This is a genomic window from Kitasatospora sp. NPDC028961 (assembly GCF_055564815.1).
Genome location: NZ_JBVHVO010000002.1, coordinates 312,620 through 366,694, shown reverse-complemented (window position 1 = coordinate 366,694; position 54,075 = coordinate 312,620). Strand labels below are relative to the sequence as shown.

Annotated in this window: 59 protein-coding genes (1 of these 59 running past the window's edge); 28 read left to right on the top strand and 31 right to left on the bottom strand. The window is 74.8% G+C overall.

Going from position 1 to position 54,075, the window contains the following annotated elements:
* The 3 genes in view from ACZ4UX_RS05820 to ACZ4UX_RS05810 are tightly spaced (at most 5 nt apart) and all read left to right on the top strand, a layout consistent with a single transcriptional unit that may run on beyond the window.
* Positions 1-580, top strand: partial view of an SDR family oxidoreductase gene (locus ACZ4UX_RS05820; RefSeq protein WP_329486046.1) — the 3' portion only. It extends 179 nt beyond the left edge of the window; 580 of the gene's 759 nt are visible here — the last part of the coding sequence; the start codon falls outside the window, past its left edge; it ends in the stop codon at positions 578-580.
* 5 nt (positions 581-585) lie between these two features.
* Complete coding sequence (locus ACZ4UX_RS05815) at positions 586-1,392, top strand: SDR family NAD(P)-dependent oxidoreductase (RefSeq protein ID WP_352293003.1); 807 nt, start codon at positions 586-588, stop codon at positions 1,390-1,392.
* Positions 1,389-2,360, top strand: coding sequence for an NADPH:quinone oxidoreductase family protein (locus ACZ4UX_RS05810; protein ID WP_465608377.1), 972 nt, complete (start codon positions 1,389-1,391; stop codon positions 2,358-2,360). Before ACZ4UX_RS05815 ends, ACZ4UX_RS05810 begins: the two co-directional genes overlap by 4 nt.
* A gap of 22 nt (positions 2,361-2,382) precedes the next feature.
* On the opposite strand, the gene ACZ4UX_RS05805 is transcribed toward ACZ4UX_RS05810, so the two are convergent.
* Positions 2,383-3,261 carry an NAD(P)H-binding protein gene (locus tag ACZ4UX_RS05805; protein ID WP_465705967.1) on the bottom strand — a complete coding sequence of 293 codons (879 nt, stop codon included), beginning with the start codon at positions 3,259-3,261 and terminating at the stop codon, positions 2,383-2,385.
* A 95-nt stretch (positions 3,262-3,356) separates the two neighbouring features.
* Here ACZ4UX_RS05805 and ACZ4UX_RS05800 point away from each other — a divergent pair, with 95 nt between their 5' ends.
* Entirely contained in the window at positions 3,357-3,770 is a 414-nt protein-coding gene (locus ACZ4UX_RS05800; RefSeq protein ID WP_329486049.1) for a winged helix-turn-helix transcriptional regulator, read from the top strand.
* A gap of 55 nt (positions 3,771-3,825) precedes the next feature.
* Here ACZ4UX_RS05800 and ACZ4UX_RS05795 read toward each other — a convergent pair whose 3' ends face one another.
* The 3 genes from ACZ4UX_RS05795 to ACZ4UX_RS05785 form a co-directional block, all read right to left on the bottom strand.
* Positions 3,826-5,091, bottom strand: coding sequence for an alpha/beta hydrolase family protein (locus tag ACZ4UX_RS05795; RefSeq protein ID WP_465705735.1), 1,266 nt, complete (start codon positions 5,089-5,091; stop codon positions 3,826-3,828).
* A 252-nt stretch (positions 5,092-5,343) separates the two neighbouring features.
* Positions 5,344-6,621, bottom strand: coding sequence for an acyl-CoA dehydrogenase family protein (locus ACZ4UX_RS05790; RefSeq protein WP_465705734.1), 1,278 nt, complete (start codon positions 6,619-6,621; stop codon positions 5,344-5,346).
* 12 nt (positions 6,622-6,633) lie between these two features.
* Positions 6,634-7,662, bottom strand: a complete 1,029-nt coding sequence (locus ACZ4UX_RS05785) for a phosphotransferase family protein (protein ID WP_465705733.1) — start codon at positions 7,660-7,662, stop codon at positions 6,634-6,636.
* A gap of 99 nt (positions 7,663-7,761) precedes the next feature.
* Here ACZ4UX_RS05785 and ACZ4UX_RS05780 point away from each other — a divergent pair, with 99 nt between their 5' ends.
* Positions 7,762-8,862 carry a hypothetical protein gene (locus ACZ4UX_RS05780; protein ID WP_465705732.1) on the top strand — a complete coding sequence of 367 codons (1,101 nt, stop codon included), beginning with the start codon at positions 7,762-7,764 and terminating at the stop codon, positions 8,860-8,862.
* Positions 8,863-8,885: 23 nt separating this feature from the next.
* Here the strand turns inward: ACZ4UX_RS05780 and ACZ4UX_RS05775 are convergent, their stop codons facing one another.
* The 6 genes from ACZ4UX_RS05775 to ACZ4UX_RS05750 form a co-directional block, all read right to left on the bottom strand.
* Positions 8,886-9,224: an N-acetyltransferase gene (locus ACZ4UX_RS05775; protein ID WP_465705731.1), complete on the bottom strand. Its 339-nt coding sequence runs from the start codon at positions 9,222-9,224 to the stop codon at positions 8,886-8,888.
* Positions 9,167-9,445, bottom strand: coding sequence for a hypothetical protein (locus ACZ4UX_RS05770; RefSeq protein ID WP_465705730.1), 279 nt, complete (start codon positions 9,443-9,445; stop codon positions 9,167-9,169). Before ACZ4UX_RS05770 ends, ACZ4UX_RS05775 begins: the two co-directional genes overlap by 58 nt.
* A 189-nt stretch (positions 9,446-9,634) precedes the next feature.
* Entirely contained in the window at positions 9,635-10,534 is a 900-nt protein-coding gene (locus ACZ4UX_RS05765; RefSeq protein ID WP_465705729.1) for a Gfo/Idh/MocA family protein, read from the bottom strand.
* 49 nt (positions 10,535-10,583) lie between these two features.
* Positions 10,584-11,252, bottom strand: a complete 669-nt coding sequence (locus ACZ4UX_RS05760; protein ID WP_329486057.1) for an O-methyltransferase — start codon at positions 11,250-11,252, stop codon at positions 10,584-10,586.
* 94 nt (positions 11,253-11,346) lie between these two features.
* Positions 11,347-12,015: a DedA family protein gene (locus ACZ4UX_RS05755; RefSeq protein ID WP_465705728.1), complete on the bottom strand. Its 669-nt coding sequence runs from the start codon at positions 12,013-12,015 to the stop codon at positions 11,347-11,349.
* Positions 12,016-12,441: 426 nt separating this feature from the next.
* Positions 12,442-12,891 (bottom strand): hypothetical protein, encoded by a 450-nt coding sequence (locus ACZ4UX_RS05750; protein WP_465705727.1) that lies wholly within the window; start codon positions 12,889-12,891, stop codon positions 12,442-12,444.
* A gap of 261 nt (positions 12,892-13,152) precedes the next feature.
* On the opposite strand from ACZ4UX_RS05750, the gene ACZ4UX_RS05745 reads away from it, so the two are divergent.
* Together ACZ4UX_RS05745 and ACZ4UX_RS05740 are read left to right on the top strand one after the other, a co-directional pair.
* Positions 13,153-13,845, top strand: coding sequence for a helix-turn-helix domain-containing protein (locus tag ACZ4UX_RS05745; RefSeq protein ID WP_465705726.1), 693 nt, complete (start codon positions 13,153-13,155; stop codon positions 13,843-13,845).
* A 133-nt stretch (positions 13,846-13,978) separates the two neighbouring features.
* Positions 13,979-14,203: a hypothetical protein gene (locus ACZ4UX_RS05740; RefSeq protein WP_465705725.1), complete on the top strand. Its 225-nt coding sequence runs from the start codon at positions 13,979-13,981 to the stop codon at positions 14,201-14,203.
* Between the two features lie 194 nt (positions 14,204-14,397).
* Here the strand turns inward: ACZ4UX_RS05740 and ACZ4UX_RS05735 are convergent, their stop codons facing one another.
* Entirely contained in the window at positions 14,398-14,970 is a 573-nt protein-coding gene (locus ACZ4UX_RS05735; RefSeq protein ID WP_465705724.1) for a hypothetical protein, read from the bottom strand.
* A 153-nt stretch (positions 14,971-15,123) separates the two neighbouring features.
* On the opposite strand from ACZ4UX_RS05735, the gene ACZ4UX_RS05730 reads away from it, so the two are divergent.
* Together ACZ4UX_RS05730 and ACZ4UX_RS05725 are read left to right on the top strand one after the other, a co-directional pair.
* Complete coding sequence (locus tag ACZ4UX_RS05730; RefSeq protein WP_465705723.1) at positions 15,124-16,170, top strand: sensor histidine kinase; 1,047 nt, start codon at positions 15,124-15,126, stop codon at positions 16,168-16,170.
* Positions 16,167-16,814 (top strand): response regulator transcription factor, encoded by a 648-nt coding sequence (locus ACZ4UX_RS05725; protein ID WP_352292981.1) that lies wholly within the window; start codon positions 16,167-16,169, stop codon positions 16,812-16,814. Before ACZ4UX_RS05730 ends, ACZ4UX_RS05725 begins: the two co-directional genes overlap by 4 nt.
* 71 nt (positions 16,815-16,885) lie before the next feature.
* On the opposite strand, the gene ACZ4UX_RS05720 is transcribed toward ACZ4UX_RS05725, so the two are convergent.
* The 8 genes from ACZ4UX_RS05720 to ACZ4UX_RS05685 all read right to left on the bottom strand — a co-directional run bounded on the left by ACZ4UX_RS05720 (position 16,886) and on the right by ACZ4UX_RS05685 (position 20,950).
* Positions 16,886-17,350: a gas vesicle protein K gene (locus ACZ4UX_RS05720; protein WP_465705722.1), complete on the bottom strand. Its 465-nt coding sequence runs from the start codon at positions 17,348-17,350 to the stop codon at positions 16,886-16,888.
* Positions 17,347-17,598 carry a gas vesicle protein gene (locus ACZ4UX_RS05715; RefSeq protein ID WP_352292977.1) on the bottom strand — a complete coding sequence of 84 codons (252 nt, stop codon included), beginning with the start codon at positions 17,596-17,598 and terminating at the stop codon, positions 17,347-17,349. The genes ACZ4UX_RS05720 and ACZ4UX_RS05715 overlap by 4 nt, the downstream gene beginning before the upstream one ends.
* On the bottom strand, positions 17,595-18,404 hold the full coding sequence (locus tag ACZ4UX_RS05710; RefSeq protein WP_465705721.1) for a GvpL/GvpF family gas vesicle protein: 810 nt from the start codon (positions 18,402-18,404) through the stop codon (positions 17,595-17,597). The genes ACZ4UX_RS05715 and ACZ4UX_RS05710 overlap by 4 nt, the downstream gene beginning before the upstream one ends.
* A complete protein-coding gene (locus ACZ4UX_RS05705; protein WP_465705720.1) occupies positions 18,404-18,868 on the bottom strand; it encodes a gas vesicle protein in 465 nt (154 codons plus the stop codon). Before ACZ4UX_RS05705 ends, ACZ4UX_RS05710 begins: the two co-directional genes overlap by 1 nt.
* A 52-nt stretch (positions 18,869-18,920) precedes the next feature.
* Positions 18,921-19,169, bottom strand: a complete 249-nt coding sequence (locus ACZ4UX_RS05700; protein WP_465705719.1) for a gas vesicle protein GvpG — start codon at positions 19,167-19,169, stop codon at positions 18,921-18,923.
* 58 nt (positions 19,170-19,227) lie between these two features.
* Positions 19,228-19,941: a GvpL/GvpF family gas vesicle protein gene (locus tag ACZ4UX_RS05695; protein ID WP_465705718.1), complete on the bottom strand. Its 714-nt coding sequence runs from the start codon at positions 19,939-19,941 to the stop codon at positions 19,228-19,230.
* A gap of 3 nt (positions 19,942-19,944) precedes the next feature.
* A complete protein-coding gene (locus ACZ4UX_RS05690) occupies positions 19,945-20,394 on the bottom strand; it encodes a gas vesicle structural protein GvpA (RefSeq protein WP_329486070.1) in 450 nt (149 codons plus the stop codon).
* 178 nt (positions 20,395-20,572) lie between these two features.
* On the bottom strand, positions 20,573-20,950 hold the full coding sequence (locus ACZ4UX_RS05685; protein ID WP_329486072.1) for a gas vesicle protein GvpO: 378 nt from the start codon (positions 20,948-20,950) through the stop codon (positions 20,573-20,575).
* Positions 20,951-21,158: 208 nt separating this feature from the next.
* Between ACZ4UX_RS05685 and ACZ4UX_RS05680 the strand changes: the two genes are divergently transcribed.
* From ACZ4UX_RS05680 to ACZ4UX_RS05665, 4 genes are all read left to right on the top strand, one after another.
* A complete protein-coding gene (locus ACZ4UX_RS05680) occupies positions 21,159-22,187 on the top strand; it encodes a histone protein (protein WP_465705717.1) in 1,029 nt (342 codons plus the stop codon).
* Positions 22,184-23,317, top strand: coding sequence for an SRPBCC family protein (locus ACZ4UX_RS05675; protein WP_465705716.1), 1,134 nt, complete (start codon positions 22,184-22,186; stop codon positions 23,315-23,317). The genes ACZ4UX_RS05680 and ACZ4UX_RS05675 overlap by 4 nt, the downstream gene beginning before the upstream one ends.
* A gap of 157 nt (positions 23,318-23,474) precedes the next feature.
* Complete coding sequence (locus tag ACZ4UX_RS05670; RefSeq protein WP_465705715.1) at positions 23,475-23,801, top strand: hypothetical protein; 327 nt, start codon at positions 23,475-23,477, stop codon at positions 23,799-23,801.
* Between the two features lie 5 nt (positions 23,802-23,806).
* Positions 23,807-24,031 (top strand): DUF6296 family protein, encoded by a 225-nt coding sequence (locus ACZ4UX_RS05665; protein WP_329486077.1) that lies wholly within the window; start codon positions 23,807-23,809, stop codon positions 24,029-24,031.
* Positions 24,032-24,254: 223 nt separating this feature from the next.
* On the opposite strand, the gene ACZ4UX_RS05660 is transcribed toward ACZ4UX_RS05665, so the two are convergent.
* Positions 24,255-24,683: an SsgA family sporulation/cell division regulator gene (locus ACZ4UX_RS05660; protein WP_465705714.1), complete on the bottom strand. Its 429-nt coding sequence runs from the start codon at positions 24,681-24,683 to the stop codon at positions 24,255-24,257.
* 411 nt (positions 24,684-25,094) lie between these two features.
* On the opposite strand from ACZ4UX_RS05660, the gene ACZ4UX_RS05655 reads away from it, so the two are divergent.
* The 3 genes from ACZ4UX_RS05655 to ACZ4UX_RS05645 all read left to right on the top strand — a co-directional run bounded on the left by ACZ4UX_RS05655 (position 25,095) and on the right by ACZ4UX_RS05645 (position 28,445).
* A complete protein-coding gene (locus ACZ4UX_RS05655) occupies positions 25,095-25,742 on the top strand; it encodes an RNA polymerase sigma factor (RefSeq protein ID WP_380383370.1) in 648 nt (215 codons plus the stop codon).
* Entirely contained in the window at positions 25,739-26,863 is a 1,125-nt protein-coding gene (locus ACZ4UX_RS05650) for a CU044_5270 family protein (protein ID WP_465705713.1), read from the top strand. The genes ACZ4UX_RS05655 and ACZ4UX_RS05650 overlap by 4 nt, the downstream gene beginning before the upstream one ends.
* Positions 26,864-27,086: 223 nt before the next feature.
* A complete protein-coding gene (locus tag ACZ4UX_RS05645) occupies positions 27,087-28,445 on the top strand; it encodes a helix-turn-helix transcriptional regulator (RefSeq protein ID WP_465705712.1) in 1,359 nt (452 codons plus the stop codon).
* Between the two features lie 5 nt (positions 28,446-28,450).
* On the opposite strand, the gene ACZ4UX_RS05640 is transcribed toward ACZ4UX_RS05645, so the two are convergent.
* Complete coding sequence (locus ACZ4UX_RS05640; protein ID WP_465705711.1) at positions 28,451-28,660, bottom strand: hypothetical protein; 210 nt, start codon at positions 28,658-28,660, stop codon at positions 28,451-28,453.
* A gap of 439 nt (positions 28,661-29,099) precedes the next feature.
* On the opposite strand from ACZ4UX_RS05640, the gene ACZ4UX_RS05635 reads away from it, so the two are divergent.
* Both ACZ4UX_RS05635 and ACZ4UX_RS05630 read left to right on the top strand, forming a co-directional pair.
* Positions 29,100-30,404, top strand: a complete 1,305-nt coding sequence (locus ACZ4UX_RS05635; RefSeq protein WP_465705710.1) for a sensor histidine kinase — start codon at positions 29,100-29,102, stop codon at positions 30,402-30,404.
* 103 nt (positions 30,405-30,507) lie between these two features.
* Positions 30,508-31,086: a TetR family transcriptional regulator C-terminal domain-containing protein gene (locus ACZ4UX_RS05630; protein ID WP_465705709.1), complete on the top strand. Its 579-nt coding sequence runs from the start codon at positions 30,508-30,510 to the stop codon at positions 31,084-31,086.
* A gap of 373 nt (positions 31,087-31,459) precedes the next feature.
* Here the strand turns inward: ACZ4UX_RS05630 and ACZ4UX_RS05625 are convergent, their stop codons facing one another.
* Positions 31,460-32,434: a quinone oxidoreductase family protein gene (locus ACZ4UX_RS05625; RefSeq protein WP_465705708.1), complete on the bottom strand. Its 975-nt coding sequence runs from the start codon at positions 32,432-32,434 to the stop codon at positions 31,460-31,462.
* A gap of 87 nt (positions 32,435-32,521) precedes the next feature.
* Positions 32,522-33,925: an MFS transporter gene (locus ACZ4UX_RS05620; protein ID WP_465705707.1), complete on the bottom strand. Its 1,404-nt coding sequence runs from the start codon at positions 33,923-33,925 to the stop codon at positions 32,522-32,524.
* Between the two features lie 127 nt (positions 33,926-34,052).
* On the opposite strand from ACZ4UX_RS05620, the gene ACZ4UX_RS05615 reads away from it, so the two are divergent.
* The 6 genes from ACZ4UX_RS05615 (at position 34,053) to ACZ4UX_RS05590 (ending at position 42,798) form a co-directional block, all read left to right on the top strand.
* Entirely contained in the window at positions 34,053-34,448 is a 396-nt protein-coding gene (locus ACZ4UX_RS05615) for an ArsR/SmtB family transcription factor (protein WP_465705706.1), read from the top strand.
* Positions 34,449-36,422: 1,974 nt separating this feature from the next.
* Complete coding sequence (locus tag ACZ4UX_RS05610; protein ID WP_465705705.1) at positions 36,423-37,787, top strand: fatty acid desaturase; 1,365 nt, start codon at positions 36,423-36,425, stop codon at positions 37,785-37,787.
* A gap of 95 nt (positions 37,788-37,882) precedes the next feature.
* Positions 37,883-38,368, top strand: a complete 486-nt coding sequence (locus ACZ4UX_RS05605; RefSeq protein WP_329486088.1) for a cobalamin-dependent protein — start codon at positions 37,883-37,885, stop codon at positions 38,366-38,368.
* A 5-nt stretch (positions 38,369-38,373) separates the two neighbouring features.
* Positions 38,374-39,810: a methylaspartate mutase gene (locus tag ACZ4UX_RS05600; RefSeq protein ID WP_465705704.1), complete on the top strand. Its 1,437-nt coding sequence runs from the start codon at positions 38,374-38,376 to the stop codon at positions 39,808-39,810.
* Positions 39,807-41,747 carry an FAD/NAD(P)-binding protein gene (locus ACZ4UX_RS05595; RefSeq protein WP_465705703.1) on the top strand — a complete coding sequence of 647 codons (1,941 nt, stop codon included), beginning with the start codon at positions 39,807-39,809 and terminating at the stop codon, positions 41,745-41,747. Before ACZ4UX_RS05600 ends, ACZ4UX_RS05595 begins: the two co-directional genes overlap by 4 nt.
* Positions 41,748-41,796: 49 nt before the next feature.
* Positions 41,797-42,798: a methyltransferase gene (locus ACZ4UX_RS05590; protein ID WP_465705702.1), complete on the top strand. Its 1,002-nt coding sequence runs from the start codon at positions 41,797-41,799 to the stop codon at positions 42,796-42,798.
* A gap of 137 nt (positions 42,799-42,935) precedes the next feature.
* On the opposite strand, the gene ACZ4UX_RS05585 is transcribed toward ACZ4UX_RS05590, so the two are convergent.
* Positions 42,936-43,469 (bottom strand): winged helix-turn-helix transcriptional regulator, encoded by a 534-nt coding sequence (locus tag ACZ4UX_RS05585; RefSeq protein ID WP_329486093.1) that lies wholly within the window; start codon positions 43,467-43,469, stop codon positions 42,936-42,938.
* 120 nt (positions 43,470-43,589) lie between these two features.
* Between ACZ4UX_RS05585 and ACZ4UX_RS05580 the strand changes: the two genes are divergently transcribed.
* Together ACZ4UX_RS05580 and ACZ4UX_RS05575 are read left to right on the top strand one after the other, a co-directional pair.
* Positions 43,590-45,074, top strand: a complete 1,485-nt coding sequence (locus tag ACZ4UX_RS05580) for an MFS transporter (RefSeq protein ID WP_465705701.1) — start codon at positions 43,590-43,592, stop codon at positions 45,072-45,074.
* Complete coding sequence (locus tag ACZ4UX_RS05575) at positions 45,067-45,492, top strand: DUF427 domain-containing protein (RefSeq protein ID WP_465705700.1); 426 nt, start codon at positions 45,067-45,069, stop codon at positions 45,490-45,492. The genes ACZ4UX_RS05580 and ACZ4UX_RS05575 overlap by 8 nt, the downstream gene beginning before the upstream one ends.
* Before the next feature lie 140 nt (positions 45,493-45,632).
* Here ACZ4UX_RS05575 and ACZ4UX_RS05570 read toward each other — a convergent pair whose 3' ends face one another.
* From ACZ4UX_RS05570 to ACZ4UX_RS05560, 3 genes are all read right to left on the bottom strand, one after another.
* Positions 45,633-46,460, bottom strand: coding sequence for a class I SAM-dependent methyltransferase (locus tag ACZ4UX_RS05570; RefSeq protein WP_352292938.1), 828 nt, complete (start codon positions 46,458-46,460; stop codon positions 45,633-45,635).
* Between the two features lie 115 nt (positions 46,461-46,575).
* Complete coding sequence (locus tag ACZ4UX_RS05565; protein ID WP_465705699.1) at positions 46,576-47,445, bottom strand: spermidine synthase; 870 nt, start codon at positions 47,443-47,445, stop codon at positions 46,576-46,578.
* Complete coding sequence (locus ACZ4UX_RS05560) at positions 47,442-48,398, bottom strand: alpha/beta hydrolase (RefSeq protein WP_352292934.1); 957 nt, start codon at positions 48,396-48,398, stop codon at positions 47,442-47,444. Before ACZ4UX_RS05560 ends, ACZ4UX_RS05565 begins: the two co-directional genes overlap by 4 nt.
* 268 nt (positions 48,399-48,666) lie before the next feature.
* Between ACZ4UX_RS05560 and ACZ4UX_RS05555 the strand changes: the two genes are divergently transcribed.
* Positions 48,667-50,088, top strand: a complete 1,422-nt coding sequence (locus ACZ4UX_RS05555; protein ID WP_465705698.1) for a selenium-binding protein SBP56-related protein — start codon at positions 48,667-48,669, stop codon at positions 50,086-50,088.
* Between the two features lie 15 nt (positions 50,089-50,103).
* Here the strand turns inward: ACZ4UX_RS05555 and ACZ4UX_RS05550 are convergent, their stop codons facing one another.
* From ACZ4UX_RS05550 to ACZ4UX_RS05535, 4 genes are all read right to left on the bottom strand, one after another.
* Entirely contained in the window at positions 50,104-50,292 is a 189-nt protein-coding gene (locus ACZ4UX_RS05550; protein ID WP_465705697.1) for a hypothetical protein, read from the bottom strand.
* Between the two features lie 315 nt (positions 50,293-50,607).
* Positions 50,608-51,045 (bottom strand): DUF6114 domain-containing protein, encoded by a 438-nt coding sequence (locus ACZ4UX_RS05545; protein ID WP_465705696.1) that lies wholly within the window; start codon positions 51,043-51,045, stop codon positions 50,608-50,610.
* Positions 51,046-51,251: 206 nt separating this feature from the next.
* Entirely contained in the window at positions 51,252-51,899 is a 648-nt protein-coding gene (locus ACZ4UX_RS05540) for a DUF6230 family protein (protein WP_352292928.1), read from the bottom strand.
* 138 nt (positions 51,900-52,037) lie between these two features.
* A complete protein-coding gene (locus tag ACZ4UX_RS05535) occupies positions 52,038-52,865 on the bottom strand; it encodes a TetR/AcrR family transcriptional regulator (RefSeq protein ID WP_465705695.1) in 828 nt (275 codons plus the stop codon).
* Between the two features lie 417 nt (positions 52,866-53,282).
* Here ACZ4UX_RS05535 and ACZ4UX_RS05530 point away from each other — a divergent pair, with 417 nt between their 5' ends.
* Positions 53,283-53,954 carry a Tat pathway signal sequence domain protein gene (locus tag ACZ4UX_RS05530; RefSeq protein WP_465705694.1) on the top strand — a complete coding sequence of 224 codons (672 nt, stop codon included), beginning with the start codon at positions 53,283-53,285 and terminating at the stop codon, positions 53,952-53,954.
* Positions 53,955-54,075 lie beyond the last annotated feature (121 nt).

Below are 54,075 nucleotides of genomic sequence, written 5' to 3'. Positions count from 1 at the left end.
CGCGGGGAAGGCGGACGACCCGGCCCACCAGGACGAAGCGGTGGCCCGCACGATGGAGGCCTTCGGCCGGCTGGACCACCTGGTCAACAACACCGGCATCAACCCGGTCTTCGGCCCGGTCCTGGACACCGACGAGGCGGCCGCCGCCAAGATCCTGGCCGTCAACGTGCTCGCCCCGCTCGGCTGGACCCGCCGCGCGCACGCCGCCTGGATGGGCGAGCACGGCGGCTCGGTGGTCAACGTCGCCTCGATCACCGGTATCCGCGCCTCGCTGGGCATCGGCATGTACGGCGTCTCCAAGGCCGCCCTGATGCGGCTGACCACCGAGCTGGCCGCCGAACTCGGCCCCCGGGGCATCCGGGTGAACGCGGTGGCGCCGGCCGTGGTCAAGACGAAGTTCGCCGCGGCGCTCTACGAGGGCCGCGAGGAGCAGGTCGCCGCCGCGTACCCGCTGGGCCGCCTCGGCGTCCCGGAGGACGTCGCGGGCGCGGTCGCCTTCCTGCTCTCCTCCGACGCCGCCTGGATCACCGGCCAGACCCTGGTCGTCGACGGCGGCGTCACCCTCGGCGGCGGGATGTGACCGCCGTGACGGACGAACACGGGAGCCCGGCCGCCGAGTACGCGGGCCAGGGCGTGGTGGTCACCGGCGCCGGGCGGGGGATCGGGGCCGCGCTGGCCCGCGCCTTCGCCGCGGCCGGTGCCCGGGTGGTCGTCAACGACCTCGACGCCGCGGCCGCCCGGAAGGTGGCCGCGGACTGCGGCGCCGCCGCGGTGCCCGGCGACGCGGCCTCCGCCGAGGGTGTCGCCGCGCTGGTCGACGCCGCCCGGGCGGCGCTCGGCGACATCGACGTCTGGTGCGCCAACGCCGGCGTCGCCCCGGTCGGCGGGGCCGGCGCGCCGGCCGCCGCCTGGGCGAGCGCCTGGGAGGTCAACGTGCTCGCCCACGTACGCGCCGCCGACCTGCTGCTCCCCCGCTGGCTGGAGCGCGGCAGCGGACGGTTCGTGGCCACCGTCTCGGCCGCCGGGCTGCTCACCATGCTCGGCTCGGCCCCGTACGCCGTCACCAAGCACGGCGCGCTCGCGTTCGCCGAGTGGCTCGCCGCCACCTACCGCCACCGGGGCGTACGGGTGCACGCCCTCTGCCCGCAAGGGGTGCGCACCGACATGCTGGCCTCGACCGGCGCGGTCGGCGAGGCCCTGCTGGCACCGACCGCGCTGGACCCGGAGGACGTCGCCGGGGCCCTGCTGACCGCGCTGCGCGAGGACCGCTTCCTCGTCCTGCCGCACCCCGAGGTCGCCGAGTACTACGCCGCCCGCGCCACCGAGCCGGACCGCTGGCTCGGCGGCATGAACCGGCTCCAGCGGGAGCTCGAAAGGAACGAGGCGCTGTGAGGGCCTGGCAGGTCACCGAGCTGGGCGAGCCGCGCGAGGTGCTGCGGCTGGCCGAGGACGTACCGCGCCCGGCTCCCGGGCCCGGGCAGCTGCTGGTCCGGGTGAAGGCCGCCGCGGTCAACTTCCCGGACGCGCTGATGGTGCGCGGCCAGTACCAGGTCCGCCCGCCGCTGCCGTTCACCCCCGGCGTCGAGCTCTGCGGCGAGGTGGTCGCGGGCGAGCGCGCCGGGGAACGGCTGATCGGCACCCCGCTGCTGCCCGCCGGCGCCTTCGCCGAGTACGCCCTGCTGGACGCCGCGGCGGCCTTCCCGGCCCCGGCGGCGCTGGACGACGCGGAGGCCGCCGCCCTGCACATCGGCTACCAGACCGCCTGGTTCGCGCTGCACCGGCGGGCCGCCCTGCGGGCCGGCGAGACGCTGCTGGTGCACGCGGCGGCGGGCGGGGTCGGCAGCGCCGCCGTCCAGCTCGGCCGGGCGGCCGGCGCGCGGGTGATCGCCGTGGTCGGCGGCCCCGCGAAGGCGGCCGTCGCCCGCGAGCTCGGCGCCGACCTGGTGGTGGACCGGACCGCCGAGGACTTCACCGCGGCGGTCAAGGAGGCCACCGGCGGACACGGCGCGGACGTGGTCTTCGACCCGGTCGGCGGCGCGGCCTACACCGGCTCCACCCGGTGCGTCGCCTTCGAGGGCCGGATCGTGGTGGTCGGCTTCGCCGCCGGCGAGATCCCGGCGCCCGCGCTGAACCACGCGCTGGTGAAGAACTACAGCATCCTCGGGCTGCACTGGGGCCTCTACAACACCCGTGACCCGCAGGCCGTGCTGGCCGCCCACGAGGAGCTGACCCGGCTGGCCCGGGCCGGTGTGGTGCGACCGCTGGTGAGCGGGCGCCTCCCGCTCTCCGGGGCGGCCGAGGCCGTCCAGCGGGTCGCCGACGGCCGCAGCACCGGCCGGCTGGTGGTGCTCGGGGAGTAGCACCGGCGGGGCCGCGCCCCGGTCACCCGGCCGAGTCCGCGGCCGCTCCCGTGCCCTGCGCGATCACGTCCAGGGCCGGGCGCGGCGGGCGGCCGAGCAGGGCGGCGAGGTCCCCCGGCTTGCCCGGCCCGGCCAGGAAGCCGTGGGCGATCGCCGAGTACGTCCCGGCCACCATCGGCACCTGGAAGTCCGCGGCGCCCGAGGCCGCCACGGCCGCCCGCGCCCCGGCCAGCGTGCCGGGCCGGTACTCGACCGTCCGTCCGTCGGCCCGGGACAGCGCCGCCGCGACGTCCGCGCCGCCCACCGCCTCCTCGCCGACCAGCTCGTAGACCCGCCCGGCGTGCCCGGCCGGGGCCAGCGCCACGGTGGCCGCGACCTCGGCCAGGTCCGCGCGGGCGACCGCCGCCAGCCGGCCGTCGCCGAGCGGCGCGGTGATCACACCGTCCCGGTCCGGCGTGGCCAGCGAGCCCAGCAGTTCGGCGTAGAGCCCGTTGCGCAGGATCGTCCAGCGCAGCGAGGCGGACTCGCGCAGTCGCCGCTCGGTCCAGCGGTGCGCCAGCGCGTAGGCCAGGTGGTCGCCGTCACCGGAGAGGCTGGTGTAGACCACGTGCTCGACGCCGGCCCGCTCGGCGGCCTCGATCGCGGCCCGGTGACGGGCGATCACCACGTCATCCTCGCCGTAGCCGGCCGAGATCAGCAGCAGCGTCCGCACCCCGGCGAAGGCGGCCGCCAGGGTCCGCGGCCGGTCGAAGTCCACCGTCCGGACGGGTACGCCGGCCGCCGGGGTCCGCTCCGGGGTGCGGCTGCCGGCCAGCACCCCGTCGAGCCCGCCCGGCAGCGCGGCCAGCCGCTCCAGCACCAGAGCGCCGAGTCCTCCGTTGACACCGGTGACGAGAAGCACCACGACCTCCAAGATCGGTTCCGGGCCCGCGGCTCTCCGCGCCGCCCGGTGACCATCCTCGGTACCCTGACCGTTCGGCGTAAGGAGGCACTTCGATGTCAGTGGGGCACACCGCGGTAACCACCCCCCGGCCGGTGGTCTGGTGCGAGGACGGCGTGGACTGCGGGATCCGCGGGCTGCTGGACCGGCTCGGCGACAAGTGGTCCGTCCTGGTGGTGGTCGAACTCGCCCAGGGCGTCCGGCGGTTCCGCGAACTCCAGCGCGCCGTGCCGGGCATCTCGCAGCGGATGCTGACCCTGACGGTGCGCCGGCTGGAGCGGGACGGGCTGGTGTCGCGCACCGTCCACCCGACCGTCCCGCCGCAGGTGGACTACGAGCTGACCGCGGTCGGCCACAGCCTGACCCATCTGATCCGGGCCATGGTGGACTGGTCCTACGACCACCACGACGCGATCCTCGACTCCCGGCGCGACTGGGACGCCGCCAACCCGGACTCCGAGATCCGCTGACCGCGCCCGGGGCCGGTGCCGCCCGGGCCCGCCCCCGGACCGCCCCGGGCCCGTGTCAGCGGGCGAACTCCATCTCCGGGAAGCGCGGCGAGGGCCCGTCCAGCAGGTGGTCGTCGTGCCCGCGCAGCCACCGGTCGAAGAACGAGGCCACGTACGCCCGGGTGGCGAGCACGGCCCGCTCCGGGCGGACGTCACCGACGTCGGCCCGCAGCGCCTCGCCGTCCACCGCGCCCTGCCGGGCGAGTTGGGGCAGCAGCGACTGCGCGTCGGTGTACGAGCCGTGCTGCGAACCGGCCAGTGTGACGTCGGCGCGCCAGCCCCGGCTGTGCTGCCAGAGGGCGTCCCAGCCGGGCTGGTGGTGGTAGTCGCCGGAGTCCGCGCTGTGGGTGCCCATCAGCAGGAACGGGCGGTCCAGACCGTCCTCGGCGACGCTGCTCAGGAAGACGCCCTCGCCGGTCGGCCCGGGGAAGTGCAGCTGGCCGTCCATGTTGACGCCGGCGGTGATGCGCGGGTCGTCGTGCATGGTCTGGACGGCGGTGAAGCCGCCGGCCGAGTGGCCCACCATGCCGATCCGGGTCAGGTCCAGCGAGCCCCCGAGACCGGCCGGGAGCCGCCGGTCGGTGCGCAGCGCGGCCAGTTCGTCCAGGACGAAGCGGGTGTCGTCGACCCGGGCCCGCATCGCCTTGCGCAGCAGGGCGCCGATGTCGAGGTCGGGCGTGCCGAGCATGCCCGGGAAGACCGACGTGGCCAGGCCGCCGTCCGGGAAGGCCACCTCGGAGGCGTCGTAGGTGTGGTCGACGGTGACCACCACGTAGCCGCGCGAGGCGAGGTCCTCGACCAGGCCGGTGCCCCAGGTGCGGGGGTCGCCGAGCCCGGCCGAGTAGAGCACCACCGGGCGCGGGCGGCCGCCGCCGGGCAGGGCGGGCGCGTCCTGGCGGGCGTGCGTGCGGATCGCCGACCAGTCCGTCCGCCCGCTCGCCGCGCGGTAGTTGAAGACGGCGGCGCCGCCGTCGCCGCCGAAGTGCTCGGCGGCGCCAGGCTCCATGGAGCGGGCCCGTTCGTCGCCGACCGCGGGGCGCGCGGTCGGGTACCAGAGGCTGATCATCAGCTCCCGGGCCCGCCCGGGCTGCCACGGGTCCGCGCGCCCGGCGTCGGTGAGGTGCAGCGAGGTGGTGCCGACCGGGTACGGCCCGGTGGGCTGCGGCAGCCAGGCGCGGGCCCGGCGCTCCGCCACGGCCGGCGCGTCCAGCGCCGCCGCCGGCGCGACCGCCGTGCCCAGCACCGCCGTGGCCGCCAGCAGCGCCGCGATCCCGGTCCGCACGCCCGGCCCCGACCCCCGCCTGCGCGTGACACCCCGCGCGACGTCCCGCGTCACTCCCCGCATGGCTCCCCCAGCTCCTCACCGTCGACGGCCGCCGCCCACCGGCCCGGCCCGTACCGTGACCGTACGGGCCGGGGTGGTGCACGAACGTCATACCGCGGAGCCAATTGCCGCCGTGCTACCGCGGTATGACACGCCGGGCGCGGGGCCCGACGGTCACCCGCCCGGCGGCCCGCGCCCAGGGGCCCGCGCCTAGCGGTCGGCCGGCCGGTGGCGCTTGAGCTCGCGCCGGGCCAGCGAGCGCTTGTGCACCTCGTCCGGTCCGTCGGCCAGGCGCAGTGTGCGGTTGCCGGCCCAGAGCTGGGCGAGCGGGGTGTCCTGGCTGACGCCGGCCGCGCCGTGGGCCTGGACGGCCTTGTCGAGGATCCATTCGACGGTGCGCGGGGTGGCGATCTTGATGGCCTGGATCTCGGCGTGCGCGCCGCGGTTGCCGACGGTGTCCATCAGCCAGGCGGTCTTCAGCACGAGCAGCCTCAACTGCTCGATCCGCACCCGGGATTCGGCGATCCAGTCCTGCACCACGCCCTGCTCCGCGAGCGGGCGCCCGAAGGCCACCCGGTCCAGCGTCCGGCGGCACATCAGCTCGACGGCGCGTTCGGCGATGCCGATCGCCCGCATGCAGTGGTGGATCCGGCCGGGCCCGAGCCTGGCCTGGGCGATCGCGAAGCCGGAGCCCTCGGCGCCGATCAGGTGGCCGGCCGGGACCCGGACGCCGTCGAAGTGGACCTCGGCGTGGCCGCCGTGGTCGGCGTCGTCGTAGCCGAACACCTTCATGCCCCGCCGGACGGTGACCCCGGGGGTGTCGCGCGGGACGAGGATCATGCTCTGCTGACGGTGCGGCTCGGCGCCGGGGTCGGTCTTGCCCATCACGATGAAGATCCGGCAGCGCGGGTTCATCGCGCCGGTGATGTACCACTTGCGCCCGGTCACGACGTACTCGTCGCCGTCGCGCTCGATCCGGGTGGCGATGTTGGTGGCGTCCGAGGAGGCGACGTCGGGCTCGGTCATCGCGAAGGCGGAGCGGATCTCGGCGTCCAGCAGGGGCCGCAGCCACCGCTCGCGCTGCTCGGCGGAGCCGAACTGGGCGAGCAGCTCCATGTTGCCGGTGTCCGGGGCGGCGCAGTTGAGGGCGGGCGGCGCGAGCTGCGGGCTGCGCCCGGTGATCTCGGCGAGCGGCGCGTACTGGAGGTTGGTCAGGCCGGCGCCGCCCTGCCCCGGCCGGTCCGGGTGGTCCGCGTGGTCCGCGTCGTCCGGGCGGTCCGGGTGGTCCGGCAGGAAGAGGTTCCACAGACCCTGCTTGCGGGCCTCGGCCTGCAGCTCGGCGACGATCGGCGGCACGTCCCAGGCGGGCCGGCCGGGGTCGGCCAGCTGGGCCTCCAGGACGGCTTCGGCCGGGTACACGTGCCGGTCCATGAAGGCCAGCAGGCGCTCGCGCAGCTCTTCGGTCCGGGCGTCGTAGGCGAAATCCATCGGTCGGTGCTCCTACCGGGCGGTGAGGGTGGTCAGGCCGTGTTCGGCGAGGACGGGTGCGATCTCGGCGGCCCGCTCGAAGCCGGCGCCGAGGGTGCGGCCCTGCCGGAAGCGGAAGTGGATGCCCTCGGCGACGACGGCGAGCTTGAAGGAGGCGAAGGCCACGTACCAGTCGAGGTCGGCGGCGGCGCGTCCGGTGAGTTCGGCGTAGCGGGCGACGAGTTCGGCGGCGGCGGGGAAGCCGGGGGCGGTGGCGGCGGAGGGGATGATGCCGCCGCCGACACCGGCGAGTTCGGTGTACATCACCAGCAGGCCGACGTCGGTGAGCGGGTCACCGAGGGTGGACATCTCCCAGTCCAGGACGGCGGTGATGGCGTCGTGCCCGTCGACGAGCACGTTGTCCAGCCGGTAGTCGCCGTGGACGAGCGCGGGCGCCGGGAAGTCGGGCAGCCGGGCGGCGAGCAGCTCGTGCAGCCGGTCGACGCCGGGCAGGTCCCGGCTGCGGGAGGCGGCGAGCTGGGTGGACCAGCGGCGCAGCTGGCGCTCCAGGAAGCCCTCGGGGCGGCCGAAGTCGGCGAGGCCGACGGCGGCCGGGTCGATCCGGTGCAGGGCGGCGAGGGTGTCGACCAACTGCTCGCCGAGGGCGTGGACGCGCTTCTCGCCGAGGGCGGCGAGCGGGCCGGCGTCGCGGTGCGCGGTGCCGGGGACGTACTCCATCAGGTACCAGGGCGCGCCGAGGACGTCCGCGCCGGTGTCCAGCAGCAGGGTGGCGGGGACGGGGACGCCGGTGCCGCGCAGGGCGGTCATCACCCGGTGCTCGCGGCCCATGTCGTGGGCGGTGGCCAGCACGTGCCCGAGCGGCGGGCGGCGCAGCACCCAGCGGGAGGTGCCGTCGGTCAGCAGGTAGGTGAGGTTGGAGCGGCCGCCCTCGATCAGCTCGGCCCGCAGCGCGCCCCGGACGGTGCCGGGCAGTTCGCGGTCCAGATGGCCGCGGAGCCGGTCGAGGTCCAGGCCGGGCGGGTCGGCGGGGGTGTCGGGCATGGGCTCACTCTCCTGGTCAGCGTTTCTGACTAAGCGCTTGCTTAGCATTCAGCGGAGGGCTGTGCGCTGTCAATGCCGCCGTACCGCCACAATGGCGCCATGAGGTTGATCCACACCCTGGCCGGCGCGCTGATCCTGGTGCTCACCGTCGCGAGCATCCTGCGCACCCTGGTCGTGCCGCGCGGCCTGTACTCCTCCCTGGTGCACCGGCTCTGGCGGGGCCTGCGGGCGCTGCTGCGGCTGTCCGCCACGCCCTTCGGCGGCTACCGCGCCCAGGACCGGGCGCAGACCTGGCTGGCGCCGCTGGTCCTGCTGGGCATGCTCGGGGTGTGGCTCGGCAGCATGCTGCTCGCGTACACCCTGCTGCTGCACGGCACCTCGCGGCTGAACTGGGCGGTCTCCTTCCGGGAGGCCGGCTCCAGCCTCTTCACCCTCGGCTTCGCCAGCGGGGACCGGCTCCACCTCTCGGTCATCGACTTCATGGCCGCCGCCAGCGGCCCGCTGGTGATCGCCCTGCAGATCGCCTACCTGCCGACCCTGTACGGCGCCTACAACCGCCGCGAGGTGGAGGTGACGCTCCTCAAGTCCCGGGCCGGCGAACCCGCCTGGGGCCCGGAGCTGCTGGCCCGGCAGTCCCTCGTGGACACCGAGACCGCGCTCCCCCAGCTCTACCGCGACTGGGAGCGGCTCGCCGCCGACATCGGCGAGAGCCACTCCAACTACCCCGTGCTGCTGTCGTTCCGCTCCCCGCAGCCGAACCGCAGCTGGGTGGTGGGCCTGATCGCCGTCATGGACGCCGCCGCGATCCACCTGGCGATCAACCCGCGCTCGGCGCCGCCCGAGGCCCGCCTGGTCCTGCGGGCCGGCTTCACCGCACTGCGCGACGTCGGCAGCTCGCTGCGCGTCGCCTTCGACCCGGACCCGGCGCCGGACAGCCCGATCCGCCTCAGCTTCACCGAGTTCGACGCGGCGGTGGCGATGATCACCGCCGCCGGCTTCCCCCGCGAACGCTCCGCCGCCGACGCCTGGCCGCACTTCCACGGCTGGCGCGTCAACTACGAGGCCCTGGCCTACGAACTGGCCCGCCGCAGCGACGCCGTGCCCGCCCTGTGGACCGGCCCGCGCGACTTCACCGCCCCGCCCATCCCCCCGGCCCGCCCCGCCGACCGCCGACCGGAGGCACCGCCCCAGGGCTGGTAGGCCGGCGGCCACCCGGCCGGGCGTCAGTTCCCGGGTGCGCCGCCGTCGGGCAGCCGGCACGCCCGGGCCATCGCCACCAACGGCGGCGCCTCGGCGGTGGGCGGGACCTCGTTGACGACCTGGTAGCCCCACGCCTCGTACAGGGCGAGCACCTTGCCGCCCCCGGCCGCCGGGTTGACCATCAGCATGACGCGCCCCTCGCCACGGCCGCCCGCGAGCCCCTCGTGGATCCGGCGCGCAGCACCGGTGCCGCGCCAGCGTGCGCGCACCCCCAGCTCCCTGAGCGCGAAGGTCGGCGCGGCCGTCAGCTCCGGAGGTGTCGCCCTGGCCAGCCGGGCCCACCAGCGGTCGCCGGACTCCACGGTGTTGCCGTACGCGTACCCGACCGGCTCGGTGCCGTCGTACCCGAGGACGGCCTCGAACCCCGCTGCCCGCTGTGCAGCTCCAGGCGCTCGACGAAGGCCGCGACGGCGTAGTTCGGCAGGTGCAGCAACGGCGCCCGCACCTCCGTGTACAGCGCGACCAGCGCCCGGCGCAGGGCCGCCGTCAGTTCCCGGTGGTGGCGCAGCACCGTCTCCGTCATGGGGCAGCCCTCTCCGGCTCGCGAACGTCCTGCTCCCACGGTTCCGCACGAACACCGCCCGCCGCCAGAGGGGGTTCGGCACGCCGCCGAACCAGGCCGAGCACGTCGGCCGCGCTCCGGGACCGGGTAGCGCGGCCCCGGCCGTGGGGCGGCGGTCGCGTCGGACGGCCGCCGCACGGGCGCGGCGCGTCAGACGTCGACCGGGGCGGCGGTGGCCAGCGAGCGCTCGGCGGCGGAGAGGATCTCGACCACCCGCAGGCCGAAGGCCGCGCCGCAGGGGTGGGGCTCGCCGGTGCGGGCGGAGTCGCGCAGGGCGTCCAGGGCGCGGTGGAGCGCGGCCAGCGGGCCCTCGCCGCGCTCGGGGAGGTGGACGACGCCCGACTCGCCGCGCAGCTCCATGCCCGTGCCGCCGGCCGCGAGCGGGGCGGTCAGGCTGAGCGCGAGGGTGCTGGACGCGCCGCCGGCGTGCAGCAGCACGAGGTGGACGGTGTCCCGGGGGCCGGCGACCGCGGTCACCCGGACCGCGTCGCCCAGCACCGGGAGCAGCACCGAGAGCGCGTGCGGGCCGACGTCCCAGAGCGCGCCCTTCTCCTGCCGCCAGGGCGAGGCCGCGTACGGGCTGGTGCTGTCGGGTGCGAAGACCGAACCGAGCCAGTCCGAGCGGCCGGTGAACCAGCCGCCGGTGGCGGCCTGCTTCTCGATCCACGGCAGCTGCTCGCCGCCGAAGCGGACGGTGAAGAAGACCACCGTGGCGACGCCGTGCGCCTCGGTGGCCTGGACGACCCGCCGGGCGTCCGGGACGGTCAGCGCGACCGGCTTGTCCAGCAGCAGGTGGCAGCCGGCCTCGGCGGCGCGCACCGCGAGGTCCGCCTGGACGGTCGGCGGCAGCGCGATGGAGACGGCGTCCACCTCGGCGAGCAGCCGGTCGAGGTCCTGGTGGCCGGGCACGCCGTGCGCCTCGCCGAGCGCGGCGGCCGCCTCGGGCCGGCGGCCCCAGACGCCCGCGAACTCGAAGTCGGGGTGCTCCGCCAGTACGGGCGCGTGCACCCGCTCCGCCCAGGGGCCGGTCCCCAGCAGTCCGATCCGCATGCTCTCTCTTCTCCCTCGCTCGTCCCTGCCCGGCGCCGTCGCGCGCTGCTCAGCGCTGGACGCGGGCCAGGGTGAAACCGTCGTAGCCCTTGCTGCCGACCGTCTGTACGGAGGTCGCGGACACCCGCGGCTCGGCGGCGATCAGGTCGTGCAGCCGGCGGATCGCGACCACCGCCGGGTCGTCGCTGTCCGGGTCGGCGACGGCGCCGCGGCGCACCACGTTGTCGACCACGATCAGCGAGCCCGGGGCGGTGAGCTCCAGCGCCCGGGCGAAGTACTCGGGGTTGCTCTGCTTGTCCGCGTCGATGAAGACCAGGTCGAACGGCTCGGCGCCGTCCGCCACCAGCGCGGCCAGCGAGTCGGCGGCGCGGCCGAGCCGGACCTCGGCGACCTTCTCCAGTCCCGCCCGCGCGAGGTTCGCCCGGGCGACCTCGGCGTGCGCCGGGTCGATCTCCAGGGTGATCAGGGTGCCGTCGGCGGGCAGGGCCCGGGCCAGCCAGATCGCGCTGTAGCCGCCGAGCGTGCCGACCTCCAGGATGCGCCGCGCGCCCTGGGTGAGGGCCAGCAGGTGCAGCAGCTTGCCCTGGTTGGGCGCCACCGCGATGGGCGGCAACCCCGCGGCTTCGGCGGCGGCCGTCGCGGCCTCCAGCACCGGGTCGTGCCCGACCAGCCGCTCGGAGAAGTAGGCATCCACCGCGTCCCACGTCTGCTCTGCCACAACGCCCTCCACCTGCTGCTTTACATGCCACCGCCGGGGTAGCCCGATGCTACCCCGGCGGGAAGACAGCTCTGCTGGAACGCTCCGGTGACGATCAGTCCACCGCGGGAGCGCTCACCGCGGGCTCGGCGGCGGCCGCCGCCTCCTCGGCCTCGCGGACCCGGGCGGCCTTGCCGGCCCGGCGCTTCATCAGCCAGGCCGAGAGGGCGCCGCCGGCCGCGGCCAGCAGCAGACCCACCCAGGAGAAGCGCGACAGCCACTGCTCGGCGACCTTGCCGACCTGGTACACCAGCAGGGTGGTGCCGCCGGCCCAGACCACGCCGCCCAGCACGTTGGCGATCAGGAACTTCCAGTACGGCATCTTCAGCGCGCCCGCGAGCGGGCCGGCGAAGATCCGCAGCAGCGCGATGAAACGGCCGAAGAAGACCGCCCACATGCCCCACTTCTGGAACGAGCGCTCGGCACTGGCCAGGTGGTCCGGCCCGAAGTGCTTGGGGAACTTCCGTCCGAGCTTCTCGAACAGCGGCTTGCCGCCCTTGCGCCCGATCGAGTAGCCGATCGAGTCGCCGATGATCGCCCCGAGGATCGCGCAGACCGCGACCCAGACCGGGCTGACCACACCGCGGGCGGACAGCAGGGCCGCCGACACCAGGGCGATCTCGCCGGGCAGCGGGATGCCCAGGGACTCCAGCCCGATGATCAGCGCGACCAGGGCGTACACCGCACCCGGTGGGACGCTCTCGATCCAGGCGTCGATGTGCAAGGCCGTACCTCCGTGGCAGGACGAGATCCGTTCGTGGGACGGGCCGTGCCCGGTCCGGTGGTCTCGACGACGATCCGATGGCGGCACCAGGCCGCTCCCCGAAAGATGCAGCCTAACGTGCCGGGCGGCCTGTCCCCCCGGCCGATCACCCCCGATTACGACGTACGACACACCTCCGTGGTTCCGGGTGGCGGCACCCGGCGTCGGGAAGCGGGGCCGGGCCCGCGCGCGCTCCCGGTCCGGCCGGGTCCAGGTCCCGCCGGGGAGGAAGGCCGAAGGGGGGACCGGCCGGTCCCCCCTTGCCTCCGTCCGCACCCGTCCGTCCGTGAGGGAGCGGACGCCGCCCCGGTTCGCTGCCGAGCCGCGTCCCGGTCACCTCGACGCGCCCGGCGCCGCCGCTCCTCTCGAACGGGCAGAAGAACGGGATCAGAAACAGGTCGCCGGGGACTCGGCCCAGCCGGAGGTGTAGCCGCCGTTCGTGTACCACATGCGGGTGTAGTAGCAGTACCCCGGCGTCCCACCCTGGAAGATGTCGCCGCGGTAGAAGCCGTTGCCGGGGCCGACCACCCCCGCGTTGAGCACCGCGCCGAAGCTCGTGGGCTCGCCGGCCTGCCACGAGGGCTTCCAGCCGACCTGGAGGTAGATCCGAATGTCGGTCTGCGGGGTGTTCACGTAGCCGAAGCCGTCCGACCCGTTGAAGGAGTAGTTGCACGGGTTGAGCTGGACCCCGCTCGGGAACGCGCCGGGCGCCGTGTACCCCCGGCAGCCCCCGCCCGTGGCGGCGCTCGCGGTACCGGACGCGACCAGCGGCAGCAGGGCGCCTGCCGTGATGGCGATGGCGACTCCCGCCCGGGCCTTACGACTGGTCTTCCTCATGGTCATTCCCCTCCCCTGGCCGGTGCTGCGCGCCACCGGCCGCTCCGTCGACTGCCCAGCCCCGCCTTCCGGGGCACGGCCGAGGCGATGCTGCCACCACGTCGGGCCTGCTCCCAGGGCGTCCGGCCCACCCTGGACGGACCTGGACGGGCCCGGACGCCCCCGGACGGACCGGGCCGGGGCGGGACGGGTCTGTCCACTCGCTCGGGGACGGAGTATCGTGACTCAGCGTCGAGTCGACGATCACGGGGGGCGATCACGTTGACGCAGGCAGAACAGGCCTGCCCGGCACGAGCGGCGGATCCGGCGGCGCTCCGTACCCCGACGGAGTTCGTCCACGGGCTGCGGCTCCTCAGGATCGAGGCCGGCGGCCCCTCCTTCCGGGAACTCGCCCGGGCGACCGCGATACCGCGCAGCACGCTCGCCGCACTCTTCGACACCCGCCGGACCCGGCTGCCCCCGCTGGAACGCTGTCTGACCGTCCTGCGCGCACTCGGCACGACCGGGCCGCAGGCGACCGAGTGGGCCGCCGCGTGGAAGCGGCTCCGGAGCGCCGAACTCCAGGACCGGGACGACGCGAGCACCCCGCTCCCCGCCCCGGCGCCCTCCAGCACGGTGCCCTCCACGACTGCGCCCTCCAGCACGGCGGCCGCGCCCGCCGAGCCGACCGGCGCCGGCAGGCCCACCCGGTCCTACAGCCGCTGGCACCTGCTCGTCGCCTTCGCCGTCGGCGTCGCCTTCACCCTCCTGGGCTTCCTGACCCTGCACCAGCTGTCCCGCCCGGTCACCCTGCTGCTCCCCGCCACCACCTCGGGCCCGCCGGCCCCGGCCCTCACCTGCCCGGGCAGCCCGGCCGCCCCGCGTCCGACCGCCGACTCCGCACCGCCGCACCGCCCACCGCACCGCGCCACGGCGCAGACGGTGTCACGGACCGCCCGCTGCGCCCCACCGTGACGGGCGACCGGCACCGCCGGAGCCGGTGCCCCGGGGGTCGGTGCCCCGGGGGTCGGTGTCGGAGCGCGGGCGGCGTCCGGGGTCAGACGCGGTACGCGGCGACGTAGCGGGCGGGGTCCCGGTGGAGGTCGCCGTGCCAGCGTCGCAGGCACCGGTCGGCGAACGTGCTGCCGGTCTCGACGAGATCGTCCAGCGGGTCGAGGCAGGCGGGGACGTGCGGAGGCTCTACGCCGCCGGCGACGCGGGCGCACAGGCCGACCCGGGCGAGGCGGAGGAGCTCGGCGGCGAGGGGTCGGACGGGGTTGCCACCGAGCCGGGTGGACAGGCCCAGGGCGGGAGCGTGGCGAGTGCGGCGTGATGGTCCTGCGGGGTGTAGTGGCCGAGCAACTCCCGGGCGGCGGCTCGGGATTCGGGTGATACGTCGGACCGGTCCACCGGGCGGGAACGGCGGGACTCCCGCCCGGCCTCGACGAGGCATCGTTCGTATGCCACCCAGCGGCACCCATCCGGCGACCGCCCGGTGGCGCCGGGCCGGCCCCCGCCTGCGACGGATCAGCGCGCGCCGGCCCTGGAACGGCGGTGGTAGTCCACGGTGACGATCGCGAGCAACGGGCCCCAGAGCAGCAGCGGGGCGTAGCAGAGGGTCATGGCCAGACCGGCCAGGCCGTGGGGGGCCTCCGGGTTGCCCATGGCGTTCGGGCCGTACCACCCGCCGAAGCCGGCGGCGAAGGTGAGCGCGGTGACCGCCACCGCCCCCAGTCCGGCGGGGACCACGGCGGCCCATGGACGCACCCGGCGGCCGCCGATCAGCGGCAGCCAGCGGGGGGTGACCCGGCCCCAGGGGCGGACCAGGCCCAGGGAGAGGAAGGCCAGCGTCTCGGCGAGCGCGCTCAGGGCGAGCACGTAGAGGGTGCCCCAGCCCGGCATGTGAGCCGTCATCTGCCGTTCCATCGCCCCGGAGAATCCGACCGGGATGCCGACGCCCAGGGCGACCCGCCAGAGCCCGGACGGGACGGCGGTCAGCGCCGCGAGCTTGGCCACCCGGACCGCCCACGGTGCGGCGGGCCGGTACCGGAGCGGGGTGGCGACGGCACTGGTGGTGGGGGTGACCGCGGTGTCCAGCATCGGAGTTCCTCTCGTCGTTCGGTGTGCCTCCAGCCTGGCGGCGGGGCCGGTACCGGCGGCAGATGCCGATCGGGAGGTCCGCGGGCGCCCCGGTGCCCCGGCATGTGCCGTTCGGCACGGGTGGCGGCGCCGCCCGGTGCATAGGCTGGGCGCATGATCGGGGAATGGGGGAGCATCGTGCCGGTGCTCGCGGTTGCGGCCGCAGTGCGGATCGGGCGGCCACGGCCGACGGCGGCGGCGGGGGTGGTCTCGCTCGCGCTGACCGCCGTCGGAGCGGCGCTGGGCGGCTTCGGCGAGGACGGCCCGGCGGGGCCGGTCGGGGTGGCCGAACTGATCGGGCTGCTGGTCCTGGTGACGATGACGGTGCGCACCGGCCGGGGCCGGGTGGCCGTCGGGGTCCTGGCGGCGGCGCTGCTCTGCTGGCCGCTGCGCTATGCCGCGCCGGTCGAGGGCTGGCAGCAGGTCGGACTCCTCGGCTTCGGCGCGGTCGGGGCCCTGGGGGCGGCGCTGGTCGGCTTCTACCTCTGGTCGCTGGACGGCCTCCGGCGCCGCGAGGTGGCGGCCGCGCGCCGGGCCGAACAGCTGGAACTCGCCCACGACCTGCACGACTTCGTGGCCCACGACGTCAGCGGGATGGTCGCGCTGGCCCAGGCCGGCGGCTTCCTGGCGGAGCCGCACCCCGACCTGGCCGAGGTGTTCCGGCGGATCGAGCAGTCCGGCCAGCAGGCGCTCTCGTCGCTGGACCGGACGGTCGCCCTGCTGCGCACCCCGGACGAGGACGCCGCCGGCCGCCGGGCCCCGCAGCCCGGCCTGGCCGAACTCCCGGCGCTGGCCGAACGGTTCACCGCCTCCGGGGCCGCCGAGGTCCGGCTCGACCTGCCGGAGCGGCCGGTCGGCCGGGAGGCCGGGGCCACCGTCCACCGGATCGTGGTCGAGGCGCTGACCAATGTCCGGCGGCACGCCCCCGCCGCCCGATCGGTCACCGTGTCCGTCCGCCGACTCGACGGGCAGCGGCTGGAGTTGACCGTCGCCGACGACGGCGGAGCGGTGGAGAGCCCGCCCCGGCACCGGGGCGGGCACGGCCTGAGCGCCCTGGCCGCCCGGGTCGAGGCGCTCGGCGGTACGCTCGACGCCGGGCGCGCCGGGCAGGGCTGGCTGGTCACCGCCACGTTTCCGCTGCCGGCCGAAGGGGCCTCATGAGCATCCGCGTCCTCCTGGCCGACGACCACGACGACATCCGCGCGGCCTACCGGATGATCCTGGACGCCCAGCCCGACCTCACCGTGGTGGCGGAGGCCGCCGACGGCCTCGCCGCGTTCGAACAGGCCCGCCTGCTCCGCCCCGACGTGGTGCTGGCGGACATCCGGATGCCGAAGCTGGACGGCCTGGAACTGACCCGGCGGCTGGCCGGGCCCGAGGTGGCCGACCCGCTGCGGGTGGTCGTGGTGACCACCTTCGACCTGGACGAGTACGTGCACGCCGCGCTCCGGCACGGCGCGGCCGGCTTCCTGCTCAAGCGGTCCAGCCCCGCCCTGCTGGTCGAGGCGGTCCGGGCGGCGGTGGCCGGTGACACCCTGATCAGCCCGCAGGTCACCGTCCGGCTGCTGCGTCAACTGGCCGCCCCCGCCCCGGCGTCGCCGCAGGCGGAGCCCGCCGAGCCGCTGACCCCGCGGGAGACCGAGATCGCCGGGCTGGTCTCGGGCGGGGCGACCAACGCGGAGATCGCCGAGCAGTTGTTCATCTCGGCCGGCACGGTCAAGAACCACCTGGCGAACATCCAGCGCAAGCTCGGCGTGCGGAACCGGGTCGGCATCGCCGCCTCGGTCTGGGGCGACCGCCGATAGCGGGAGGGCCGGTGACAGCGGGCGACCGCCGAAAGCGGGACGGCCGGTGCTGCCGGTGCTGCCGGGGCCGCCTACGGGGGCGGCAGGAGGCTTCCCAGCGGGCCGAGGTCGAGGTTCAGGTCGGCGCGGTTCAGGCCGTAGCGGGCGCAGAGGTCGTCCATCCTGTCGTGAAGCGCCATCAGGGTCGCACCGAGTCGCTCCTCCTGCTCCTCGCTGAGGTCCCCGGCGTCGACCCGGCGCAGCGCCTGGCGCTCCATGAGCTGCCGCAGGAGTTCGACCAGGGTGAGCACGAGCTGGACCAGGTCCCGTTCGACGTTCTCGGGGTCGGTGCCGTCGGTGTTGATCCTGCGGGCCGGGTGGGGCTGCCGGTCCCGCCCCCGACGGCCGTCCTCGGGGGACGCGGGCAGCAGGCGGAACGCGCGATCGGCGGCCGCGGCGACCTCCGCGTAGCGACGGTCCCGGCCATCGCGGTCGGCGCGGCCGGTGTCACCGGCGCGGTCGGCACCGCCGGCGCGGTCGGCGTCCGAGGGGCTCACGGCGCATCACCGCCGAGCCGCCTGCCGTCCTGCCACGGAGAGAGCTCCGGGCCGCTGATCGAGACGATCAGGGCCCGCAGCGAGATGCGCACGAGGTCGACGTCGGCGACGGACAGCACGATGTCGCCGGTGAGGACGACACCTCCGCCCAGCAGCCGGTCCAGGAGGTCGACGAGGGCGATCCGGCGGTCCGGCAGCGGCTCCTGCCCGCCGTACCGGTCGCCCGGCCCGGGCTGCTGACCGTTCATACCGGCCGTTCACCACCCGTCGGCTCGTCCTGGGGCAGGACGGCGAAGGAGTAGGGCGCCCAGGGGCCGGTGACCTCGACGCGGACCCCGTTCAGCCCCTGCCCCGCCCGCAGGACGTCCTCGCGGAACACCCCGGCCCGCTCCACGGGCACCAGGTAGGCGTCGTTGAGCACGTTCTCGCCCTGCTCCCCCACCGGCTCCCCGCTGTGGACGCGGTGGTGCGCCCGGGCCACCGCCAGTCGGGCCGCGGCGGCCTCCACCCGGGCCGCCGCCTGTTCCGCGGCGCGGTAGCGCTCCGCGTGCCGGTCGCGCACGGCCCTCCGGGCGTGCAGGTAGGCCCGGCCCGGCCCGACGTCCGCGGGCGGCGGACCCTCGGGCACCGGGTCCGGTGCCGGAGCCTCGACATAGATCTTCACGCCCCATTCGACCTGCGCCGCGAGGCGGTCGAGCGCCGCCGTGAACTCGTCCTGCCGGGCGTCGAGGGCGCTGCGCACGCCGTCGTCGTCGAAGTACACCGTCGCGAGGCGCAGCGGGAGGACGGTGGTGACCGCGGCGAGCGCGGCGACCACGGCGTGGTGGGCCCGGGCCGCGGTTTCGAGCCACTGGAGGTCCTCCAGGTGCTCGGCGAGGGCGTCCTGCCGGAAGTCCTCGGCGGGGACGCGGCTGACGGCCGCCGCGAGCCCGGGGTCGTCGGCGTGCAGGAGCAGCACCGGGGCGCCGGCGATCCCGTGCGCGTCGGCGGCGGCGGGCCCGAGGGCTTCGGTGCTCCTGGCGATGGCGTAGGCGTAGACGACGGTGCCGGCCATCACTCCTCCCGGGTGCGTCGCGTGCGGGGCGCCGGGGCGGCGCGCTTCGCGCGTGCGGGGCGGCGGACGGGGGGCTCCTCGGCGGCCGGCGGCAGGCCCGGCTCCGCCCGCAGCCGGGCGAGTTCGCCGCGCAGGCGCTCGTTCTCGGCCTCCAGTTCCCGTGCCGGCTCCCGGTCGGCGGCCGGCAGGTGGTCGCCCCGGGCGCGCGAGGAGAGCGAGGGATCGTGCTCCCACCAGTCGATGCCCATCTCCTTGGCCTTGTCCACCGAGGCGACCAGCAGGCGCAGTTTGATGGTGAGCAGTTCGATGTCGAGCAGGTTGATCTGGATGTCACCGGCGATGACGATGCCCTTGTCGAGGACGCGTTCGAGGATGTCGGCGAGGTTGGCGGAGGAGCCCTGGGCGTAGGGCGGCGCGGCTCGGGAGGAGGTGGAGCCGAACCTGTCGGCGATGGGTTGTGTCACGACCGTTCGGCCTTCCTCTCCTGGTTCGGGCCCCTGGCCGGGGCCGGGCAGGTCACGGCTCCCCGCGCTGCCATGCCCTGATCTCGTCCAGCCGGTCGAGGAGTTCGTCCTCCCGCCGGTCGAAGGTCTCCTCGTCGATGTCGCCGGCGAGCAGGGCCTGCTCCAGTTCGGCCAGTTCGCGTTCGACGGGCGCGGGATCGTAGTACTGCTGCTCGGCTGCTTCCTGGATGCGTTCGGCCACCCACACGGCGCCGCGGACGGGCGCCAGCGGCAGGGTGAGGAGCTGCGTGATCAGACCCATGGCTTCCTCGCTTCCTCCGCGTCGTCTTCTCCGCGTCGTCTTCTCCGCGTCCTCGGACTCAGACGAAGCTGTACGCGGGCAACGGACCGTGCAGGCGCAGGTCCACGCTGTCACCGAGTTCGGCGGCGAGGCCCTTCTCGGCCGTCAGGAAGGCGTCCACGGCGTCCCGGGCGACGAGGAAGGAGATGCTCAGGAAGACGTCGCCGGACGGCGGGGAGGATCGTTCGTCGCGCGCGTGGGGTCGCAGCGCCTGGGTGATGCCGGCGGCGAGGGCCTCCTGGCGGGCGCGCACCTCCTGGGAGACGAGTTCGCCGAGCACCACCGGCGCATCGGGGGCGGCGCGCCCGCCGCGGATCTCGTCGTTGAGGCGCCGGGCCTCCGGCGACTCCGCCAGGATCAGGCGCAACAGGCTCTCCTCGTCCTCGGTGGCCTTGAGGTGGAACTCGGCGCACCCGTCGAGTTCGCTCAGCCGGGCCGCGTACTGCTCGGCGTTTTCGGTGAGGGCCGCGCGGACGGCGTCGTCGTCGGGGGCGGTCAGGCCGAAGCGCAGCGGGAGAACCGTGCCGCCGGCCATGAGGCGCTCCTGTACCGCCTGGTGGGCGGCGAGGTCGCGGCGTTTGGCGCGCAGGCCGGGCGGCGCGTCGCTGACGACCGCGGTCAGCCGTCCGCTGTCGACGGTCCGCAGGGCGGCGGGGTCCGCCCCGACTCCCGCGAGGCCGCTCAGGTCGAGCGGATGCGTGCCGGCGACGATGGAGTAGACGTAGACGGCCATGGTTCACTCCTCGCGGTGCCGGGCCGGTCGGCGGGCCGGGCGCTCGCGCTTCTCGGCGGGCTCCTTCTCCTCGTCGCGGCCGCCGCGCACGGCGTCGGTGACGGCCTCGACGGCGCCGGTCAGCGCACCCTTGCTCTTGCCCTTGGCCCCGCCTTCGGTGACCTCGCCGACGATGTCGGTCAGCTGGGCGGGTGCCTTGCGCCCGGACTCCAGGTCCAGACGGTTGCAGGCCTCCGCGAAACGGAGATAGGTGTCCACGCTGGCGACCACGATGCGGGCGTCGATCTTGAGTATCTCGATCCCGACCAGGGAGACCCGGACGAAGACGTCGATGACCAGGCCACGGTCCAGGATGAGTTCGAGGATGTCGTACAGGTTGCCGGACCCGGCGCCGCCGGGCCCCGCACCGCGGGAGGCCACGCCCCCGCCTGCTGACTGCGGTACGACTGTCACGCTGGGCTCCGTTCCCGGTCGCTCGCAGCGATGTGCGGGTGGCCGTTCCTCTCGTGTCGGTCGGGCGTTCCGGCGGCCGCGGTACGGCGGACCGGCCGGGACGGCGTTTCGGGCGCGGGCGAGTCGTCGGGCGACGACGCGTCTTCGGACGACCGCGCGGACTTCGGACGACGCCGAGTCAGAGCCGGTCGATCTGGCCCCGGCTGTACCGTCGCGTGCGCTCGTAGGCGACCAGTTCACCCTCTGCGTCCAGGGTGACCCGGTAGGTGGCCATCACACTGGTGGTGGGAGGAATCCGCTCCAGCTCCAGCACTTCGACGTCCGCCTGCCAGCCGTCCTCGACGGGCTTCACCGCGGAGACCGACTCCGGGGCCCGGCCCAGCAGTTCTTCGAGCTGCCGGGCCGCACACCGGATGGCCTGCGGCGCGGACACCTTGCGTGGCCGCCGCCGTGGGGCCGCCGCGGCCCGCCGGGCCGTAGGAGTACGGGCCGGTGGGCTGTCCTCGTCGGAAGGACGCCGCGTCCTGCGCGCGGGCCCCTCGGGATCTGCGGCCATGACCATCTCCGGGCTGTTGTCCCGGCCGCACGCCTGCCCCGAGCCGGGATCAGGCAAACGCGCGCGCGCCGAATAGGACCATCCCAGCTGGGAACACGCGTCGGGTGGGGCGGGGTGCGGCGACCCGGACCGCGACATGTGCACGAAGTGCTGCCCTCCGCGCGATGCTCCTCGGCCCTCTGGCCATGCCGCCTGAAGGGAAGACCTCATGAACGACACCACCAAGATCGCCCTCGCCGCCGCGGTCGCCGGCGGGTACGTCCTCGGTCGAGCGAAGAAGGGCAGGATGGCCTTCGCCGCGGCCACCTACCTGGCCGGCCGCCGCTTCGGCCTGGACCCGCGTCAGCTGGCGACCGAAGGGCTGCGCAAGCTCGCCGACACCCCTCAGGTGGCGGAGCTCAACGAACAGGTCCGCGGCGAGCTGCTCTCGGCCGGACGCAAGGCGGTCGCCGCCGCTGCCGACCGCCAGCTGGCCAACCTCGCCGACACCCTGCGCGACCGGACCAGGAACATCGGCGCGACGAAGCAGGAACCGCAGGACGAGGACGAGGAGGAGTACGGGCAGGAGGAGGACGAGGAGGAGCCCGAGGAGCCGGCCGACTACGAGGAGGAGGACGCCGAGGAGGACGAGGCGGAGGAGGACGAGGCCGAGGACACGGGGGACGACCAGGACGACCAGGACGACGAGGCCGGGGACGACCGGGACGAAACCGAGGACCGGGAGCCGGAGGACGAACAGGGCGAGGACGAGGAGCCGCCACCGGAGCCCCCGAAGCGCCGACGCAGCGCCCGCAAGGCGGACACGGAGGAGGAGCCCGAGCCCGAGCGGCCCCGGCGCCGTCGCCCGAGCGCGAGCACCGCGCCCCGCTCCCGGAGGCGGCCGCCGAAGGAGACGGACTCCGCCGAACCGGCCGCCGAGAAGCCCGCCCGGAAGAAGCCGGCTTCGGCCACAGCGCGCGAGAGCCGCCCCGCGGCCAAGAGGAGCGCGCCCGCCGGTAAGACGACCGCCGAGAAGACGGCGCCTGCCCGGAAGACGGCACCGGCCAGGAAGGCCGCGGCGAAGAAGACGGCGCCCGCCAAGAAGACGACGACCGCGGCCCGGGCGAAGCCCGCCGGCAAGGCGGCCACGACCGCGAAACGGGCTCCCGCGAAGAAGGCCCCGGCCAAGAAGGCCACCGCCAAGAAGACCGCCGGGACGAAGCCGGCGGCCCGGTCCGGGCGCGGGAGGGCATCATGACCACCACGCAGCGCGGCGCCCCCGACACGGATGACCACTCGGGCCTGGACAGGCTTCGCGAAGAGGTCGTCCACTACCTCGGCGCGCAGGCCGAACACCTCGCCGAGAAGGCCGGGGGCAAGCTCACCGAGGTGACCGACCAGCTCAGCGACGTCGCGGCGAACGGCGGGACCCTCCCCGCGGTCGGCGCCCGCGTCCTCCAGGGCGACTCCCCGGTGAAGGCCTTCGTCGGGGAGAAGGCCAAGGGCCTCAAGGACAACGTCGTCGGCAAGTTCAAGGAAGCCTTCGGCAAGGGCGGGAAGGGCGGCAAGAAGTCCGGCAGCACCAAGGTGATGAACATCGTCGAGGTGCTCGACGTCGGTGTCCCGCTGCGCCTCGCGTACGACCGGTGGACCCAGTACGAGCAGTTCAGCGGGTTCACCAAGGGCGTGCGCAGCGTCAACAAGGGCGATGACGTCAGCAGCGACTGGAAGGTCAAGGTGGGCCCCTCCACCCGCAGCTGGAAGGCGACGGTCCAGGAGCAGGTGCCGGACGAGCGGATCGTCTGGAGTTCGGAGGGCGCCAAGGGCACGACGCACGGCGCCGTCAGCTTCCACGAGCTGACCCCGACCCTGACCAGGATCGTCCTGGTCGTCGAGTACTTCCCCTCGGGGCTCTTCGAGAAGACCGGCAACCTGTGGCGCGCCCAGGGCCGCCGGTTGCGCCTGGACTTCAAGAACTTCCAGCGTTACGTCACTTTCGGTGACGACGAGGTCGACGGCTGGCGCGGGGAGATCCGCGACGGCGAGGTCGTCCGCACCCACGAGGAGGCCATGGAGGACGAGGAGGCGGCCGACCAGGACACCGAGGACGACGAGGACGGCGAGGACACCGAGGTCGACGAGGACAACGAGGACGACGAGGACGACGAGGCGACCGGCCAGGACGCCGAGGACGACGAGGGGTACGACGACGAGGACGAGGAGCCGGAGGACGAGTACGCGGACGACGACTACGCCGAGGACGAGGACGAAGGGGAAGAGGAGGAAGCGGAGGAGGACGAGGGGTACGACGACGAGGACGAGGAGTACGGCGAGGAAGGCGAGTACGAGGACGAGGAGGCTGAAGACGACCGGCCGGCAGGCCGCTGAGACGCTGCCGACCGCGCGGGCACGGCCCCGGTACGGGCCGTCCCCCGGCCGGGCGAACGATCGGTCGCGCTGCCGCGCCGCACCCCGTCCGGCGCGGCAAGGTGGTTCGAGTGCGCGTGCAGAGCGCACAGTCCGCCGAGTCCGCGAGGTGATCCGCATGTCCGAGGACGGGAGAGAGGCGTTCATCGCCGTCCGGCCCCGCCACGTCGTCCAGGCCACCGCGGACCGGCTGGCCCAGCACGCCGATGCCGCCGCCCGGGGAGCGCTGCGGGCCTACCGCTGGGCCCTGGATCCCCACCGGCCCGCGCCGGTCACCGGCCGGGCCGTCGCCCTGCCGCTCGCCGAACTCGACCTCGCTGTGGAGGAGCGCGCCGCCATCGACGCCGCCCGCGACCCCGCACTCCCCGAACCCGACCGCGCCCGGGCCCGCGGCGCGGCCCACGCACTGGGCTGGCTCCTCGGCTTCCGCCCGCTCACGGGGTGACCCCGATGACCATCTCCCCCGGCAGCGCCTACGCCCTGCGCCTGCGCGACGCGGTCGGCACGGTCCGCCCCGCCGTCGTGACGGCGAGCACCCGCACCGGTCCGGCCGGGCACCGCGTCTTCGCCGACAGCGACGGCGCCCTCCAGGTGGAGATCGCCTGCACCGGCGAGCACCGCATCCTGCGGAGCGCGCGAGGGCTGCGCATCATCTCCGCCGCCTGCCTCTCCTGACCACGGGGCCGCCTCCGGGCGCGGCCAGCCGCCTCCGGGCGCGGTCAGGGGCCGGACGACTGCTCCGGCCCCTGGCGGATGAACGGCTCCGACCCGACGGCCGGCTGCCACTGCGCGTCTACCCGCCCGGCGGACATGCACGCCGCCCGTCGGGGTCGGTGCACCGCTCCCGCGACACCTCGTGGAGCGCCCGCCGCGTTCGACCCCGCCGGCGTCCGGCCCGCTACGCCGTGCGCGAGTCCTGGCCGCTCTCCCGGTTGAGGAGGTGGCCGATACAGGCGTCCCAGTCGATGTGCCGGCCCTCGGTGCCCATGGGTACGGCCCGGTAAGTGGAGGCCAGGAAGTCGGCCAGGTCGCGGGTGCTGGCGAGCAGCAGGGCCACGCCACGGCTGTCCCCGTCGGAGATGGCGATCCAGGTGTGCTGCCGGTCGGCCGGTTCGATCCGGACGTCGCCCTCGCCGCAGACGCGCTCCAGCCCGGCGGCCAGCAGGTCACGGCCGAAGGTCCAGGACACGGGTACCGGTTCATCGGGGAAGAAGCAGTGGACGGCGTACGGGTCGTCGCTGCTGTAGGACAGCTCCACGGCTACCGACACGAGCGTGTCCGGGTCGGTCTGCAGGCACATCGTGGTGCGGGTCGGGAACACATCCATCCCTCTGGTCTCCCCAGTTTCGTCACGGCGGGTCTGCCGTCTGCCCCGCCGGAGCAATGTCACGCACCCCCATCCGGGTCGAGTTCGGCCGGACCGGCCGTCGGCGGGGCGGCCGACGGCCACGGCGGTGACGACCGGGCCGCCGGAGCCGGCCGGACCCCTCGGAGTCGGACGCCGCCGGTCCCGTACCGCAAGTCCGGCCCCGACACCCGCTCCGCCCTGGTCAGGGAGCCCGGGGCGTGGTCAGGGCGGCGGGACCGGCCGGTACAGTTCCGGGTGAGGGCCTCGCCCTGACTTCGGGTGCGGTGCGCGAGCCCGGAGGAGAACCGTCACCGCCCGACATCCATCAGAGCATCGCCCCGTGTGAGGCAGGTCACCGGAACCGGGCGCCTGCGGCGGACAAGGCACGGTGTGGACTACTCATCGCACGCCCGGATACGCGCGGGGGACCCCGAAGCGTTCAGGGAACTCTTCCGTGACCATGCCCCGCTGGTCCATCGGCACGCCGTCCGCGTGAGCGGTGACCGGGACCTCGCCGAGGACGTCGTCTCGCTGACCTTCCTGGAAGCCTGGCGGCTGCGGGACCGGCTGCTCGACCACGAGGCCGGCCCGCGCCCGTGGCTCATGGGCATCGCCGTCAACGTGCTGCGCAACACCCGTCGTGCCGCACGCCGCCACCAGGCGGCCCTCGGGCGTCTGCCCGCCCGCGACACCGTCCCGGACTTCGCCGACGAACTCGTCGGACGCCTGGCCGACGCCGACCAACTCGCCGCCGCCCAGCGGGCGCTGGGCAAGCTGCGCCGCGCGGAGCGCGAGGTGTTCACCCTGTGCGTCTGGTCCGGGCTGGGGTACGCCGAGGCCGCCGCCGCCCTCGGGGTCCCGATCGGCACCGTGCGTTCGCGCCTCTCACGCGCCCGCACGCGGCTGCGCAAACTCGCCGGACAGGAACTGACGAAGAACCGGGAACCGCTTCCGCGCCCCGGACAAGTACAGGGCGGCCGCACCCACGCGGCCCGGTCGTACGAGTCGCACGAGTCGCACGAGGAGACGTACGGATGACCCGCAAGTTCTGGAAGCGGACCGAGCCCCTGACCCGCACGGAGTCGGACCACACGGAGCCGGACCACGCGGAGCTCGCCCGGCTGCTGCCGGCCCCGTCGGCCCCTGCGATGCCGCTCGACCGTCAGCTGCTTTTCGAGGAGCACCTGTTGAACGAGATCCGCACCCCTGCCCCCACACCCGCCCCCACGGCCACGAAGCGGCCGGTCCGGCGCGCCCTGCTGATCGCCCTCCCCGTCACCGCCGCCGCGCTCACCGCCGTCCTCGCCCTCGGCGCGCTGACCAACGGCGTCGGCGAACCGCGTACGGGAGCGGCCTCGGTCGAGGCGCCCGTCGTGCCGGTCGAGGAGGGCAGCGCCCTCCAACTCGTCTCGACCGTCCAGCAGATCGCCGCCGCCGTGAGCACGCAGCGGACCCCGGAGCCGAAGCCCGGCCAGTACATCTACGTCAAGAGCAAGGTCTCCTTCCTGTCCTCCTCGCACAACGGCGACACCGGCGAGTCCAGGACCTGGGTGCAGCCGCTGCACCAGCGCGAGGTCTGGCGGACCCCCGACGCGCTCAAGGGCTGGCTCGACGAGCCCGGCTACCAGGCCGAGGGCGGCATCACCCTGGACAGCGACGGCCCCCACTCCAAGCCCGTGAACGGCCAGGACATCCCCGGCGAGCCGCTCCGCCACTCGTACGACTGGCTCAAGGCCCAGCCGACCGACCCGGACGCGCTGCTGAAGGTGATCTACACGACCGTCAGCGGTCCGCGGGACCGGGACCAGCAGGCGTTCGAGACGATCAGGGCGATCGTCAACGAGCAGCTCGTGCCCGCCCAGAGCGCCGCCGCGCTCTACCGGGCCGCCGCGAAGATCCCCGGCGTGGTCGTCGTCCAGAACTCCCAGGACGCCGTCGGCCGCGCCGGCCTCGCCCTGGCCCGCCTGGACGAGCAGAACGGCGAACGGACCGAGCTCGTCTTCGACCGTACGACCTTCACCTACCTGGGCAGCCGCGGCATCCAGGTCAAGCAGGTCAACGACATCAAGCCCGGCACGGTCACCGAGCGCACCGCCGTCCTGGAGCGGGCCGTCGTCGACGCCCAGAAGGAACGCCCCGCCCCGGGCACGACCGCCTGAGCCGCGCCTCCGGTGCCGGGGCCCGCCCAACGGGGCCCGGCACCCCTGCGCCGCGACCGCACCTCCCAACGCGCCATCCGTCCACCGCCGCACATCGAGCCCTACCGTCGATGAATCACCCGACGACGGGTGCGCCGGCGGTGTGCGTACGCTGGGAACGAGCCTTCACTGTCCGGGGCCCATCGGTCGCCCTGGGCAGCCCCGATCTCCGAGGTCGATCCCCATGGCGCACCCCCTCAGCCGGCTCAGGGCGGCGATGGGCCTGTCCCAGCCCGAGTACGCCGCTCTCGTGGCCCGCACCCATGCCGAACTCGGCCACGGGCAGATGGCCGCTCGTCGGGAGAAGATCTCCCGCTGGGAAGCCGGCCGCATCGCCCCCGAGTACACCGCCCAACTCGCCATCGCGCACCTCCACGGCGTTCCCGCCGGGGAGATCTACCGGCTCGGCTGGCCGCACTGGCTGCTCCTGGCCGACGGTGCCACCACCGCGCCGGACCAGCCGTACACCGACGAGCGCACCGGCAGCGCACCGCCGCAGGGCATGGGCCCGGCGGGGGCCTCGTTCGCGCTGCAGGGACCGGCGCTCGTCAGCCGGCTGAGGCGCGCGCTGTCCCTCCTGCGCGATGCCGAGCACGGCCCCGGCCACGCCGGCCCGCCGCAGCCGCAGCCGCAGCCGCCCACCGAACGTCTGGTCTGGATCGAGGCCCGCACGGCCGCCCTCGAACTGCACGAGAACGGCACCTTCGTCGCGCCGACCGCCCTGTACGCCGCGGCGCACGCGGAGCACCGGCTGGTCGTCCACCTGCTCGCCACCGGCGGCTACGACCGCCCCACCGTTCGGCGCCTGTGCCGGCTCGCCGCCCGCACCGCGACGGTCTGCGCCTGGCTCGCCGGCGCACTCGGTGACGAGACCCGGGCCGAGCGCCACAGCCTGGCCGCCGTCCGTGCGGCTTCCGCCTCGGGGGACGCCGCGTGCGCCGCGGCCGCCATCGCCCGGCTCGCCGACCGCCACATCATCGCCGGGGACGCGGCCGACGTCCTCGTGCTCGTCCGGGCCGCCCGCGTCGCCGAGCCCCACCCGTCACCGGACAGCGCGGCCAGACTCCATCTCAAGGAAGCGATCGCCCGGGCCCGCCTGGGCGAGAACAGTCCGTGCGCGCGGTCGCTGGACCGGGCGGGGACCGTCGTCGGCGCCCCCGCCGACCGGTACCCGTCCGACCCCTCCGCCGCGTTCGACCTGCGCGAGCGGTACCTGCCCGTCGCACGTGCCGTCTCCTGGCTCCACCTCGGCCGAGCAAGCGAGGCCCAGCCCTGCTTCAGCGTGCTGACGCAGTCCCTCGCCGCCGGGCCGACGGCCCCTCCCTCCCCCTTCGCGCCCTTGGCCCTCCTCTACGCGCTGGACGCGCACCTCGCGCTCGGCGAGCTCGACCTCGCCGCGGCCACGACCCACCACGCCGTCGACCTCACCGGGGCCCTCGCCCCCGGCATCGCCGGGCGGTACCGCGAACGGCTGGCCCCGTACCGGCGGCAGCCCGTGATCCGCCGGGCCCTCGACCGCCTGGACCACACCGCACCCCGATAGGCCGGTCAGTGGATCTGGGTCCAGCCGTCGGGTGACATGGTGACGTCGGCGATCCCGCGATAGACCTTCCGCTTCCAGACGGTGCTGCCGCCGCCGTATTCCGGCAGGGCTTCGCGGGCTTCCTGTTCGCTGTCGAAGACGTATGCACGCCCCTTGGCCGTCCGGATCTTCCATTCGGCCATGGGCATTCCGGCGAGACCTGGTCCGATCATCATTTCCGTCTCCTGACCTTTGAGTGATTGATTCCGATGATTTCGCCTTCTCCGACCTGTCGCAGCCCGCCGGAGAAAGAACAAGCCCCACACCGGCGCGTACGACCGGGCCGTCGGCGGTGCCCCCGGCAGGGCGTTCCGGCGGAATGCGACAGGCCACCGAGACCCGAGGCGACATCGGCGAGCCACTTGCTCTTCGTAGCCGAATGCCAGTGAGCCCGGCGACGGACGCAACTCGGCCAGGCACCCCCGAGGCACTTCCAAATCTCTTGAAATGCGGCCTCAAGCCCGGTTACCTTCCTTGCCAGTGCCCCCCTTTTCCCGAGCGACAGCTCGTAGGGCGGGCGCAACGGCCGCCCACCCGGGGGCGGATTTCCTCCCTGGTCATGAAGCGGGTATTTCGAGTGCCGATGTCGGCAGTTCCTCATCGCGGGTGGTGATCGTGCAGAACGAAGACCAGCCGCACGCGAGGCCGGCGTCGGCGCGCCCGGTCCGGGCCGCAGGTGTCGCCGGCCACGGCCGACTCCGGGGTCGGCCGCACTCCCGTGCCGCCGTCGCGCCGAGCCCTGCGGTACGGCGCTGGGCGGGTCGTCTCGCGCTGACGGCGGTCGTGGCCCTGGAGTGCTGGCTCCGGCTGTCCGGTCGCGGCTGGTACGGGCCGGTGCTGACGGCACTGGCGGTCGGTGCCCTCCTGGTGCGTCACCGCTTTCCGGTCGCCGCCTTCGCTCTCACCGTGCCGGCCCTGTTCATCGGCCAGGCCCCGGCCGCGAGTTGCTTCGCCCTGTGCGCTCTCGTACGACACCGGGCGCCGACGTGGGGGGTGTGCGGGGCGAGTGCGGTCGTGATGGCCGGGGCCGCGCTGAGCCCGGACCCCCGACAGTCCTGGATCGGCGCCGGGGCTGCGGGCCCGACGCTCGCCGACATCGCGCGGCACGCCACGTGCGCGGCTCTGTTCGGCGTCGCACCCGTGCTGGTCGGCCTGTTGTACCGCTCGCGCCTGGACCTCGTGGAGCGGATCACCGAGCTGGACCGGTTCCACGCCCGGGAACGCGGGCGGTACGAGCGGCAGGCCGTCGCCCTCGAACGCGACCGGATCAGCCGGGAGATGCACGATGTCGTCGCCCACAAGGCGGGGCTGATCGCCGTCCAGGCCGGAGCGCTCGAAATCACCACCACCGACGAGCACGTACGCGCGACGGCCGCGACCGTACGGGGGCTCGCCGTGGCCACCCTGGAGGAGCTCCGGACGATCCTGCACGTCCTGCGGGCGGCCGGACCACGGGCCGCCGCCCCAAGGCCGCAGCCCCGGCTGGCCGATCTTCGCTCCCTCGTCGCCGAGTCCGGCGTCGAGGCCACGTTGGTCGTCGCACCGGCCTTCGCGGAGCACCAGCCGCCGGGGCCCGTGGTGCACGCCGTCTACCGGACCGTCCAGGAGAGCCTGACCAACGCCCGCAAGCACGCGCCCGGCGCCAGCGTGTCCATCCGCCTCGACCGCGACCGCACGCTCCTGCGCCTCCGCGTCCACAACGGGCCCCCCGACCCGACCACCCGGCCACCGCTCCGCCTGCCCAGCAGCGGCCACGGCCTGACCGGCCTGCGCGAGCGCGCCACGATGCTGCGGGGCGACCTCACCACCGGCCCGGCCGCCGACGGCGGCTTCCAGGTGAGTCTCACCCTCCCCTGGGCTTCCGGGGAGGACTTCCCCTCGCTCGGCGAGGAACACGGTGGGCGGCGCCGACGGGGGTGACGTGGCGGGGCCGGTGGATGGCCGTCCGGACCGGCTGTGGTCCGGCTTTCCGGTCCGGCCTTGCCCGGTGTCGCTGTAACGAGTGGTAGGTACACTGAGCGGCATGACGAAGAAGGAGGCGCTGACCCGCGCCGCGGCCGAACTCCTCTGGGAACGCGGGTACACCGGCACCAGTCCGGCCAAGGTCCTGGAGCGCGCGCAGGCCGGGCAGGGCAGCATGTACCACCACTTCTCCGGCAAGGCGGAGCTGGCGCTGGCGGCCATGGCGCGGATGAGCGAGGAGCTCCGCACCCGGGCCGAGACCGCGCTGGGCGGCGAGGGCGGGGCCGTCGACCGGGTCAACGCGTTCCTCGACCTCGAACGCGACCCGCTGGCGGGCTGCCGCATGGGGCGACTGACCCAGGACTACGACATCGTCACCGACGAGCGCCTGCGCGCCCCGCTGGCCGAGTTCTTCGGCTGGCTCGACGAACGGCTGACCTCGGTGCTCGCCGAGGGGGTGCGCACGGGCGAGTTGCGGCCCGGCACCGACCCGGCGGCGACGGCCTCGCTGGTCATGGCGGCCGTGCAGGGCGGGTACGTCCTGGCCCGGGCCCAGCAGCAGCCCGCCGCCTTCGACCGGACGGTCGAGGGGCTCCGGCGGGTCCTGGCCGACCTCCGGGCCCACTCGGACGGGAACTGACGACGAGGGTGCGCACCGCGGCACGCACCCGGCCGCCCGCCCCGCCGGCAGGCCCTACCGGACGCGGCCTGACGGCACACTCGTGGCAGCCAGGGGCGTAGCCTGCCGGGATTCCTGCGGCTGAGCCGTCGGTGGGGCGGTGACCTGGCCGGCTCCGGCGCTCCTCCCGGCCTGCGGTCCGCGCTCCCGGGCCGAAGGGGCGATCCGCACCATGCGGGGGGACCGGGAAAGCTGCGGCGGGTGACCGGAACAGCAGGCCACTGAGCACGGCGGGGACCTCGTGACGACTCCCCACCGCCTCGGCCGCCGACTCCGTACCGTGGCCGGCGGGCGCCCCGGGGAGCCGGTGACGGGGGCGCCCGCACAGCGGCGGTCAGGCGGTGGGGAGCAGGAGGAGTTTGCCGGTGGTGTGGCCGGACTGGAGGGCGGTGTGGGCCGCGGCGGCATCGGCGAGGGGGTGCCGTGCGGCGATGGTGAGGGTGAGGCGGCCCTCGCGCAGCCAGTCGAAGACCTCGGCCGCGCGGGCGCGCAGTTCGGTGGGGTCGGTGGCGTGGTCGACCAGGGTGGGGCGGGTCAGGAAGACGGAGCCGTGGCCGGCGAGGGACTGGGGGTCGAGGGCGGGGGCGGGGCCCGAGGCGGCACCGGCCAGGACGAAGGTGGCGCGGCGCGCCAGGCAGGTCAGGCCGGCGCCGAAGGTGTCGCGGCCGATGCCGTCGAAGACGACGTCCACCCCGCGGCCGCCGGTCAGCTCGCGCGCCCGGGCGGCGAACTCCTGCTGGGTGCGGACGATCACCTCCTCGGCACCGGCCGCGGTGGCGGCAGCTGCCTTGTCCGGGCTGGAGACCGTGCCGATCACCCGGACCCCGGCGGCGGCGAGCAGGCGCGTCAGGTGGGAACCCAGGCCGCCGGCGGCGGAGTGGACCAGCGCGGTGGCGCCCTTGCGGGCGGGCCAGGTGCTGGTGGTCAGGTAGTGGGCGGTGAGGCCCTGGAGGAGGACGGCAGCGGCATCGGTGTCGGGGATGTCGTCGGGCACCGGCACGGTGGCGTCGGCCCGCACGACGACGAGTTCGGCGTAGCTGGCGGGGGCGGCCCACCAGGCGACGCGGTCGCCGACGGCGGGTGAGGTGACGCCGGGGCCGGTGGCGACGACGGTGCCGGCGCCCTCGCAGCCGGGGGTGAAGGGGACGGTCGCGCCGGTACGCCCCTCGCGTTCGTAGACGTCCTTGAAGTTGACGCCGATGGCGCCGGTACGGACCAGGACCTCGCCGGAGCCCGGCACCGGGTCGGGGAGGTCGACGGGGGTGAGGGCCTCGGGGCCGCCGGGCTGGTGGACCACCACTGCACGCATGGGTGTTCGTTCTCCTCGGATCGTCGGTCGGGGTGGGAGGGGGAAGGCCGGGGGGCCGGAAGGCCGGGAGGCCGGAGCTGCTCGGCGTCAGCGCACGCTGCGGTGCACCGCCCAGCTGACGGCCACGAAGCCGGCCGCGACCAGCGCCAGGCAGATGCGCAGGCCGCCGGCGCCGGTGCCGGCCAGGACCGGGCCGAACAGGGCGATCGCGACCGCTCCACCGATCTGGCGGAAGGCGTTGAGGGAGCCGGAGGCGAGCCCGGAACGGTCGGGGGGCAGGGCCCGCAGCGCCAGGGTGGGCAGCGAGGGGCCCATCAGGCCGGCGCCGAGCCCGAGCAGGCAGCTGCCGGCCGTGAACAGCCACCAGTCGGGGGTGGCGGCCAGCGGCAGCAGGGTGAGGGCGCCGACGGCGGCGGTGGCCGCGCCCATGATCAGCAGGGCCCGCACCCCGGTGCGCTGGACGGCGCGGGCCAGGACGAAGGAGGCCAGGCTCCAGCAGAGCGCGAAGGGGACGAAGGCGAGGCCGGCCCCGAGCGCGTCCCGCCCCCAATGGCGTTGCAGGTGCAGGGAGATGGCGAACTGAGCGCCGTAGGCACCGAACTGGTAGAGCGCGCCGACGGTGAGGGCGGGGGTGAAGCCGGGGCGGCGGAAGGCGTCCAGGGGCAGGACGGGGTGGGCGGCGCGGCGTTCGGCGACGACGAAGGCGACGGCGGCGGCAAGGGTGACGGTGGCCAGGACCAGGGTCAGCGGCGCGCTCCAGCCCAGCGCTCCGGCCTGGACCAGGGTGCCGATGCCGGAGCCGACCAGGGCCGCGGTGGCGAGCTGGCCCGGCACGTCCAGCCGGACGGCGCGCACCGGCGAGGGGGCGACCTTGCGCCCGCAGACCACGGCTGCGGCCAGTCCGATCGGGACGTTGACCAGGAAGATCGCCCGCCAGCCGACGCCCGCGGTCAGCGCACCACCCGCCACCGGACCGGCCACCAGGGCCAACGAGCTGACACCGCCCCAGATGGTGAAGGCCCGGGCACGGGCGGCACTTTCGGGGTACATGTGCGCGATGACCGCCAGGGAGGCGGGCAGCAGGCCGCCCGCGGCCACGCCCTGGACGGCGCGGGCGGCGATCAGGGCCCCGATGCCGGGGGCGGCCGCGCAGGCGGCCGAGGCGGCGACGAAGAGCAGCAGGCTGACCTGGAACAGGCGGCGGGCACCGAGCTTGTCGGCGAGGGCGCCGCCGCCGAGCAGACAGGCGGCCATGGCGACGGTGTAGGCGTTGACCGTCCACTCCAACGCGGCCAGGGAGCCGCCGAGTTCGGCGCTGAGGTCGGGCAGGGCGACGTTGAGCGCGCTCCCGTCCAGCAGGACCATGAAGAAGCCGAGGCAGACCGAGCCGAGGGCGCCCGCGCCGGGCCCGGAGGTGCCGGCCGGCCCGCCGGCGCCGGGGCGGCGGCGCGGGAGCAGGGTGCGCCCGGGGGTCTCGATGGCCTCGCTCATCGGGCGGCCCTCCTTCGGATGGGAAGTCGTCGGTCCTGGTCCGCGAGAGGCGTTCGCGGTCTATAGTGTTCGATGGAGGTCGATCACCATGAATGAAAGTCGTAGCCGTGACGGTTCGTCAAGTGCGATGACTCCGGCGGGTGACAGCCTCTCCCGGCGGGCGCGCGGCCTGGAGCACACGGACCCGGCGGAGGTGACGCTGCACGAGGTGCTGCAGGTGCTCGCCGATCCGGTGCGGCGCACGATCGTGCGCGAGCTGGCCGGCAGCGCGGACTGGAGTCGCGCCTGCGGCACGTTCGAACTGGGCGTCAGCAAGGCCACCCGCAGTCACCACTTCACGGTGTTGCGCCAGAGCGGCCTGGTCGAGCAGCGCGACGCCGGCGCCCGGCGCTACAACCGGCTGCGCCGAGCCGAGTTCGACGCGCGCTTCCCCGGCCTGCTCGCCCTCGTCCTGACGGAGGACACGACCGGCACCAGCAGACCCTCCGACGACGCCGACTGCGCTCCGGGCATTGCCAGTTGACAAACCCTGTCATAGCTTTGTCGCAAACAACGGACGCGCGGGGACGGCCGCGGGCCGCACCGGCCACCCCTCGCGGGGTACGCCAGGGGGGCGGGCCTGGGCCGTTCCAGGTCGCCGGAGCCCGACCGCCGGCCGCGGGACTTCCCCGCGGTCGCCCTCGGGGCCGCGCCACGCGAGATCGAGACCCTTCGGCGAACGGAGCCGGAATGCGAGTGGCGAACGCGTCCGACAGCACCGGCATCGAGGGTCCCTCCTCTCGGGGGCGATCGGCGCACCGGGACGGCGGCGGTGGCGGAGCGGTGACGGTGGCGGAAGCGGTGGGGACGACCGAGCGGTGACGGAACGGCGGCAGTAGCGGTGACGGTGACGGTGACGGAGCGGGAACGGCGGTGACATGGTGACGACAGTGGAGCAGCCGACGACGGGCCGGCGACCGAGGCGCTTCCGCCCGGAGCGGCGCGCCGAGCAGACCCGGCCGGCCGTCGGCCAGGTGTCGCCCGACCACCGCTCGCGCCTGGAGACGGACAACCCCCGCCGCTCGCCGTGGACACTCGGCCGGCTCGCCGCCGGCCCGGCCGTACCACCGGCCGAGCGCAGGGCCGACCGGGCACGGGCCGGTTCCGCGCGGACGCAGGCCGCCACCGCACGGACCGGGCCGCCCGGGGAGCCCCGGGCGATGGTGCGCACGCCCGGACGCCCGTCGGCGGGAGTCGGGAGCCGACAGGAGGCCCGGCAGGCACCCGCGGCCCAGCGGTCGCAGGTCTCGACGACGTGGGCGGCGGTCGGGACGGGGATCGGGGCGACGGACGGACCGCACTGCCGAGCCGTCGAACAGTCACGAGAACTGCCTTCCGGCGCCGATTACTTGGCACCCGTGCCGACGACTCCGACACACCGGGCGGGCGCGGGGGTGCGGGGCCGGCAGGGGCGCACCGCGAAGACCGACCGGCCGGCGGGCCGGGCTCTGGACAGCCTGGCCACCCCGAACAGCCATGACGAGCCGGCGGGTCGGACGCGACCGAGGACGGCAGGAGGCACGCTGCGACGGCACAGCGGGTGCGCCGTGCGGTCCGGCGCGCCGACCGCCGAGGCGCCGCAGGCGGTCGGCCCGGTGCGCGGTACCGGCCGGCGGGCGGTGCCGCTGCCCCTGCGGTCCGGGTCGTGCCGGCTGGACGGTGACCACGAACGCGCGCCGTCCTTCGTCGAGGAGGCGCGCAACAGGGACCTGCCGACCCTTCATGACCACTGGTGCGCGCAGATGTCGTGCAGCCGCCGTCTGCGGCCGGGTGCGCAGGCGCGGGGCCGGGCATGGTCGCGGACGGTGCGGTCGGAGAGCGCTGGGTTCGCGAGGTGTCTGGATCTGGTGACCGGCACACGGAAGGCGCCGGCCGCGGCCGTGGATCCGGTTCGACCACAGGGCTGTCGCATGGTCTGCACTGTGAGTTCCTTCCCCCTATGGAAACCCCCAGGTGGGGGCACCTTGCGTACCACCAGGCATCAGAATGGACCCCGTCGCGTTCCCTCGGCCGCCGGCGGAGTCACTCCCTGATTGCCAGTCAGGTTCGTTCACCAGTTCTGGCGAGCGTAACCCATTCGCGTTCGCACTGGCCAGAGCTGACGGGATGTCACTCGCCACTCGGATGCCGCTTGACTTGATCCGAGAGCCGTGGTTAGCGTAAAGCCGCACTGACCGCAGGCGACATGACAAGGTTGCGCCACTATGGCGCCGCGCCGCCCGCCGCCCGCCGCCTGGGACGTCCACCCTCGGGCCGCCCCCGCGTTCCTCCCGGTTCATCCGGCCCTACCGGCCGTGGGCCGGGCATTTCCTCGCGCCATCCCGTTGTCCAGACCTGTGTGCTGTTCGAACAGCGGTTTCACGACCATCGCCGTGCCCCGCTCCGCCATGCCCGTGCGCACCACGGGGTGGAGCGGGCGAAGCGTCATGCCGCCGCCCGGCAGAAAGGCACGCCCGCCATGAGACCTGGCAACACCGCGTCGCACTCTCCGACGACGCGCCACACCGACTCCGACGACGCGTCGCAGACCACCACCGCACCACTGAGCACCACCGCACCGCGCACCATCGCCGCACCGCAGGGCGCCGCCGCACCGCGCACCACCGCCGCGGCGAAGGCGGCCGCCGCAGCACGCCCGGCCGGCGACGAGACGGCCGCCGACCCGGTGCGCGAGAGCATGCGGCGCCTGCCCGGCCCGCTCCAGTTGCCGCTCACCTTCCTGACCGGGCGCCCACTGGCTGGCCAACGCCCGGTGGCCCTGTCACCCGGCTTCCACCTGGCCACCGCCTCGCTGTCCGTGCTGGCCGGCGCCGCGGTCTCGGCCACCGGCTTCGTCCTGGGCACCTGGTTCCTGCTCCTGCTGCTTCCCGGCTGGGCGATGACCCTGCACGGCCAGCGGAACCTGCGGATGATGATCTACCACCAGTGCTCGCACCGGAACATGTTCGGACACCGCCGGCTGGACACCGTCATCGGCAACGTCATCTCAGCCCTCCTGGTGATCCAGAACTTCGAGCGCTACAGCCGCGAACATGTCGCCGACCACCATGCCGTGCACCACATGACGTTGCGCGACCCCACCGTCCAGGCCTTCCTCATCAGCCTCGACCTGCACCCGGGCATGACCCGGCGCCGGATGTGGCGCAGGGTGCTGCTCAAGGCCGTCTCGCCCCGGTTCCACCTGGCCTTCGCGATCTCCCGGATGCGCTCCTTCTGGCACAACAGCGCCGCCGCCGAGAAGGCCGTCGCCGTCGCCCTGTACGGCGGCGGCGGGGTCGCGGCCGTGCTGCTGGGGGCCTGGCCGGCCGTGCTGGTGGTCTGGTTCGTGCCGGTCGGCGTGCTCTACCAGATCAGCAACACGCTGCGGCTGTGCGTGAAGCACACCTTCCCCGCGCCCGGAACCACGGTGCGCCGCGGCCGCGAGTACTTCGGGAGCCTGACCAACGCGATCTTCATCGGTGAGGCGGCGCCCGCCCCCGGCCTGCCCGCCGCCACCGCCGCGCTGCGCTGGCTGCGCTGGAGCGGCCGGATGGCGCTGGTGCACTTCCCGACCCGCTACCTGGTGTTGACGGGCGACACCGTCGTCCACGACTACCACCACCGCTACCCCGCCAGCCGGCAGTGGCACGACTACATCTTCGCCCGCCAGCAGGACCTCGTCGACGGCCACCGCAACTGGCCGGCCTACACGGCCGAGTGGGGCCTGGTCGCCGCGATCAACCGGGTCTTCGACTCGCTCTCGGCGGCCGACCCGGAGGAGTTCGACGTCGCCCGCATCCGCTCGGTCAGCAAGCGCGAGCTGTTCGCCGCCTTCGACGACTGACCGGGCGCCCGCACCCGACGACCGCCAGGCCCTCGGGCGCTCCGCCCCACACACCACCCCGTACCCGCCCGCACTCCACGGATAGGCGGTTCCCCATGCCCACGCCCATGCCCCTGCCCACCCGTCCGACCGGCGCCCCCGAACGCGGCGGCCGCCTGGTGATCCTCGGCGTCGCGGCCAGCGACAGCCACGCCGTCGCCAACCACCTGATCGCCCACGCCCTGCGCGCCGACGGCTTCACCGTCGTCAACCTCGGCACCTGCACCCCGGTCGACGAGTTCGCCGACGCGTGCGAGCGCCACCCGCAGGCCGAGGCCGTCCTCATCGGCAGCCTCAACGGGCAGATCCACGAGGACCTGCACGGCCTCGCCGAGGCCAAGCGCTCCGGCCGCATCCACTGCCCGGTCGTGGTCGGCGGCAACCTCTCGGTCGGCAGCGTCAAGGACGAGTCCTCCGTCACCCGCCTCTACGACCTGGGCGTCGACCGCGTGCTCGCCAGCGCCGCCGACCTCGTCCCCACCCTCGACGCCCTGCACGCCCCCACCGCGTCCGACCGCGTCCCGGCCGCCGCCGCCCGGTGACTCCCGTGCCCACCGCCCCCGCGCCGCCCACCCTGGAGGAGTCGGCGGCCTACATCACCCAGCTCGGCAAGCCCACCGCCGCCGAGGTGCTGGCCCGCGCCCGGACCAGCGGACGCACCGCCCTGCAGCCGCGCTGCGGGGTCGGCGGGCACCGCGAAATGGCCGTCCTGCTCAAGGAGCTGGAGACCGAAGGCCGCCCCGACCTGCTCACCCTCACCATCGACTCGCACACCCGGCTGCGCCGCTTCGAGCACGCCGCCCGGGCCCTGCGCACCGACCACCGCACCCTCAACGGCTATCCGCTGGTCACCCACGGCTGGCAGCGCGGACGGGAGCTGAACGAACTGGTCGCCGTCCCGCTGGAGATCCGGCACGGCTCCCCCGACCCGCGCGAGCTCTTCGCCACCGCCGTGGCCTGCGGCATCACCTCCTTCGAGGGCGGCGGCATCTCCTACAACCTGCCCTACTCCAAGGACGTGCCCCTCGCCGACTCGCTGGCCGCCTGGACCGAGGTCGACCAGCTCTGCGGCGAACTCGCGCACCTGGGCGTGGTCATGGACCGGGAGCTGTTCGGCACCCTCACCGCGGTCCTGATCCCACCGTCCATCAGCCTGGCCATCAGCGTGCTGGAGGCCGTCGCCGCGGCCGCGGCGGGCGTGCGGTGCATCAGCGTCTCCTACCCGCAGAGCGGCCACCTCGCCCAGGACATCGCCGCCCTGCGCGCCGTGCCCGTCCTGGCCGCCCGCTACCTGCCCGCCGGCCTCGACGTCCACGCCGTGCTCCACGAGTTCATGGGCGTCTTCCCCCGCCGGCGCCACCACGCCGACGACCTCATCTTCTACGGCGCCATCACCGCCCGCCTGGGCGGCGCCTCCAAGCTCATCACCAAGACCTACCAGGAGGCCCACGGCATCCCCGACGCCGCCGCCAACGCCGCCGGGCTGCGCCTGGCCGCCGTCGCCCGCTCCCCCCTGCTCGACTTCATCACCGTCGACGAGGGCGCCGTCGACGAGGAACTGGAGTGGATCCTGCGCGAGACCGCCGAGATCGTGGAACCCGTCCTGGCCGCCCCGCGGTTGGACAGCGCGATCGTCACCGCCTTCGCCGCCGGCCGCCTCGACATCCCCTTCAGCGCCAGCCGCCACGCCCGCTCCGAGGTCATCCCGCGCCGCGACCGCGACGGCGCCGTGCGCTACCACTCCCCCGGCCGCCTGCCGCTCTCCCGCGCCAGCACCGAACGCAACCGCCGGCTGCTCGACGGCCCCGCCCGCCCCGGCGCCGGCACCACCGAGCTGCCCGGCTCGGAGCTCTTCCAGGCCCTGCGCCGCGACATCGACTACTTCCCCCTGCTGTTCGGCGAACTCCCCCAGGACGCCGCCGCCCCGGGCGGCTCCGCCGCCGACAGCGCCACCTCCACCCCGGGAAAGGAACCCGCCCTGTGACCACCAGCCAAGCCATCCTCCGTGTCGGGATCGTGGGCGCCGGACCGCGCGGCGTCGTCGCCCTGGAGCGGCTGTGCGCCAACGCCGCGCTGGTGGCGCCCACGGTCCCCGTCGAGGTCCACCTCGTCGACCCGTACCCCGCCGGCGGCGGCCGCGTCTGGCGACGCGACCAGGACCGCTCCCTGCTGATGAACACCGTCGCCTCCGACGTCACCGTCTTCACCGACGAGTCCGTCCCCTGCGAGGGCCCCATCCTGCCCGGCCCCACCCAGTACCAGTTCGCCCGCCTGGTCGCCGAGGGCCGCGTCACCGACGTCACCGACGCCGAACGCCAGGAGGCCTCCGGCATGCTGCCCTGGTCCTACGGCAGCCGCGCCTTCAACGGCGCCTACCTGCGCTGGGCCCTGCAGGAGATCATCCGCACCGCCCCCGCCCAGGTCACCGTCCACGTCCACGCCACCCGCGCCACCGCCGTCGACGACACCGACCGCGGCACCCAACTCCTGTACCTGGACGGCGAGGAGCAGCCCCTGGAGTGCGACGCCGTCGTCCTCGCCCAGGGCCACTTCGACGTCGCCCCGACCAAGGGCCAGCAGGACTTGAAGGACTTCGCCGACCGCCACGGCCTGCTCTACCGCGAACCCCTCAGCCCCGCCGAATGCGACCTCGACGCCATCCCGGCCGGCCGGCCCCTGGTGCTACGCGGCCTGGGTCTCAGCTTCTACGACTACGTCACCCTCTTCACCCAGGGCCGCGGCGGACGCTTCGAGCGCGACGGGGACGGCGTGCTGCACTACCACCCGTCCGGCCGCGAACCGCTGCTGTACGCCGGCTCGGGGCGCGGCGTGCCCTACCTCGCCCGCGCCGAGGTGCACCTGGAGGTCGTCCCCCGCTACCAGCCGCGCTTCCTCACCGTCGAGGTCATCACCCGCCTGCGCCGCGCCGCCGGCCGGGGCGAACTGGACTTCCGCGCCGACCTGTGGCCCTACATCGCCAAGGAGGTCGGCTACGTCTACTACCGCAGCCGCCTCGCCGACGCGCCCGAGGCCGAGCGCGAGGGCTTCCTGGCCGCCTACGCCGAACTGGACTGGGACACCCCCGCCATGCGGCAGCTGATCACCGACCGGTTCGAGGACCCCGACCAGCACTGGGACTGGGACCAGGTCGACCGCCCCAGCCTGGAGCGCCGCTTCGCCGACCGCGACGCCTACCGGGACTGGATCACCGGCCGCCTGGGCTGGGACCTCGAACAGTCCGCCCTGGGCCCGGCCCGCAGCCCCTTCAAGGCCACCGCCGCCATCATGCGCGACCTGCGGGACGAGATCCGCCAGGTGATATCCCACCAGGGCCTGCGCGGCGGCTCCTACCGCGACCACGTGGACCGCTGGTTCAGCGGGCTCAACAACTACATCGCCAGCGGCCCCCCCACCGCCCGCGTCGAGGAGCTCGACGCCCTCGTGCGCGCCGGAACCGTCCACCTGGTCGGCCCGCGCATGAAGGTCGAGGCCGACGAGGCCACCGGGCGATTCCTCGTCTCCTCCCCCTTCGTCGACGAGGCTCCGCTGGCCACCGAGGCCCTCCTGGAGGCCCACCTCGCCCTCACCGACGTGCGCCGCGCCACCGACCCGCTGCTGCGCCGCCTGATGGAGACCGGCGGGGCCCGCCCCCACGTCATCCCCGACGCGCAGGGCGAGCCCTACACCACCGGCGGCCTCGACGTCGCCGAGGTCTCCTTCCGCCTGCTCGACTCCGAGGGCACCGCCCACCGGGGCCGCTTCTCCTACGGCCCCCCGGTCGAGTCCGTCCAGTGGGTCACCGCCATCGGCGCCCGGCCCCACGTCGGTTCCCGCACCCTCATCCAGGGCGACGCCATCGCCCGCGGCTGCCTGCACACCGGCGTGGAGAACCTGCGCCGCCGTGCTCTCGCCCTCGCCTGACCCCACGTCCCTCCGGCCCCCTTACCCCGATCGCAGGAGAGTCCCCACGATGACCGACACCGCCGCCCGCCGCATGATGGACCTGCTCATCGGCCCCTGGGCCACCCAGGCCGTGCACACCGCCGCCACCCTGGGCCTGGCCGACCTCCTGGCCGCCGAGCCCGCCACCGCCGCCGAACTCGCCGAGCGCACCGCCACCCACCAGCCCTCGCTGACCCGGCTGCTGCGCTTCCTCGTCGAGCTCGACGTGCTGGCCACCGACGCCGACGGCCGCTACCGGACCACCGACCTGGGCCGCACCCTGCGCACCGAGGAGCACGGCTCCATGCGCGACCTCGCCCTGCTCTACGGCGACGAGTTCTACGCCGGCTGGGGCCAGTTGCTGCACACCGTGCGCACCGGCGAGAACGCCTTCGAACACGTCCACGGCGCCGCCATGTACCCCTACTTCGCCCGCACCCCCGAGCTCACCGCCCGCTTCGACCGGGCGATGGCCGCCAGTTCTTCCTTCTTCGAGCCCGTCCCCGCCCTCTACGACTTCTCCCGCGCCCGTACCGTCGTCGACATAGCCGGCGGCAACGGCGCCCTGCTCACCACCGTGCTGCGCGCCCACCCCGCCCTGTCCGGCGTCCTGTTCGACACCGCGCACGTCATCGAAGCCGCCCGCACGGAGCTCGCCGACTCCCCCGACGCCGATCGCATCGGCTTCGAGAGCGGCGACTACTACGAGAAGGTCCCCGCCGGCAGTGACGTCTACCTGCTCTCGCGCGTCCTGCACGGACGCGACGACGAGGCGTGCGTCCGGGTGCTGGAGCGCATCCGCGAGGCCGTCACCGCCGACGGCGCCCTGTTGATCATCGAGCGCGTCATCCCCGAGGACGGCACCCCGTCGCTGGCCGCCTGGTTCGACGTCCACATGCTCGCCATCGCCGGCGGCTTCGAGCGCAGCACCGCGGAGTACTCCGGCCTGCTGGAGCGGGCCGGCTTCACCCTCGCGGCGGTCCACGACCTGCCGCTGGACAGCCGGCTGCTGGTCGCCGAGCCGCGCTGACCCTGTACCGCGGACCCCGGACCTCGCCGTTGCCACCCTGCCGGGCCGCGCGGGCGCGGCCGGCGCCGGACGGACCCGCCTGCCCAGCCCTCCGGGGCCGGGCGGGCGGGCGTTCGCGCGTGCGCCGGGCCGGCGGGTCAGTCCGCGTCGGGCGACACCAGCGTCAACAGCCGGTGCGGCTTGGCCAGCGCGCGCGAGACCGGGTCCTGGCGCAGCCGGGCCTGTGCGCTCGGGCCCGGCTGCATCGTGATGTGCTCGGGAGCGACCACCCCGCCGCACACCGGGCAGGCGCCCAGCGGGTCGAGCCGCGTCCCGCAGGCCGCGTGGCTGAAGACCGTGCGCGGCCCGCCGCTGGAGGCGTTGCGCTCCCCCCACTGCGCCAGCCCGTAGATCGGCTGCCACAGCTCGCGCCCGGCCGCCGTCAGGACGTAGCCGTAGCGCACCGGGGAGCTCTGGTAGGGCTCCTTGTGCAGCACGCCCGCGGCCACCAGGGCCTGCAGACGGCTGGTGAGGACCGCACGCGGGATGTCGAGGTGAGCGAGGAAGTCGTTGAAGCGGTGGACCCCGTAGAAGGCGTCGCGGACGATCAGCAGACTCCAGCGCTCACCCACCACCTCCAGCGCCCGGGCGAGCGAGCAGTCCTGCTGTGCGTAATCGGTTCCGAGCGCCATGCGGGCCAGTCTAGCCGAAGGTTCCTTCACCGAACCCGGCGTGATAGATTCAGTTGAGTTCAATGAACAGACCTTAGATCGGACCCTCTCCCACCTCCCATCGCAGCGAGGACCACCCCGATGACGCCCAGCCCGCCGCCCCAGGGCCGCCGCCCGGCCCTCACCCTCTCGATCGCCGCCTTCGGCACCCTCCTCGTCCTCGTCGACTACACCTCCCCGCTCACCACCCTGTCGCCCACCGCCGCCGACCTCGGCCTCGGCTCCTCCGCCCAGACCTGGGTGCTCACCGGCACCCTGGTCGGCCTGGCCGCCCTGCTCCTCACGATGGGCAGTGCCGCCGACGACTACGGCCGCAAGCGGGTCTTCGGCGCCGGCGCGGTGCTGCTCCTGATCTCCACCGCCGTCTCCGCGGCCGCCACCGGCCCGACCGTGTTCCTGATCGGCCGCGTCCTCCAGGGCTGTGCCGCGGCGGCCGTCCTCGCCCCCACCCTCGGCCTGATCGGCCACGTCTACCCGGTCGGCCCCGGCCGGGTGCGGGCGCTCGGCATGTGGGGCGCCTCGGTGGGCCTGGGCATCGCCGTCGGCCCGGTCTACGCGGCGCTGCTGGAGCGCGCCGGCGGCTGGCGCTCGGTGTACTGGGTACTCTCGGTGCTGTCCGCCCTGCTGATCGCGCTCACCGCGTACGGCTTGCAGGAGTCCCGCAACGACCGGCCCCGCAAGCTCGACCTGCTGGGCGTCGCCACCCTCGGCGCCGGTGCCTCCTGCCTCATCGCCGGCCTCGCCGAGGGCCGGCACGGCTGGGGCCGCACCCCCGTCCTGCTCCTGCTCGGCCTCGGCGTGCTGCTGCTCGTGCTGTTCGTCGTGGTCGAGGCCAGGATCGCCGAACCGATGCTCGACCTCGCGCTGTTCCGCAGCCCCGGCTTCATCGCCTCCAGCGGCGGCGCGCTGTTCACCGGCCTGGCCATCGTCGGCCTGATGAGCTACCTGCCGATGGCCCTCCAGAAGTCCGCCGGGGAGACCCCCCTGGTGGCCTCCCTGGTCCTCGCGATCTGGTCCGGCCTGTCCGTCGTCTCCGCCCTCCAGGCCCGCCGCCTCGCCAACCGGATGTCCGCCACCACCCAGGTCGCCGCCTCCCTGCTGCTGTGCGGCATCGGCGAGGCCGCCCTCTACGGCATGACCCCCGACGGCTCCTGGACGCACTTCGCCCCCGGCCTGGTGCTCGCCGGCGTCGGCAGCGGCGTCCTCAACGCGGCCCTCGCCCGGCTGGCCGTCAGCAGCGTGCCCGCCGACCGGGCGGCCATGGGTTCGGGCGCCAACAACACCGCCCGCTACCTGGGTTCGGCCCTCGGCGTCGCCATCACGCTGACCGTCGCCGGCCAGGCCACCGACGACCGCGGGCCGCGCTACGCGATGGCCGCGGGGACCGACCACGCCGTCCTGGTCGCCGCGGTGCTGTGCGCGGTCGGGGCGGGCGTGGCCCTGTGGGCGCGCTTCGCCGAAGCCCGCACCCCCGCCGCCGCACCGCCACCCGGCGGCACCGCGGGCGGCGCGGGCGCGGCGGGCGCGGCGGGCACCGTCCAGAGCCCGGCGGTGTCCCGTGGCTGACCAGCGCTCCGACCACGGCACCCGGCCCGGCGCCGCCCCGGACCTCTCCGCCGCCGGCTCCGTGCACCACATCAACGCCGGCATCCTGGTGGAGCCCGGACGCGGCCGGATCGTCGTGCGCGCCGGTGACACCGTGCTCGCCGACAGCCAGCGGCCGATCGTGGTCCTGGAGGGCCGCTACCCCGTCCGCTACTACATCCCGCCCGAGGACGTGCGCCGCGAACTGCTCGCCCCCTCCTGGGAGAGCACCTACTGCCCCTACAAGGGCAACGCCGTGCACTTCGCGCTCGCCTCCCACGGCGAGGGCGGCTCCATCGCCTGGTCCTACCCCGTCCCGCTGAGCGGCATGGAGGCCCTGACCGGGCTGATCGCCTTCTACCAGGAACGCGTCGACATCGACGTCGAGCCCTCCGACTGACCCCCGGGTCACCCCCGACGCCGTCAGGCCCGCCCCACCCGGGGGCGGGCCTGACGGCGTCTCACACCGGCGACGGCGCTCGGCCAAGGCGCCGGGCTGGTGCCGAGGCCCCCTCCTGATCCACCGGGGGATGCCGCCGGCTACGGCTGCCCGGCGAAGTCCAGGACGGTGACCGAGGGGCGGTGGGTGGCCAGCGGGGGGACGGTGAGGGCGAGCGGGAGGAGGACCCCGAGCAGGCCTCGGGCGCCGACCGGCCGGACGTCGCGCACCGCGGCCACCGCCGGACTCGCGGTGCGCAGCCCGCCCCGCTCGCGGGCGTCCATCGCCCACGGCATCGGGGGCGGCTCGTAGTCGTGGGAGCGCATCCTCCCGGTCAGGGTGAGCCGGCTGAACCAGCGCGGTACGGCGTCCAGCACCAGCGAGCCGCCGGGGAAGCGTTCGGCGCAGCCCGCGATCAGGGCCTTCACCCGGGGCGGCGGGAGGTACATCAGCAGGCCCTGGGTGGTGATCAGGACCGCCTGGTCGCGGTCCACCTCCTCGGTCCAGCCCAGCTCGGTGGCGTCGGCGGCCAGGTAGCGCTGGCGCGGGCCGGGCGGGAGCAGTTGCTCGCGCAGGGCCACCGACTCGGGCAGGTCCACGGTGAGCCACCGGGCCCGCCCGTTGTCGACCCGCCAGTACTGGGTCTCCAGCCCTTCGCCCAGGCAGACCACGGTGCCGCGCGGCTCCCGGGCCAGGAAGTCGGCGACCTCGCGGTCGAAGCAGGCCGCCCGGAGCGCCTGGAGCTGGGCGGACAGGGCGCTGGCGCCGAAGCGCTCGGCGAAGGGGAAGTCGATCCGCTCGACCAGCTCGACGGCCTTCGGGTCGTCGAGGACGGTGTCCGGCCGCCGGGCCTCCACCGCCCGGTGCCAGAGCGTCCACAGGGCCGTCTCCGGCACTTCCCCCAGCTCGGGCCGCTCGCCGCTGCTCATCACGCGCTCCCTCGGACTCTCGGACGTGCTCCTGGCTCGGACCCGCCGATTCTGACATCGCGGGGCGTGAACCAGGGCGCGCGGCGCTCCGGCGCGCCGGGCCCGCGGCAGCCCGTCAGCCGACGCTGAAGGCGCCGTCCGGGGGCGGCGGGGAGTCCGTCGCCGCGGCGTCGGTGACCGCCGCCGTGCGGCCGGTGAAGGCGGCCAGGTCGGCGCCCTCGGTGAGCCGGGCGGGGAAGATGTCCGCGGCGAGACGGCGCGAGAGGTCGGCCACCGGGAGCGGACCGGTGGAGCCGGCCAGCAGGATGTTGCCGTAGCGGCGGCCGCGCAGCACCGGCGCCTCGGCGATCAGGCAGACCTCCGGGAAGACGGCGCGCACCGTCGCCGCCTGGGCGCGGGCGAAGGCGAGCGGCGGGCCGTCCGCGAGGTTGGCGGCGTAGCAGCCGCCGGGGCGCAGCGCGGCGGCCGCCAGCCGGAGGAACTCCACCGAGGTGAGGTGCGCCGGGGTGCGCGACCCGTGGAAGACGTCGGCGACGACGAGGTCCAGCGAGCCGGCCGGGACGGCCGCCAGGGCCGCCCGCGCGTCGCCGACCGTCGTCGTGATGTCCGCCCCCGGGCCCTGCCACGGCAGGTGCTCCTCGACGAGTGCGAGCAGCGGGCCGTCGACCTCGGCCACCCGCTGGCGCGAGCCGGGGCGGGTGGCGGCGAGGTAGCGGGGCAGGGTGAGGGCGCCGCCGCCCAGGTGGAGCGCGTCGACCGGCCGCCCGGCGGGGGCGAGGGCGTCGACCAGGTGGCCGATCCGCCGGGTGTACTCGAACTCCAGGTGGGTCGGGTCGCCGAGGTCGACGTAGGACTGCGGGGTGCCGTCGAGGGTCAGCAGCCAGCCGCCGTCGCGGTCGATGTCGGGCATGAGCTTGGCGTACCCGAGGTCGGTCGGCCGCCCGACCGGGACCGGCTCCTCCTCGTGCGGGCCCGGCGGGTTCATCCGGACGCCGGCAGGTAGGCGCCGAGCCAGCGGTCGAGCTCGGTGAAGACCTGGGTGCGGGCGGACTCGCCGGACAGCACGAGGTCGTGCATGCCGTCCTCGATCCGGACGATCGTGACGTGCCGGCCCAGGCGCGGGCCCTGGGCGGCGATGTCGTCGGCCCGCAGCACGGCGTCGGCGTGGTGCAGCCTGGCCTGCCAGGTGGTGGTGGCGATCGAGGCGGTGGAGGCCATCAGCAGCACGGGGACGTCGATGCCGAGCCCGCGCCGGACGCGGCGCTGGCCGCGGTCGATGGCGGCCAGCCAGCCGGCGTAGAGCGGGAAGCCCTCGGCGGGCTTGAGGCCCAGGTCGAAGTCCCATTCGCCGCGGTGGTCGCGGTGCAGGCTGTGCACGTAGTGCGGGTTGAGCGTGGAGGGCAGCTTGCGGGTGGCGGCGAGGCGGCCGAGGGCCTGCACGGCGGGGCCGCCGAGGGTGCGGACGGCCGGGGCGGCGGGCATCGAGAGGAACGGGCTGTTGAGGAAGAGTCCGTCGACCACGCCCCGCCCGGCGCGGCGCCCGGCCCACAGGGCGGTCACCAGGCCGCCGGTGGAGTGGCCGTTGACCAGCAGTTCGCGGTGCCCGTCGGTCTCCCGGACGACCCGCACCGCGGCGTCGAGTTCCTCGTCGTAGGCGGCGAGGTCGCGGACGAAGTTCGGCGACTGGTGCGGGCGCAGCGAGCGGCCGTACTTGCGCAGGTCGAGGGCGTAGAAGGAGAAGCCGCGCTCGACGAAGTGGTCGGCGAGGTGGGTCTGGAAGAAGTAGTCCACGTACCCGTGGACGTAGAGCACCGCGCGGTCGCTGCCCGGGACGAGCCGGCGTACCAGGGTGGCGCTGACGGCGCCCTCCTCGTCGGGGGCGAGCGGCAGCTCGACCGCCTCGTAGGGGGCACCCAGGATGTCTTCTCGGAACTCCATGTCCGCCGTACCCGTTCTCTGCTCCGCCTGCCGTGGCAGGACCGCCCATCCGGAGCACCGACGATACCGGCCGGTAGCCCCGCCCTGCCCGGCGGGCGCCGCCCACGGGCGCGGCGAAAGGTCCGGCGGACCGCGCCGGCGGGCCTCGCGGCGGGGCCGGACCGGGCCGCTCCGCCCCCCGTGCGCCTGCTGTGCGCCCGCGGTTCTGTGGCACGCTGCCCGGGCCACTGTCACCTTCCTTGCCCACGAGGCGAGTTGAGGAGCGAACATGCCGCACGGAGACCATCCGCAGCCGGGCCACCACGATCCCTCCCTCTACCGAACAGCGGCGGAGGCGATCGCCGCACCGCCGGAGCGGCTGGCCTACGTCGCCGGATTCGACCGGTCGGCGCAGCGGCCGGACGCGCTGATCACCGTGGACACCGATCCGGCCTCGCCGAGCTACGGCCGGGTGCTGAACTTCGCCGAGCTGCCGGGGCTCGGTGACGAGCTGCACCACTTCGGCTGGAACGCCTGCTCCAGCGCGCTCGCGCACGCCTGCCACCGGAACCCGGAGCGGCGCTACCTGCTGCTGCCCGGGCTGCGCTCCTCCCGGCTGCACGTGATGGACACCCGGCCGGACCCGGTGCGGCCGCGGCTGGTGAAGACCGTCCCGGCCGAGGAGCTGGCGGCCAGAGCGGGGTACTCCCGCCCGCACACGCTGCACTGCGGGCCGGACGGCGTCTTCCTGTCCTGCCTCGGCAGCGGGGACGGCGCCGACGGGCCGGGCGGGGTGGCGCTGCTCGACCACACCACCTTCGACGTCCTGCGGGCCTGGGAGACGGAGCGCGGACCGCAGCACTTCGCCTACGACGTCTGGTGGCACCTGGGGACCAACGTGGGCGTCACCAGCGAGTGGGGCACGCCGTGGATGGTCGAGGACGGCGTGGTGCCGGAGCTGCTGCTGGGCCGCAAGTACGGGCACGCGCTGCACTTCTGGGAGCTCGACTCGGGGCGGCACCTGCAGCGGGTCGACCTCGGCGACCAGTACCAGATGGTGCTGGAGCTGCGGCCGGCGCACGACCCGCAGGCGGAGTGGGGCTTCGTCGGCGTGGTGGCCAACGTCGAGGACCTCTCCTCCTCGGTCTGGCTCTGGCACCGGGAGGGGGCGGCCTTCACCGCGCGCAAGGTGATCGAGATACCGGCCGAGCCGGCGAAGCCGGAGGACCTGCCGCCGGCGCTGCAACCGTTCGGCGCGGTGCCGCCGCTGGTGACGGACCTCAACCTGTCGGTGGACGACCGCTGGTTGTACGTATCCGCCTGGGGCACCGGGGAGTTGTTCCAGTTCGACGTCTCGGACCCGTTCCACCCGCGCCCGGCGGGCTCGGTGCGGCTCGGCGGGGTGGCCGCGCGGACGCCGCACCCGGCCGAGCCCGGCCGGCCGCTGAGCGGTGGCCCGCAGATGGTCGAGATCAGCCGGGACGGCCGACGGCTCTACCTCACCAACTCGCTGTACGGCGCCTGGGACGACCAGTTCTACCCGGACGGCATCGAGCCCTGGATCATCAAGCTGGACGCGGACACCGAGGCGGGCGGACTCAGCGTCGACCCGCACTTCTACCCGCACGGCGCGGAGTTCGGCGGTCTGCGGGTGCACCAGACCCACCTGGCGGGCGGCGACGCCTCCTCGGACTCGTACTGCTTCCGCTGAGGTCGGGGCCGGGGCTCAGCGCCGCCCCTGGAGCGGGCCATGGCGGTCGCGGGCGGGCGGCGGACCGGTGGCGACCGGCCGCGGGTCGCGTAGGTCCTCCCCGGGCAGCGGCGTGCCGAGCCGCAGTGCGTCGCCGACGGCGGTGTGCTCGACCAGGGCCTCGCCGACGCCGCCCGGACCACTGCGGCGCACCTCGAACGCCACCTCGTTGTCCGCTTCCCCCGGACGGGCAGCCCCTCGCGTACTGCCGCCGGCTGTGCGGCAGCCGCGGGTGTTCCACGGTGCCGTACTGGCCGGCCCGGGCCCACCGGTTTCGTCGGGCCCCCGTGTTCAGGACTCCCGACCCCGCCGTCCGCACCAGGGGCGGCACCCTGACGGGCGCGGGGGGGGGGGCCCCCCCGGTCCCCCCCCCCCCCCCCCAAAAAAACCCCCCCCCCCACCCCCCCCCCCCCCCCCCCCCCCCCCCCTTCTCCCCCCCCCCCCCCCCCCCCCCCCCCCCCCCCCCGTCGCCGGCCCGGCTCAGGCTCCGGCCGGGCCGGCCGCTTCGCCCCCGGTCGCGCGGCGCAGCCGGCGCCGGCGCGGGGGCTGGTCGGGCAGCCACCCGAAGGTCAGGCAGGCGCCCACCACTCCGAGGATCATGCCGATCAGGAAGCCCCCCAGGTTGGAGGTGACCCAGCTGGCCAGCGAGCTGATCACCGCGAGCACGGAGTAGAACAGCCGCTGGGCCGGGTTGAACAGGATCAGCACGCCGCAGATCGCCATCACGGCCGGTACCAGGTAGCCGGCCATCCCCTGCATCCCGATGTGCAGGATGACCGGCAGCGGTGCCTTCAGCGTGAAGAGGACCTCGGCGCCGCCCAGCAGCACCAGCAGACCGCCCCAGAACGGCCGCCGGCCCCGCCAGGCGCGCCAGCCACGCCCGGTGTGCGCCGGCCCGGCGGGATCGGCGGACGCCACGGGCGTCGACGGCGGTGCGGGCGCGGCGGCCACCGTGCTCGCGGCAGCGTCGGAAGCAGCGGAACCACCTGGAGCACTTGGAGCACCTGAAGCAGCGGAGCCACCGGCGGCACCGGACACCCCGGCGCCGACGGCCGCCCCGCCCTCCGCGGCATCGGCGCCCCGCCCGGCCGGGCCGGCGCCGTCGGGTACAGGATCGGTCACCGTCAGCAGCCCTCCGAGCTGAAGCTCAGCCGCAGGTGGGGGAGCTTGAACGCACCCGCGGTGGTGGCGTAGTTGTGCTGCCGCAGGTTGTTGATGGTGACGGTGTCGGCCTGTTGCCCGAACACGCCCGGCAGGCCCTGGACGCCCGCCTTGGTGTAGGTGCTGGCGTCCCCGCCGATCTCGATGTTCTTGAAGGACGCGTCACCGGAGAGCATGTCCGAGTCGGTGGTCAGGTCGGTGGCGGTGACGGGGGTGCCGTCGTCGCCGGCCTTGATCAGCAGATTGATGCCGCCGAGGTCGACGCTCTGGCAGAGCTTGGTGAGCTGGGCCTGCTTGATCGCCGAGACGGCGACCAGGACCTGCCCGCCGGTGTCACCCTCGTTGGGGCTGCCCTCGATCATGTGGTCCAGGCTGCCGAACTGTTCGAAGCCGACGCCCTCCAGGCTGTCCGCCGTGACGGTGAACGGCATGCCGGAGATGGCGAACTGGGCGGCGAGGACGCCCTGTGCGGTGAGGGTCATCAGGACGGCGCCGGCGACGACGGCCGGTACGGCCATCAGGGCGGTGCGCCGGAGGCGGACCCGCCCTCTCGACTCGGCGGGCGCGTCGGTGCTTTCGGGCGTGGGGGCGGCGTCATCGGACGTGGCCATGTGTGCTCCCTAGGGTGGTGGGATGTGCAGGCACTGGCACGTTGTCCTGGCGCGGACAGCGTTCTGCGGTCCGGCCGGGTGGGCCGCCCCTCGGCAGCGGGGCGGGCCCGGTCGGACCGCAGATGGATTACTGGGAAGCTACTGCTCAGTAGACGGCGGGTCAATACGGGTGCACGAAGGATCATCGTCCGCGACCGAAGGGCCCGCTTCCAGGGCCGGTTCCGAAGCCGGGACGGGAGCCAAGGCAGGCGCCGGCACCAGGTCCTGAGCCGCGGCCAGCCGCCGGGCGGCCTCCTCCGGACCGAGGAAGGGCGCCAGGCAGAACAGGCTCAACATCGGCAGTTCGGACGGGAGTTCGCCGGTCCGGCCGGCGTCGACACAGCGGTAGAGGGTGCTGTAGACGCCACCGACCACCGCGTCCACCAGCGGCTGGACCTCGACGCCGCACGGCAGTGGGGGCACCTCGGCGAAGAACGCCCGGAACCGGGTGAGCAGTTGCTCGCGCTCACGGCGGCCGGCCGGGCCGACCGACTCCACCTCGATCACCGCCATGGTGGCGAAGGCGGGGACGCGGGCCAGCAGGTCGAGCATCGCGCGCAGGGCGTCGTGGATCCCGGCGCACCAGTTCGGGGCCGCCGCGAAGGCCGCCGCCATCCGCCGGATCACCACGCCGGTGCCGTGCCGGTGGGTGGCCAGGAAGGCGTCCTCCTTGCCACTGAACAGCTCGTAGAAGACCGGCCTGGTCACCCCGGCCGCGCGGCAGATGTCGCTCACCGTCGCCCGCTGGTAGCCGTGCTCGGCCACGGTGTGGACCAGCCCGTCGAGCAGGCGTTCCCGCTGGGTGGCGGCGACCACGCCGGGGGGCAGCCGGCTCGGGCCGCGCTTGATCGACCGCGCCGGGTCACGGCCGGTCCGCGCCCCGGGCAGCAGCAGTGCCTCGGCACCGTGAACGGCATCCAGGTCCATCGCCAACTCCTGTGCTCAGTATTGACATTGACGCAAGGGCTGGTTTACAACACTCGCAGGTTTCCAATCGAACGGCGCTGAGCCGACGGAAACCTCCACGCGTTCCGACTGTTCAGTATGGCGAACGCATGCCCGGCGGTGGCAGCCGTCGACGTGCACCACTCAGGCACCTCATCGCACGGCCCGCGCCGCCGCGATCCCCCGCACCACCGCACCTCCCGCACCTCCCGCACCTCCTCGCCGGACGGCGGGGCCCGTGGCGCCGGGCCCGCCGACGGCACCGGACGCGTGTCCGCAGGTTCTCAGCACCCCCACTCCGCTCCACCCTGCCGCGTGCACCGCGGCAGATCCCGCCGCGCGATCCCAGCGCGAATCCGCGGGCTCCCCCACCCAGCTCGTACGGAGAGAGGCACCCTCATGCGCATCAGCCGCACCCTCGGCGCCGCGGCCCTGGCCGCCGTCGCCCTGGCGACCGCAGCCGTCACCCCGGCCCAGGCCGCCGGTTCAGCCGTGCTGACCCACACCTCCGTCGGCGGCCCCGCCGTCGCCGTCGGCGACGTCCTGACCGCCAACCTGGTCCCCGGCAGCTACGCCACCTTCTACTCCAGTGCCACCGGCACGAGCGGCATCAAGTGCGCCGTCTCCGCCTTCTCCGCCACGGTGACCAGCAACCCGGCGGCCCCGGGCGTGGCCACCGAGAGCCTCAACAGCCACACCTTCAGTTCCTGCACCGCGAACGTCATCGGTGTCACCGGCGTCAAGAGCATCACGGTCAACAACCTGCCGTACACCAACTCGGTCAGCGACGCGGCCGGCAACCCCGTGACGCTCAGCCCGACGGCGGCCGGTCCGCTCCAGACCACGGTCGTGCTGAACACCATCCTCGGTGCCACCACCTGCGTCTACCGCGCGCCCGGCAGCATCTCCGGCACCACCGACAACACCGGTCAGACCATCGGGTTCGCCTCCCAGGCGTTCGCCAAGGTGTCCGGCCCGAGCACCTGCTTCGCCACCGGCTACTTCACCGCCACCTACGGGCCGGTGATCGACAGCTCGGTCGCGGGCAACCCGCACGTCTACATCAACTGACCCTCTGCGCACAGCAGTAGGCGGGAAGCGACGGGGAGGGGGGGGGGGGGGGGGGGGGGGGGGGGGGGAGGGAGGGCGTCCCCCCCCCACCCCCCCCCCCCCCCACCCCACTGCCTACCCC

Excerpts from the sequence above, each read along its gene's own strand:
- ACZ4UX_RS05580 (WP_465705701.1), top strand. The coding sequence starts at position 43,590 with ATGACGCCCAGCCCGCCGCCCCAGGGCCGCCGCCCGGCCCTCACCCTC.
- ACZ4UX_RS05590 (WP_465705702.1), top strand. The coding sequence starts at position 41,797 with ATGACCGACACCGCCGCCCGCCGCATGATGGACCTGCTCATCGGCCCC.
- ACZ4UX_RS05770 (WP_465705730.1), bottom strand. The coding sequence starts at position 9,445 with ATGACGGAGACGGTGCTGCGCCACCACCGGGAACTGACGGCGGCCCTG.
- ACZ4UX_RS05620 (WP_465705707.1), bottom strand. The coding sequence starts at position 33,925 with ATGAGCGAGGCCATCGAGACCCCCGGGCGCACCCTGCTCCCGCGCCGC.
- ACZ4UX_RS05675 (WP_465705716.1), top strand. The coding sequence starts at position 22,184 with ATGACCACCACGCAGCGCGGCGCCCCCGACACGGATGACCACTCGGGC.
- ACZ4UX_RS05650 (WP_465705713.1), top strand. The coding sequence starts at position 25,739 with ATGACCCGCAAGTTCTGGAAGCGGACCGAGCCCCTGACCCGCACGGAG.
- ACZ4UX_RS05700 (WP_465705719.1), bottom strand. The coding sequence starts at position 19,169 with ATGGGTCTGATCACGCAGCTCCTCACCCTGCCGCTGGCGCCCGTCCGC.
- ACZ4UX_RS05750 (WP_465705727.1), bottom strand. The coding sequence starts at position 12,891 with ATGAGGAAGACCAGTCGTAAGGCCCGGGCGGGAGTCGCCATCGCCATC.
- ACZ4UX_RS05530 (WP_465705694.1), top strand. The coding sequence starts at position 53,283 with ATGCGCATCAGCCGCACCCTCGGCGCCGCGGCCCTGGCCGCCGTCGCC.
- ACZ4UX_RS05610 (WP_465705705.1), top strand. The coding sequence starts at position 36,423 with ATGAGACCTGGCAACACCGCGTCGCACTCTCCGACGACGCGCCACACC.
- ACZ4UX_RS05535 (WP_465705695.1), bottom strand. The coding sequence starts at position 52,865 with ATGGACCTGGATGCCGTTCACGGTGCCGAGGCACTGCTGCTGCCCGGG.
- ACZ4UX_RS05565 (WP_465705699.1), bottom strand. The coding sequence starts at position 47,445 with ATGAACCCGCCGGGCCCGCACGAGGAGGAGCCGGTCCCGGTCGGGCGG.
- ACZ4UX_RS05800 (WP_329486049.1), top strand. The coding sequence starts at position 3,357 with ATGTCAGTGGGGCACACCGCGGTAACCACCCCCCGGCCGGTGGTCTGG.
- ACZ4UX_RS05630 (WP_465705709.1), top strand. The coding sequence starts at position 30,508 with ATGACGAAGAAGGAGGCGCTGACCCGCGCCGCGGCCGAACTCCTCTGG.
- ACZ4UX_RS05695 (WP_465705718.1), bottom strand. The coding sequence starts at position 19,941 with ATGGCCGTCTACGTCTACTCCATCGTCGCCGGCACGCATCCGCTCGAC.
- ACZ4UX_RS05560 (WP_352292934.1), bottom strand. The coding sequence starts at position 48,398 with ATGGAGTTCCGAGAAGACATCCTGGGTGCCCCCTACGAGGCGGTCGAG.
- ACZ4UX_RS05615 (WP_465705706.1), top strand. The coding sequence starts at position 34,053 with ATGACTCCGGCGGGTGACAGCCTCTCCCGGCGGGCGCGCGGCCTGGAG.
- ACZ4UX_RS05765 (WP_465705729.1), bottom strand. The coding sequence starts at position 10,534 with ATGCGGATCGGACTGCTGGGGACCGGCCCCTGGGCGGAGCGGGTGCAC.
- ACZ4UX_RS05715 (WP_352292977.1), bottom strand. The coding sequence starts at position 17,598 with ATGAACGGTCAGCAGCCCGGGCCGGGCGACCGGTACGGCGGGCAGGAG.
- ACZ4UX_RS05785 (WP_465705733.1), bottom strand. The coding sequence starts at position 7,662 with ATGCCCGACACCCCCGCCGACCCGCCCGGCCTGGACCTCGACCGGCTC.
- ACZ4UX_RS05570 (WP_352292938.1), bottom strand. The coding sequence starts at position 46,460 with ATGAGCAGCGGCGAGCGGCCCGAGCTGGGGGAAGTGCCGGAGACGGCC.
- ACZ4UX_RS05660 (WP_465705714.1), bottom strand. The coding sequence starts at position 24,683 with ATGGATGTGTTCCCGACCCGCACCACGATGTGCCTGCAGACCGACCCG.
- ACZ4UX_RS05670 (WP_465705715.1), top strand. The coding sequence starts at position 23,475 with ATGTCCGAGGACGGGAGAGAGGCGTTCATCGCCGTCCGGCCCCGCCAC.
- ACZ4UX_RS05665 (WP_329486077.1), top strand. The coding sequence starts at position 23,807 with ATGACCATCTCCCCCGGCAGCGCCTACGCCCTGCGCCTGCGCGACGCG.
- ACZ4UX_RS05710 (WP_465705721.1), bottom strand. The coding sequence starts at position 18,404 with ATGGCCGGCACCGTCGTCTACGCCTACGCCATCGCCAGGAGCACCGAA.
- ACZ4UX_RS05625 (WP_465705708.1), bottom strand. The coding sequence starts at position 32,434 with ATGCGTGCAGTGGTGGTCCACCAGCCCGGCGGCCCCGAGGCCCTCACC.
- ACZ4UX_RS05540 (WP_352292928.1), bottom strand. The coding sequence starts at position 51,899 with ATGGCCACGTCCGATGACGCCGCCCCCACGCCCGAAAGCACCGACGCG.
- ACZ4UX_RS05780 (WP_465705732.1), top strand. The coding sequence starts at position 7,762 with ATGAGGTTGATCCACACCCTGGCCGGCGCGCTGATCCTGGTGCTCACC.
- ACZ4UX_RS05555 (WP_465705698.1), top strand. The coding sequence starts at position 48,667 with ATGCCGCACGGAGACCATCCGCAGCCGGGCCACCACGATCCCTCCCTC.
- ACZ4UX_RS05645 (WP_465705712.1), top strand. The coding sequence starts at position 27,087 with ATGGCGCACCCCCTCAGCCGGCTCAGGGCGGCGATGGGCCTGTCCCAG.
- ACZ4UX_RS05685 (WP_329486072.1), bottom strand. The coding sequence starts at position 20,950 with ATGGCCGCAGATCCCGAGGGGCCCGCGCGCAGGACGCGGCGTCCTTCC.
- ACZ4UX_RS05735 (WP_465705724.1), bottom strand. The coding sequence starts at position 14,970 with ATGCTGGACACCGCGGTCACCCCCACCACCAGTGCCGTCGCCACCCCG.
- ACZ4UX_RS05680 (WP_465705717.1), top strand. The coding sequence starts at position 21,159 with ATGAACGACACCACCAAGATCGCCCTCGCCGCCGCGGTCGCCGGCGGG.
- ACZ4UX_RS05725 (WP_352292981.1), top strand. The coding sequence starts at position 16,167 with ATGAGCATCCGCGTCCTCCTGGCCGACGACCACGACGACATCCGCGCG.
- ACZ4UX_RS05640 (WP_465705711.1), bottom strand. The coding sequence starts at position 28,660 with ATGATGATCGGACCAGGTCTCGCCGGAATGCCCATGGCCGAATGGAAG.
- ACZ4UX_RS05790 (WP_465705734.1), bottom strand. The coding sequence starts at position 6,621 with ATGGATTTCGCCTACGACGCCCGGACCGAAGAGCTGCGCGAGCGCCTG.
- ACZ4UX_RS05605 (WP_329486088.1), top strand. The coding sequence starts at position 37,883 with ATGCCCACGCCCATGCCCCTGCCCACCCGTCCGACCGGCGCCCCCGAA.
- ACZ4UX_RS05730 (WP_465705723.1), top strand. The coding sequence starts at position 15,124 with ATGATCGGGGAATGGGGGAGCATCGTGCCGGTGCTCGCGGTTGCGGCC.
- ACZ4UX_RS05585 (WP_329486093.1), bottom strand. The coding sequence starts at position 43,469 with ATGGCGCTCGGAACCGATTACGCACAGCAGGACTGCTCGCTCGCCCGG.